The following is a 44832-nucleotide window of genomic DNA, read 5'->3' as shown; positions in this document are numbered from 1 at the left end:
TGGTAGAGCAACTGACTTGTAATCAGTAGGTCCCGGGTTCGATTCCTGGTGCCGGCACCATCTTAATTAAGTTGGCCGTTAACTAAATATTGACATTCGATTCATCTTAAAAGAAAATGGCGTTCTTTTTGGAGGGGTTCCCGAGCGGTCAAAGGGATCAGACTGTAAATCTGACGGCTCTGCCTTCGAAGGTTCGAATCCTTCCCCCTCCACCAGATTAAAAAAGAAGATAGAAAGCGGGTGTAGTTCAATGGTAGAACTTCAGCCTTCCAAGCTGATAGCGTGGGTTCGATTCCCATCACCCGCTCCAGAATACGGTGTGAAGATGTTTGCTTGCTTTTTAGTAGTGTGCAAGCATGTTTAAGCCCACATAGCTCAGGCGGTAGAGCACTTCCTTGGTAAGGAAGAGGTCGTTGGTTCGAGTCCAGTTGTGGGCACCATGATATATTAATTTAGCAAATGGGGAGACTTTCCAATGGCGAAGGAAAAATTTGAACGTACGAAGCCACACGTTAACGTGGGCACTATTGGTCACGTTGACCATGGCAAAACTACATTAACTGCAGCGATTACAACAATTATGGCAAAGAAGTTTGGTGGTACAGCAAAAGCGTATGACCAAATTGATGCTGCGCCAGAAGAAAGAGAGCGAGGTATTACAATCTCTACAGCTCACGTTGAATATGAGTCAGCTACACGGCACTACGCTCATGTTGACTGCCCAGGTCACGCTGACTATGTTAAAAATATGATCACCGGCGCAGCGCAAATGGACGGGGCGATCTTGGTAGTATCTGCTGCTGATGGTCCAATGCCGCAAACAAGAGAACATATACTGTTGTCACGCCAGGTGGGAGTACCCTACATTGTTGTGTTCATGAATAAAGCAGATATGGTTGACGATGCAGAATTATTAGAACTGGTGGAAATGGAAGTACGCGACTTGCTAAGCAGTTACGATTTTCCTGGAGATGATATTCCAATTGTTGTTGGTTCAGCGCTGAAAGCGTTAGAAGGTGATGAGAGTGACATCGGAGTTAAAGCCATTGAGAAATTGGTCGAGACAATGGATTCTTATATACCTGAGCCTGTTCGTAATATTGATAAAGCATTCTTGTTACCAATCGAAGACGTATTCTCAATATCTGGACGTGGTACAGTGGTCACTGGCCGTGTTGAGAGTGGAATTGTTAAAGTTGGTGAAGAAATTGAAATCGTTGGTATCCGTGATACTCAGAAGACAACATGCACCGGGGTTGAAATGTTCCGTAAGTTGTTGGATGAAGGGCGAGCTGGCGATAACGTTGGTGTGTTATTACGAGGAACTAAGCGTGATGAAGTTGAGCGTGGTCAAGTATTAGCTAAGCCAGGCACAATTAAGCCACATACCAAATTTGAAGCAGAAGTGTACGTGCTGTCAAAAGAAGAAGGTGGCCGACACACGCCATTCTTTAATGGCTACAGACCCCAATTCTATTTCAGAACCACGGACGTAACAGGTACATGTGACCTACCAGCTGGTGTTGAAATGGTAATGCCAGGTGATAACGTACAATTAATCGTTAATCTACATTCGCCAATTGCGATGGATGAAGGTTTACGTTTTGCAATTCGTGAAGGTGGCCGTACTGTAGGCGCGGGTGTTGTCGCTAAAATTATCGAGTAAGTAAAATCCTTGGCATGAGCTATGATAAACTCATGCCAATTAAATTTAGGCCAGTAGCTCAATTGGCAGAGTGGCGGTCTCCAAAACCGCAGGTTGGGGGTTCGATTCCCTCCTGGCCTGCCAACTACAAGTGAATATGAAAAGCTCAAACGAAAATCAAAATAAGACAAAAGATATATTATATTGGTTAGCCGTAGTTTTACTAACTGCGGGTGCTTTTTTTTGTACGTACTATTACGCTTTTTCAGGACCAGTTCAGTCTATAATATGGCTAGGATGGTTCTTATTGTCATTATTTTTTGCTTATCTAACGACTACAGGTAAAAAAATTTACCAATTTTCTCAAGAATCAAAGATTGAATTGTTAAAAGTGGTTTGGCCAACTCGGCAAGAAACGTTCCAAACAACTACTATAGTTATAGTTATGGTAACATTAACCGGATTTATTCTTTGGGGAATAGATTCAATGATGATGTGGGCAATTGCTAAAATAACACATTTAGGGTGAATTGAGTGGTAGAACAGAAATCAAAGCAATGGTATGTTGTACATGCCTATTCAGGGTATGAGAATTTTGTTATGCGCGAAATAACATCGCGTGCAATACACCACAATTTACAAGACAAAATTGGTGAAGTTGTAGTGCCTTCCGAAGAAGTAGTTGAGATGCGCTCAGGTCAAAAACGCAAAAGTACACGCAAGTTCTTCCCTGGTTATGTTTTAGTAAACATGATTATGGATGATCAAACTTGGCATATGATTAGAGCAATTCCTCGTGTGCTTGGTTTTATTGGTGGAACTAGTCAAACCCCTACACCAATTACAGATAAAGAAGCACGTGCGATTATGCAACGTGTTGAAGAAGGTGTTACAAAGCCAAGGCCTAAAATTCTCTTTGAGCCAGGTGAAGTTATTAGAGTTAAAGAAGGTCCATTTGTTGATTTTAATGGTGTTGTTGAAGAAGTGAATTATGAGAAGAATAGACTACGAGTAGCAGTCTTAATTTTTGGTCGTTCTACGCCAGTTGAACTCGAATTCAGTCAAGTAGAAAAGACATAAATTTGTTAAGTACCAGGCTAAATGTTTTTACCGTAGAAATTTATACTGCAGTATTACTTTGGCCTGGTTTTTTGTAAAACTGGGGAGCTAGTTCCTAAGCTAAGCAGTTATGTGATGGCTGATGTCTAGTGCTTGACCCATAAGGAGTAAATATGGCAAAAAAAGTAGAAGCTTATATTAAATTGCAAATTCCAGCAGGAAAAGCAAATCCAAGTCCACCGGTAGGTCCAGCATTAGGTCAACGTGGTGTGAATATTATGGAGTTTTGTAAGGCATTTAATGCAGCTACACAATCATTAGAGCAAGGGTTGCCTATTCCTGTAGTTATTACAGTATATAGTGATCGTAGCTTTACCTTTATTACCAAGACACCTCCTGCATCGGTTCTTCTGAAAAAAGCAGCAGGCATTCAAAGCGGTAGTGGTACACCTAATACTAAGAAAGTGGCAAAACTCAAAGTCAGTCAACTTGAAGAGATTGCGAAGCTGAAAGCACCTGATTTAACTGCAGCCGATTTAGCAGCAGCTGTCAGAAGTATTGCGGGTACAGCACGTAGCATGGGTATTGAAGTTGAAGGTTTAGAATAAGGGGTTGCCATGTCAAAAGTTACTAAAAAGCAAAAGAAAATTTTAGAAGTAATTAAACCGAATCATTTATATACTGCTACTGAAGCTATTACTATATTAAAGCAATTTGCTTCTATTAAGTTCCGTGAAAGTATCGACATTAGTGTTAACTTAGGTGTCGATCCACGTAAATCAGACCAAGTTGTACGTTCTTCTACTAATTTACCGAAAGGTACTGGTAAAACTGTACGCGTTGCGGTATTTGCACAAGGTGATAATGCTACTAAAGCTAAAGAAGCTGGTGCTGATATTGTGGGGTTTGAAGATTTAGCTGAGAAAATTAAAGGTGGCGTTATGGATTTTGATGTGGTGATTGCCACTCCAGATGCAATGCGCATTGTAGGTCAGTTAGGTCAAATTTTAGGCCCAAGAGGTTTAATGCCTAACCCTAAAGTGGGTACCGTAACTACTAACGTTGAAGCTGCTGTTAAAGATGCTAAATCAGGTCAAGTACGTTATCGAACTGATAAGAACGGTATTATTCATTGTACAATTGGTAAAATAGATTTTACTCCAGAAGACATTATTGAAAACATTGTTGCTTTAATTGGTGATTTGAAAAAAGCAAAACCATCTTCATCTAAAGGACAATACTTGAAGAAAATCTCTTTATCAACCACAATGGGGCCAGGTTTAACTATTGATATTACCTCATTACCTGTGTAAAATAAGTACCCATTTTTTAGAATTCACGGCATAGATTTGGTTCGATGCCGTCGAAGACCGCAGGTGCTAACGCTTAATATCCTGCGCAGACGGTGAACCGGCTCCAAAGAGACGGCCACCATAACTGGCAAATCCTTGTGATTTGTATAATTAGGAGGTCAGTAACGTGACGTTAAATTTAGCTGCAAAAAAAGCTGTAGTTGAAGAAGTAACTGAAGTTGCTTCTAAAGCTATTTCGGCAGTTGTTGCTGATTATCGTGGTTTAACTGTTAATCAAATGACGCAATTACGCAGTGAAGCGCGTAAAGCTGGTGTTTATCTCCGCGTTGTGAGGAATACTCTTACTCGCAGAGCATTTAAAAACACTGAGTTTGAATGCTTAAATGATCTGCTTGTGGGTCCATTATTTGTAGCCTTATCTCTAGATGCACCTAGTGATGCTGCAAGACTGCTCAAAGAATTCACTAAAACATTTGACAAATTAGAAGTTAAAGCATTATCCGTAGGCGGAAAAGTATACCAAGCAAATCAACTTGATGTTGTTGCAAGTTTACCGACTAAGGATGAAGCGATCGCTAAGTTGATGTACGTGATGAAAGCGCCAATTGAGAAATTTGTCAGAACTCTTGCTGAGCCTCATGCTAAATTGGTGAGAACCATAGCAGCAGTTAAAGATAAAAAAGCAGGTTAATTCACTTTAATCATTAATTAATTTTTTTAAATCGGGAGCTAGTAATGGCTGTGTCAAAAAATGATATTTTAGATACCATAGCAAATATGTCTGTTATGGAAGTTGTTGAACTTATTGAAGCAATGGAAGAGAAATTTAACGTCTCTGCTGCCGCTGCAGCTGTTGCAGTTGCTGCTCCAGCCGCTGGTGGTGCTGCCGCTGCTGCTGAAGAGCAAACTGAATTTACAGTTGTTATGACAAGCTTCGGCGCTAATAAGGTAAACGTAATTAAAGCGGTACGTGAACTTACTGGTTTAGGCTTAAAAGAAGCTAAAGACTTAGTAGAGGGTGCTCCTTCAACAATTAAAGAAGGTGTATCAAAAGATGAAGCGGCTAGCATTAAGAAGCTTCTTGAAGAAGCTGGTGCTTCAGTAGAAGTTAAATAATAAAGTTGTTTCAGTGAGATAGGACCCAGCTATGTTTTCATGGCTGGGTTTACGTGTTTGAAGTCATCAATAATTTACAGAGGAACCACCATGGCCGTTGCAGAAGCTAAACCTCAATATTCACATGCTGAGAAAAAACGATTTCGCAAAAGCTTTGGTAAGCAGGCCGATAAAATGGCAATACCAAATCTGCTTGAAATCCAACTTAAATCCTATAGAGATTTTCTTCAGGCGGATAGCAAACTAAGCGAACAATTTAATACAGGCTTACATGCCGCATTTTCTTCAGTGTTCCCTATCGAAAGCTTTTCTGGCAATGCAAGGCTTGAATATGTGGGCTATAAATTAGGTGAACCAGCATTTGATGTTCGCGAGTGCAAGTTACGTGGTTTAACTTATTCTGCACCATTACGGGTTAAAATAAGACTTGTTGTTTTAGATAAAGATGCAAGCGAAGAGCCTAAACCAATAAAAGATATTAGAGAGCAAGATGTTTTCATGGGTGAAATACCCTTAATGACAGACGTTGGTACCTTTGTTGTTAACGGTACTGAACGTGTTGTAGTTTCTCAGTTACATCGTTCTCCTGGTGTTATATTTGAACATGATAAAGGTAAAACTCACTCATCAGGAAAACTCCTTTATTCTGCACGTATTATTCCTTATCGTGGATCTTGGCTAGATTTTGAATTCGATCCCAAAGATTGCGTTTACGTACGTATTGATAGAAGACGTAAATTACCAGTAAGTATTCTTTTAAGAGCTTTAGGTTACGAGACAGAAGATATTCTTAGCGAATTTTTTGAAATGACTAGTTGCCATCTCAAAAAGGGTGAATACCATATTGATCTTATTCCTCAACGTCTTAGAGGTGAAATCGCCTCCTTTGACATTCATGTACCTGAAACGGGTGAATTGATTGTTGAACAAGGTCGTCGTATCACTGCGCGCCATATTAAGCAAATGGAAAAAGCGCAAATGCAAGATCTTATCGTACCTAGAGATTATTTAATAGGCAAAACATTAGCAAAAAATATTATTGATACCCTAACGGGTGAAGTGATTGCTAATGCTAATGATGAAGTAACTGATGAATTGCTTGATACAATGGCATCTCATGGTATTCATCAGTTTGATATGATCTACACGAATGATTTAGATCATGGCTCTTACATTTCTGACACCATTAAAAGTGATCCTACCTCTAGCCAATTAGAAGCATTAGTAGAAATCTATCGCATGATGCGCCCAGGTGAACCACCAACTAAAGAAGCTGCAGAAGCATTATTCAAGAATTTATTTTTTGTTGATGAGCGTTATGATCTATCTGCTGTGGGTCGAATGAAATTTAATCGACGTGTTGGTAGAAAAAATGATGATGGTCCTGGAACCTTGACTAAAGAAGACATTATGGCGGTGATCAAGACATTGATCGATATTCGTAATGGTATTGGTATGGTTGATGATATTGACCACCTAGGCAATCGCCGTGTTCGTAGCGTTGGTGAAATGACTGAAAATCAATTCCGCGTGGGCTTGGTTCGTGTTGAGCGTGCAGTTAAAGAGCGTTTAAGCTTGGTTGAGTCAGAAAACCTAATGCCACAAGATTTAATTAATGCGAAACCAGTTTCAGCGGCAATTAAAGAGTTCTTTGGCTCAAGTCAGTTATCCCAATTTATGGATCAAGTAAATCCTCTATCTGGAGTTACACATAAGCGCCGTGTTTCTGCATTAGGCCCAGGTGGCTTGACTCGTGAGCGTGCTGGTTTTGAAGTCCGTGACGTACATACAACACATTATGGTCGTGTATGCCCAATTGAAACACCGGAAGGTCCAAATATTGGATTGATTAATTCGCTATCAGTGTATGCACGTACGAATGATTATGGTTTCATTGAAACACCATGTCGTAAAGTAGTAAACGGCCGTGTGACTGATGAAATAGAATATTTGTCAGCAATTGAAGAAGTTGATCAGTATATTGCACAATCAAGCGTAGCTCTTGATGAACAAGGAAATATTCTTGCTGATTTGGTTCCATGTCGACATCAAAATGAGTTCTCATTAACTACACCTGATAAAATCAATTACATGGATATTTCTCCAAAGCAGATCGTTTCTGTTGCGGCTTCATTAATTCCATTCTTAGAGCATGACGACGCGAACCGCGCATTGATGGGCTCAAACATGCAACGCCAAGCAGTACCAACATTGCGTTCTGAAAAGCCATTGGTTGGAACTGGAATGGAACGTATTGTAGCTTCTGACTCAGGTGTTTCTGTCGTTGCGAGACGTGGTGGAGTTATTGATTTAGTTGATGCTTCACGTATCGTTGTGCGTGTCAATGATAACGAAACTACTGCAGGTGAAACAGGGGTAGATATTTATAATTTAACTAAGTACTTTCGTTCCAACCAAGATACTTGTATCAATCAAAGGCCAATTGTTAAAACAGGTGATATCATTCAAAGAGGTGATATCCTTGCTGATGGTCCTTGTACTGATATGGGGGAGTTGGCATTAGGGCAAAACTTATTAGTAGCGTTTATGCCCTGGAATGGATATAACTTCGAAGATTCTATTCTTATTTCTGAGAGGATAGTACAAGAAGATCGTTTTACAACTATTCATATCGAAGAGTTAACGTGTATTGCTCGTGATACTAAATTAGGTACCGAAGAAATTACTGCTGATATTCCTAATGTTGGTGAGTCAGCACTATCTAATTTAGATGAATCTGGTGTTGTATACATTGGCGCAGAAGTTAATACCGGTGATATTTTGGTAGGTAAAGTAACACCCAAAGGGGAAACTCAATTAACTCCAGAAGAGAAATTATTACGCGCAATTTTCGGTGAAAAGGCATCTGATGTTAAAGACTCTTCACTTCGCGTTCCATCTGGTATGAATGGTACTGTAATTGATGTACAAGTATTTACACGCGATGGTTTAGATAAAGATGCTCGGGCGAAAAGCATTGAAGAAGAGCATTTAGCACGTGTTCGTAAAGACTTAGTAGACGAGCGCAGGATCCGTGAAGAAGACATTTATCATCGTGTAGCAAACCTTGTCTTGGATAAAGTAGCTACTGGTGGACCAGGAAGTTTAAAACCTGGCTCTAAAGTAACTCAAGAGTACTTAGATAAAGTTGAAAGACAGAAATGGTTTGATATCCGTTTAGATGATGATGCAATCAGCCAGCAATTAGAGCAACTTTCTAAGCAATTAGAAATGTTATCTAAAGAAATGGAAAAACGTTTTAACGACAGTCGTAAGAAAATCGTTCAAGGTGACGATTTAGCGCCTGGCGTATTGAAAATTGTTAAAGTGTATCTTGCTGTTAAAAGAAGAATTCAACCTGGTGATAAAATGGCAGGTCGACATGGTAACAAAGGGGTTATCTCTATTGTAGTACCTGTTGAAGATATGCCACATATGGAGGATGGTACAGCTGTTGATATCGTACTTAATCCACTTGGAGTACCCTCACGTATGAATATCGGCCAAGTATTGGAGACTCATCTTGGCTTAGCTGCAAAAGGTCTGGGTAATAAAATTGCCCAAATGCTTGAAACGAAGCAGTCTGCTGCAGAGATTAAAGGATTTTTAAATAAGATTTACAACCACGATGGTGTTCAACGTATTAATCTTGATTGCTTGAAGGAAGATGAAATATTTCGTTTAGCAGATAACTTAAAAGCAGGTGTACCAATGGCTACTCCTGTATTTGATGGTGCTTCTGAAGATGAAATTAAAGGCATGCTACAGTTAGCAGATTTATCTTCTGATGGTAAGACCACTTTGATTGATGGTCGTACCGGAAATAAATTTGATAATCCAGTAACTGTAGGTTACATGTATATGTTAAAACTGAACCACTTAGTTGATGATAAGATGCATGCTCGTTCAACAGGTTCTTACAGTTTGGTAACGCAGCAACCACTAGGTGGTAAAGCACAGTTTGGAGGACAGCGTTTCGGAGAGATGGAAGTGTGGGCACTGGAAGCATATGGTGCAGCATATACATTACAAGAAATGTTGACTGTGAAATCAGATGATGTTGGCGGAAGAACGAAAATCTATAAAAATATCGTTGATGGCGATCATCGTATGGATCCAGGAATGCCAGAGTCATTCAATGTATTATTGAAAGAGATTCGTGCATTAGGTATTGATATCGAATTAGATCACGATTAACTATTCAACAAATATACTGATTAACTAATTTTGGAGACATAGACTTGAGTACTCTAAACGACGATCCAATAAATGAACCTATAAGAAAAGCTCCTGTTATGAGTGACTTGCTCGGCATCCTCAAACAACAGGGACAAAGTGAGGAGTTTGATGCAATTAAAATCGCATTAGCTTCTCCAGATCAAATTCGTTCTTGGTCATATGGTGAAGTAAAGAAACCAGAAACGATTAATTATCGTACTTTTAAACCAGAGCGTGATGGTTTGTTCTGTGCGAAGACATTTGGCCCAGTTAAAGATTATGAATGCTTGTGCGGTAAATATAAACGGTTAAAGCATCGTGGTGTCATTTGCGAAAAATGTGGTGTCGAACTGGCTCTTGCTAAAGTTCGCCGTGAGCGGATGGGACATATTGAGCTTGCTAGCCCTGTTGCACACATTTGGTTCTTAAAGTCACTACCATCCAGAATTGGTTTATTACTGGATATGACCTTAAGAGACATTGAACGTGTTCTATATTTTGAAGCATTTGTAGTTGTTGATCCCGGAATGACTGAATTAGAACGTGGTCAATTGCTCAATGACGAAGTTTATCTTGATGCAATGGAGCAGTATGGCGATGAGTTTGATGCGCGTATGGGCGCAGAGGCAATTCGTGACTTGCTACGGCAAGTTAATCTTGAAGAAGAAATTAGAAATTTACGTGAAGAGTTACCCACCACAAATTCTGAAACGAAAATTAAGAAAATTACTAAGCGCTTGAAATTACTGGAAGCATTTTATGAATCGGGTAACAAGCCTGAGTGGATGATTATGGATGTATTACCAGTTCTTCCACCAGATTTACGTCCATTAGTACCTCTAGATGGTGGACGTTTTGCTACATCTGATCTTAATGATTTATATCGACGTGTAATCAATCGTAATAATCGTTTGAAAAGATTGCTTGATTTAAATGCTCCTGACATCATTGTACGTAACGAAAAACGTATGTTGCAAGAATCAGTTGATGCATTATTGGATAACGGTCGTCGCGGCCGCGCAATCACCGGAACGAATAAGCGCCCGCTTAAGTCTTTAGCAGACATGATTAAAGGTAAGCAAGGTCGTTTCCGTCAAAACTTGCTTGGTAAGCGAGTTGATTACTCAGGACGCTCTGTAATCGTGGTAGGTCCTACATTGAAATTACATCAATGTGGTTTACCTAAGAAAATGGCTTTGGAATTATTTAAACCTTTTATTTTCAGTAAATTAGAATTTAGAGGTTTAGCTACGACAATTAAAGCAGCCAAGAAAATGGTTGAGCGTGAAGAATCAGTGGTTTGGGATATTCTCGATGATGTAATTCGTGAGCATCCAATTCTTTTAAACCGCGCACCAACCCTGCACCGTTTAGGTATTCAAGCGTTTGAACCCGTGCTTATTGAAGGTAAAGCAATTCAGTTACATCCATTGGTATGTACTGCATATAACGCTGACTTCGACGGAGACCAAATGGCCGTTCACGTGCCTTTAACTTTAGAGGCTCAGTTAGAAGCACGCTCATTGATGATGTCGACTAATAATATTTTATCACCTGCAAATGGTGAGCCAATTATTGTTCCTAGTCAGGACGTAGTTCTTGGTTTGTATTATCTAACACGCGAAAAAGTAAATGCTTTAGGCGAAGGTAAAATTTTTGTTAGCGCTCAAGAAGCACAAAATTTTTATGAGTCGGCTCATCTTGATATTCATGCGAAAATTAAAATTCGTATGCCTAAAGAGGATGGTGAAGGATATCACTTAGTAGAAACAACAGTAGGTCGTGCGATTCTTGCAGAAGTGTTACCAAAAGGTATGCCATTTGCAACCATCAACCGCACAATGACTAAGAAAGTTATTTCTAAAGTCATCGATGGCTGTTATAGAAATTTCGGCTTAAAGGAAACTGTTATTTTTGCTGATAAATTAATGTATACCGGCTTTAAATATGCAACTCGCTCTGGGGTATCCATTGGTATTGAAGATATGGAAATTCCAGATGACAAAGCAAGCATCATTGAAAATGCCGATAATGAAGTTCGTGAAATCGAATCTCAATTCCGTTCAGGTCTTGTTACCAACGGTGAGCGCTACAATAAAGTTATCGATATTTGGTCTCGTACTAATGAACTCGTTGCTAAATCGATGATGTCTAAGATTGCAACCGAAGAAGTTGTAAATGCAAAAGGTAATACTGTTCGCCAAGAATCATTTAACCCAATTTTCATGATGGCAGATTCGGGTGCGAGAGGTTCTGCAGCACAGATTAGGCAGCTTGCTGGTATGCGTGGATTGATGGCAGCACCAGATGGTTCGATCATTGAGACACCAATTACTGCAAATTTCCGTGAAGGTTTGAATGTATTCCAATACTTTATTTCAACTCACGGAGCACGTAAAGGTCTTGCTGATACGGCGTTAAAAACGGCAAACTCAGGTTATTTGACACGTCGGCTTGTTGACGTAGCTCAAGATGTAGTGATTACGGAAGATGATTGCGGGGTAGATACTGGTATCTTAATGCAACCTCTAATTGAAGGAGGAGACATTGTTGAGCCATTACATGAACGCGTACTCGGTCGTGTTGTTGCTTCTGATGTATATATTCCAAATCAGACTGAGCCTGTGGTTAAAGCAGGTACATTATTGGATGAGGAGTGGGTTGAGAAGCTTGAAAAACAAGGTGTTGACCAAGTAATGGTGCGTTCACCAATTACCTGTCAAACACGCTTTGGCCTATGCGCGATGTGTTATGGACGTGATTTGGCCCGTGGTCATCTTGTTAACACTGGTGAGGCTGTAGGTATTATTGCTGCACAGTCAATTGGTGAGCCAGGTACTCAGTTGACAATGCGTACGTTCCACATCGGAGGAGCAGCATCAAGAGCAACTGCTGCAAATAACATTCAAATTAAGACTAAAGGGGTTATTCGGTTACATAATATTAAAACAGTAACTCATGAGAACAAAAACTTGGTTGCGGTATCACGCTCAGGAGAAGTAACCATTGTTGATGAATTTGGTCGTGAGCGTGAACGTTACAAGTTACCTTATGGTGCTGTAATCTCTGTTCAAGATAATTCTTCAGTTGATGCTGGACAGGTTATTGCAACTTGGGATCCTCATACTCACCCAATTATCTCTGAGGTAGCTGGTTATGTGAAATTTGTTGACTTAATTGATGGCATTACCATGAATCGTCAAACAGATGAGTTAACCGGTTTAAGCAACATTGTTATTATTGATGCGAAACAACGTAGTGCTGCAGGTCGTGATTTACGTCCTATGGTAAAACTAGTAACTGCAGATGGTGAGGACATTTACCTGGCAGGAACTAACGTTCCAGCACAATACTATTTACCTGTTGATGCGATTGTTAATTTTGAAGATGGTGGTCAGGTAGGAATCGGGGATGTTATTGCCCGTATTCCGCAAGAACGCTCTAAAACACGCGATATTACAGGAGGTCTGCCAAGGGTAGCCGACTTATTTGAAGCTCGTAAGCCTAAGGACTCTGCTGTAATGGCTGAAGTTTCAGGATTAGTGAACTTTGGAAAAGAAACTAAGGGTAAGAGACGACTAATTATTAATGTCTCTGAGGATCAATATCATGAAGAATTGATTCCAAAATGGCGTCATATATCTGTGTTTGAAGGAGAACACGTTGAGCGCGGTGAAATCATCGCCGAAGGAGCGCTCAATCCGCACGATATATTACGATTATTGGGTGTAGGGGCATTGGCAAATTACATCGTTAATGAGGTACAAGACGTATACCGTTTACAAGGCGTGAAGATCAATGACAAACACATTGAAACCATTGTAAGACAAATGCTACGTAAGCGAGTGATTACATTTGCTGGTGATTCTAAGTTTTTAGCAGGTGAGCAAGTTGAAGAAAGCATGATGCTTCAAGAAAATGACAAACTGATTGCTGAAGGAAAACAGCCTGCTCGTGGTACTCCAATCTTATTGGGTATTACTAAAGCATCTTTGGCTACTGAATCATTTATTTCTGCCGCTTCATTCCAAGAAACTACAAGGGTTCTAACGGAAGCAGCAGTAAGTGGTAAAATTGATGATTTACGAGGCTTAAAAGAAAACGTGATGGTTGGACGCTTAATTCCTGCGGGAACGGGCTATGCTTATCATCAAAGCCGAAAGGCAAAAAGAGCAAAGGCTGCAGCAGGTGAGCACGTAGTGCACACTGTTACTGCAAGTGATGTTGAACACGCGTTAAGTGAAGCTTTAAACGCAGATAATCAAGAACACTAGTCCTGATTCTTAAATACGACAGATTTAAACTTGACAAATCTGTCGTATCTATATAGAATCCGGCCTCCTTATGCATTCGAAATAATCACAAGAGATAGATCGGAGTTATGTACAAATGGCTACTATTAATCAGTTAGTAAGAAAGCCTCGTGTGGACGTAAAGAAGAAAAGTAACGTACCTGCACTAGAGTCATGTCCACAGCGACGCGGTGTGTGTACACGCGTTTACACTACTACACCTAAAAAACCTAACTCAGCAATGCGTAAGGTTGCTCGTGTACGTTTAACTAATGGATTTGAAGTTTCATCATACATTGGTGGTGAAGGACACAACCTTCAGGAACACTCTGTTGTTCTTATTCGCGGTGGTCGTGTTAAAGACTTACCAGGGGTGCGCTACCACACAGTAAGAGGTAGCTTGGATACCTCAGGTGTTAACGATCGTAAACAAGGTCGTTCTAAGTATGGTACTAAGAAACCAAAAGATAAAAAATAACTGATTGTAGGAAATTGAAATGCCTAGAAGAAGAGAAGTCCCCAAAAGAGAAATTTTACCAGATCCTAAACATCATAGTGAACTGCTAGCAAAATTTATCAATGTACTGATGGTCAGTGGTAAGAAATCAACTGCTGAAAAAATCATTTATGGTGCACTTGATCTGCTAGAAGAGCGCGTGAAAAAAACCAAAAAAGATGATGACGAAGGTGACTCCGGTTCGGCCAGTGGTTCAGGCGCTGTTCTTCGCTATTTCGAAGATGCCTTAAATAATGTTCGCCCAAGTGTCGAAGTACGTTCACGTCGTGTGGGTGGAGCTACTTATCAAGTCCCTGTTGAAGTCAGACACGATCGTAGTATCGCTTTAGGCATGCGTTGGATTGTTCAAGCGGCTCGTACTCGTGGGGAAAAAGGTATGATGCTACGCTTAGCAGGGGAGCTGATGGACGCTTTTGAAAGCAAAGGTTCAGCAGTGAAAAAACGTGAAGATACTCATAAAATGGCAAAAGCGAACCAAGCATTTGCGCATTTTAGATGGAATTAAGAGAGAGGTAATCCGTGTCTACTCCATTAAAACTATATAGAAACATAGGCATTGCAGCGCATGTTGATGCTGGTAAGACAACAACAACTGAGCGTGTATTGTACTATACTGGTATGTCTCATAAAATTGGTGAAGTGCATGACGGTGCTGCAACAATGGACTGGATGGTTCAGGAGCAGGAACGCGGCATTACCATTACATCAGCAGCAACAACTTGTTACTGGCCAGGTATGGACAAGCAGTTTGAGCCTCATCGTATTAACATCATCGATACTCCAGGACACGTTGACTTCATGATTGAAGTAGAACGTTCTTTACGTGTACTTGATGGTGCTGTAGTTGTATTTGACTCAGTATCAGGTGTTGAACCACAGTCTGAAACTGTATGGCGTCAAGCAAACAAATATGGTGTACCTCGTATTGTATTCGTTAATAAAATGGATAGAATGGGTGCAAACTTCTTGCGCGTAGTTAGCCAAATCAAGCAAAGATTAGGTTCTAACCCTGTAGTCGTTCAGTTACCAATTGGTGCTGAAGAAGAATTTAAAGGTGTTATTGACTTAATCAAAATGAAAGCTATTGAATGGGATGAAGAAAATAAAGGTATGACCTTTAAATATGTTGATATCCCAGCTGATTTGAAAGATCAATGCGAAGAATATAGAGCATTAATTGTTGAAGCCGCTGCAGAAGCATCTGAAGAGTTAATGGAAAAATACCTTGAAGGTGAAGAGTTCACTGAAGCTGAAATCAAAAAAGCATTACGTGAATTGACTGTTACCAATAAAATCGTACCTGTATTCTGTGGCTCAGCCTTCAAAAATAAAGGTGTTCAAGCGGTATTAGACGGTGTGGTTGAGTATTTACCTGCTCCAACTGATATCCCTGACGTTCAAGGTCATACAGAAGATGGCGATGAAACAACTCGTAAAACAAGTTACGATGCACCATTTTCGGCATTAGCATTCAAAATTGCTACAGACCCATTCGTAGGTACTTTAACATACTTCAGAGCTTATTCAGGTATTTTAAAGAGCGGTGATACGATTTATAACTCTGTAAAATCCAAGAAGGAGCGTATTGGTCGTTTATTACAAATGCACGCTAACTCTCGTGAAGAAATTAAAGAAGTACGTGCTGGTGATATTGCTGCCGCAGTGGGTTTAAAGACTGTAACAACTGGTGATACTTTATGTGATATCGATGACATTGTAGTCTTGGAAAGAATGGATTTTCCCGATCCAGTAATTGCTGTAGCTGTTGAACCAAAAACTAAAGCTGACCAAGAGAAAATGGGTATTGCCCTTGGTAAGTTAGCACAAGAAGATCCATCGTTCAGAGTACATACTGATGAGGAATCAGGCCAAACCATTATTGAAGGTATGGGTGAATTACATTTGGAAATTATTGTTGACCGCATGAAGCGTGAGTTTAATGTGGAAGCAAATGTTGGTAAACCTCAAGTGGCTTATCGTGAAACGATAAGACAAACTGTAGAGCAAGAAGGTAAGTTCGTAAGACAATCTGGTGGACGCGGACAGTTTGGACACGTGTGGGTGAAACTTGAGCCTCAAGAGCCAGGTAAAGGTTATGAGTTTATCAACGAAATCGTTGGTGGTGTTATTCCAAAAGAATACATTCCAGCTGTTGATAAAGGAATTCAAGAGCAAATGCAAAATGGTGTTATCGCTGGCTATCCGGTAGTGGATGTAAAAGTTACATTGTTTGACGGCTCATTCCACGAAGTAGACTCCAGTGAAATGGCATTTAAGATTGCTGGCTCGATGGCATTCAAACAAGGTGCGCTAAAAGCTAAGCCTGTTTTACTCGAACCCATCATGAGTGTGGAAGTTGTTACTCCAGAAGACTACATGGGCGATGTTATGGGAGACCTAAACAGACGCCGTGGCCTAGTTCAAGGCATGGAAGACTCTCCAGCGGGTAAAATTGTTAGAGCTGAAGTACCTCTTGCAGAAATGTTTGGTTATTCGACCGACTTACGTTCTGCTACCCAAGGAAGAGCGACATATACGATGGAATTTTCTAAGTATGCTGAAGCTCCAAATAACATTGCTGAAGCAATTATTAAGAAACAATAAAAAAGTTACGAGGTTATTGAAATGGCGAAGGAAAAATTTGAACGTACGAAGCCACACGTTAACGTGGGCACTATTGGTCACGTTGACCATGGCAAAACTACATTAACTGCAGCGATTACAACAATTATGGCAAAGAAGTTTGGTGGTACAGCAAAAGCGTATGACCAAATTGATGCTGCGCCAGAAGAAAGAGAGCGAGGTATTACAATCTCTACAGCTCACGTTGAATATGAGTCAGCTACACGGCACTACGCTCATGTTGACTGCCCAGGTCACGCTGACTATGTTAAAAATATGATCACCGGCGCAGCGCAAATGGACGGGGCGATCTTGGTAGTATCTGCTGCTGATGGTCCAATGCCGCAAACAAGAGAACATATACTGTTGTCACGCCAGGTGGGAGTACCCTACATTGTTGTGTTCATGAATAAAGCAGATATGGTTGACGATGCAGAATTATTAGAACTGGTGGAAATGGAAGTACGCGACTTGCTAAGCAGTTACGATTTTCCTGGAGATGATATTCCAATTGTTGTTGGTTCAGCGCTGAAAGCGTTAGAAGGTGATGAGAGTGACATCGGAGTTAAAGCCATTGAGAAATTGGTCGAGACAATGGATTCTTATATACCTGAGCCTGTTCGTAATATTGATAAAGCATTCTTGTTACCAATCGAAGACGTATTCTCAATATCTGGACGTGGTACAGTGGTCACTGGCCGTGTTGAGAGTGGAATTGTTAAAGTTGGTGAAGAAATTGAAATCGTTGGTATCCGTGATACTCAGAAGACAACATGCACCGGGGTTGAAATGTTCCGTAAGTTGTTGGATGAAGGGCGAGCTGGCGATAACGTTGGTGTGTTATTACGAGGAACTAAGCGTGATGAAGTTGAGCGTGGTCAAGTATTAGCTAAGCCAGGCACAATTAAGCCACATACCAAATTTGAAGCAGAAGTGTACGTGCTGTCAAAAGAAGAAGGTGGCCGACACACGCCATTCTTTAATGGCTACAGACCCCAATTCTATTTCAGAACCACGGACGTAACAGGTACATGTGACCTACCAGCTGGTGTTGAAATGGTAATGCCAGGTGATAACGTACAATTAATCGTTAATCTACATTCGCCAATTGCGATGGATGAAGGTTTACGTTTTGCAATTCGTGAAGGTGGCCGTACTGTAGGCGCGGGTGTTGTCGCTAAAATTATCGAGTAATTACAATGAGTAATAATCAAAATATTAAAATAAGATTAAAATCTTTTGATCATCGGTTAATAGATCTATCAACCGAAGAAATCGTGAATACTGCAAAGCGCACTGGTGCTCAAGTTCGAGGTCCAATACCTTTGCCGGTTCGCATAGAAAAATATACTGTATTGACTTCACCACATGTGAATAAAGATGCTCGTGATCAATACGAAGTGCGTACTCATAAACGCCTGGTCGTTATCGTTCATCCCACTGAAAAAACAGTAGATGCTTTGATGAAACTGGATCTGGCTGCTGGGGTTGATGTTCAGATAAGCCTTGATGACTAATTAAGGTGAAGGATATTAAAGAGGTGTTACAATGATGATCGGTTTATTAGGCCGTAAAATCGGTATGACTCGGGTCTTCACAGCAGAAGGACTTTCTGTTCCTGTCTCTGTTGTTGAAGTTCACCCTAATAGAGTTTCTCAAATTAAAACTCTTGAAACAGATGGATATACCGCTGTTCAAATTACTGGTGGAACCAAAAAATCTAGCAAAGTAAATAAAGCATTGACTGGCCACTTTGCTAAAGCTCAAATTGAAGCGGGTGATATGCAAGTAGAATTCTGGGTTGAGTCAGAAGATGCATTTCAATTGGGGCAAGTGATTTCAGTAGCTGATGTATTTGTAGATGGACAATTTGTTGATGTTTCTGGAACATCTAAAGGTAAAGGCTTTGCTGGTACTGTCAAGCGTCATAACTTTAGAACTCAAGATGCCTCACATGGTAACTCAAGATCACATCGTGTTCCTGGTTCGATTGGTCAAAATCAGACCCCAGGCCGTGTATTTAAAGGTAAAAAAATGGCTGGGCATATGGGTAATGTTCGTCGTACAGTTCAAAGTCTCGAACTAGTGCGTGTTGATGCTGAAAGAAATCTTCTACTGATTAAAGGAGCTATTCCTGGTGCTCCTGGTTCGCGAGTAGAGATTAAGCCTGCGGCTAAAAAACAAGCGCGAGGTGAATAATGGAAATTACTACTATAGATAAAAAGTCAAAGATAACTTTGAATCCAGAAGTTTTTGGTTATGCGTACAATGAAGGTTTAATACATCAAGCAATTGTTACCTTCATGAATAATGCTCGTAGTGGTAATAGCGCTCAAAAAACTCGTTCTGAAGTACGTGGCGGTGGTAAAAAACCGTGGAATCAAAAAGGTACAGGTCGTGCACGTGCTGGTACAATTAGAAGCCCACTTTGGAGAAGTGGAGGTGTGACATTTGCATCTAAGAAACGAGATTATTCACAAAAAATTAATAAAAAAATGTACAAACGTGCATTACGTAGTATAATCTCCGAGCTTTATCGTACTGAAAACTTGATGGTCGTTAGCGATTTTCAATGTGAAAGCAAAAAAACCAAGGATTTCGTTGCAAAAATGAATCAATTGGATGTTAATAATGCTTTGATTATTATGAGCGAAGTTGGTGAGAATGAATACTTCGGATCAAGAAATCTAATTGACTTCGATATCTGTGACGTTGCGACTATAGATCCTGTTTCTTTACTCAGATTTGAGAAAGTTGTTGTTACAGAAGCTGCAATTAAAAAAATTGAGGAACAGTTACAATGAATGCTGAAAGATTGTTGATGGTTCTCCGTGAGCCACATACTTCTGAAAAAGCAACTGTCTTAGCAGATAAGCTAAAGCAGTTTACTTTCAAAGTATTGAAGACCGCAACTAAGACTGAAATTAAAATGGCGGTAGAGCATGTGTTTAACGTTAAAGTTAAAAATGTATCTGTTATTAATGTGAAGGGAAAAGCAAAACGTTTTAAGCAGACTGCTGGTAAGCGTAGCGATTGGAAAAAAGCATTCGTAACTCTTCACGCTGATCAAGATATTGACTTTACAGCTACCGAATAAGGCAGATTAAGATGGCACTATTAAAATCTAAACCTACATCGCCCGGTAAGCGTGGCGAATTACGTGTGGTTCATCACCATATTCATAAAGGAAGACCACACGCTTCTTTAGTTGAAAAACTAAAGAAAACAGGCGGACGTAATAACCAGGGTAGAATCACTGTAAGACATATCGGTGGCGGTCAACGTAATCAATACCGTATTATTGACTTCAAACGTATTAAAGATGGTATTGAGGCAAGAGTAGAACGTATTGAATATGATCCTAACAGAACTGCTTTGATTGCGTTGATTGTCTATAAAGATGGCGAAAGAAGATATATAATCGCTCCTGCTAATTTGAACGTTGGTGATAAAGTTGTAAGTGGTGCTGATGCTCCTATTAGTGTGGGAAATTGTTTACCACTTAAAAATATACCTGTTGGTAGCACAATTCACTGTGTTGAAATGAAGCCAGGTAAAGGCGCACAAATCCTACGTAGCGCAGGTGCTAGTGGTCAATTAGTTGCAAGAGAAGGTATTTATGCAACTTTAAGATTACGCTCTGGAGAGATGCGTAAAATTCATGTTTTATGCAGAGCAGTTGTTGGGGAAGTAAGCAATAGTGAACATAGCTTACGTTCATTAGGTAAAGCAGGTGCTAAGCGTTGGAGAGGTATTCGACCAACGGTACGTGGGGTGGCGATGAACCCTGTTGACCATCCGCATGGTGGTGGTGAAGGCCGCACTTCTGGTGGACGTCATCCTGTGTCTCCATGGGGTGTACCTACTAAAGGTTACAAGACCAGAAGCAATAAACGTACCGATGGTTTTATTGTCAGAAGACGTAAAAAGAAATAATTTTTGAGAGGATATCAAGTGGCTCGTTCTATAAGAAAAGGTCCATTTATTGACCAGCATCTGCTTGTTAAAGTTGAAGCCGCAGTTGCAAACAAATCAAAAAAACCAATTAAAACTTGGTCTAGACGCTCAACAGTCATTCCTGAAATGATTGATTTGACTATTGCTGTTCATAACGGCAAAGAGCATATACCTGTATTTATTACAGATAATATGGTTGGCCATAAGTTAGGTGAGTTTGCCATGACTCGTACGTTCAAAGGCCATTCTGGTGACAGAAAGGCTAAAGGTAAGTAAGAGGATATGATGAAAGTTACAGCTAAGTTAAAAGGGGCTCCACTTTCTGCTCAAAAAGGCAGATTGGTAGCAGATATGATACGAAATATGAAAGTATCTGGTGCACTTGATGTCCTCAAGTATACACCAAAGAAAGGTGCTCAATTAATGCTTAAATTATTAGAGTCAGCAATTGCTAATGCTGAAAATAATAATGGGGCAGATATTGATGATTTGAAAGTTGATATGGTCTGTGTTGATGAAGCGACAACTTTAAAACGCATTAGTCCCAGAGCTAAAGGTCGTGCAAACCGTATTTGCAAACGTACCTGCCATATCACGATTAAAGTATCTGATGAGGAATAGCAATGGGACAAAAAGTTAACCCTATAGGCATACGCCTAGGTATTATTAAAGACTGGAACTCAAAGTGGTTTGCAGGTAAGAAGTACGGTGAATTCTTAATTCAAGACATTAAATTACGTGCTGAATTAAAGAAAAAATTAATGGCAGCTGCTGTAAGTCGTATTTTAATTGAACGTCCAGCAAACAATGCAGTAGTTACAATTCAAACAGCTAGACCTGGTGTGATTATTGGTAAAAAAGGTGGCGGTATTGAAACTCTACGCAGCGAAATCTCTAATAAATTAGGTGTGCCAGTTCACTTAAATATTGAAGAAATCAAAAAACCTGAGCTTGATTCAACGCTTGTTGCTGAAAGTATTGCACAGCAATTAGAGCAACGCGTTATGTTCCGACGTGCTATGAAACGTGCGGTAACTTCTGCTCTTAAAGCAGGTGCTAAAGGAATTAAGATTTGCGTAAGTGGTCGACTTGGTGGGGCTGAAATCGCTCGTAGTGAATGGTACAGAGAAGGTCGTGTTCCATTACATACATTTAGAGCTGATATCGATTATGGTACAGCAGAGTCTAAAACTACTTACGGTATTATTGGTGTCAAAGTTTGGATTTTTAAGGGTGAAATTCTCCCACAAAAGAAAAGATCTACTGACAGTGCCCAGTGAGTGAGGATTAAAAATCATGTTACAACCAAAGCGTACTAAGTACCGCAAACAAATGAAAGGCCGTAACAGAGGTTTGGCCTTACGTGGTAGCAATATTAGTTTCGGTGAGTTTGGAATGAAAGCGATAGAACGCGGACGTTTGACTGCTCGCCAAATTGAAGCAGCACGTCGCGCCATGACTCGTCATATTAAGCGTGGCGGTAAAATTTGGATTAGAGTGTTCCCCGATAAACCAATTACTCAAAAGCCTCTTGAAGTTCGTCAAGGAAAAGGTAAAGGTAGCGTTGAATATTGGGTTGCTCAAATACAACCTGGTAAGGTTTTATTTGAAATGGAAGGTGTGTCGAGAGAGCTTGCGATGGAAGCTTTTAATCTGGCTAAAGCGAAACTTCCTTTCAAAGTAATGTTTGAAGAAAGGGAGGTGATGTAATGAAAACCCTACAAGAATTACGTGATTTATCAGTTACAGAGCTGAATAACGAATTGCTTTCCTTGCGTAAAGAACAATTAAACTTACGCATGAAAAAAGCAAATGGTTCACTGGATAAGACACATCTCATTACTAAGGTGCGTAAGTTGGTGGCACAAGTTAAAACAATTTTGACTGAAAAGGCAGGTAAGTGATATGTCTACTAATGAATCAAACGCCAGAACAATGGTTGGAAAAGTAGTTAGCGACAAAATGGATAAAACTATAGTTGTGATGATCGAGCGTTCAGTAAAGCATCCAAAGTATGGCAAAATTATAAAGCGTAGAACCAAGTTACATGCACATGATGAAAATCAAGTGTGTAAAATTGGTAATATGGTGAAAATCCGTGAGTCAAGACCGCTCTCTAAAACAAAAAGCTGGGTATTAGTCGAAGTAATTTCCTAATCAACTTTGTTGATGTACTTTTAAAACCCTAAAAGGCCTGATATAATCAGCAGCCTTTTTCTGGTCTAAATCAGAGCTGGAGTAAAATAATGATCCAAATGCAGACTGTGCTCGATGTAGCTGATAATAGTGGAGCACGTAAGGTAATGTGTATTAAGGTTCTTGGCGGATCACACAGACGTTATGCGCGTGTTGGTGATGTGATCAAGGTAAGTATTAAAGACGCAATACCAAGAAGTAAAGTAAAGAAAGGCGCTGTAATGAAGGCTGTTGTTGTTAGAACAGCTCAAGGTGTGCGCAGAGATGACGGTTCTTTGATCCGTTTCGATGGCAATGCCGCAGTGCTTTTAAATAACCAAAACGAGCCAATTGGTACTCGTATATTTGGCCCCGTTACTCGCGAGCTACGAGAGAAATTTATGAAAATTATTTCTCTGGCAGCAGAAGTATTGTGAGAAGGATTAAATATGAAACGTATTAAGACAGGCGACATAGTAATTATAATCGCCGGTAAAAGTAAAGGTCATGTAGGTAAAGTCCTACGAGTAACAGACAATAATCGTATTGTCGTTGAAGGTGCTAACTTAAATAAGAAACACGTTAAGCCTAATCCTCAGAAAGCTGATGGTAAAGGTGGCATTGTATCTATTGAGGCACCAATACACGTTTCAAACGTTGCTCATTATAATCCTACCACTAAAAAAGCGGATAAAGTGGGTTTTAAGTTTATAGAGAGTAACGGTGTTAGTATTAAAGTAAGATACTTTAAATCTGACAATGAAATAATTGACCGTGTTTAATTAGGTGATTCAAATGGCAAGACTTAATGATTTTTACAAGAAAGAAATCGTCCCTATGATGATGAAGCGGTTCAACTATTCCAGCATTATGGAAGTGCCAAAGCTTGTTAAAATCACCCTAAATATGGGTGTTGGTGAAGCTGTGGGCGATAAAAAAGTTATGAATCATGCACTCGAAGACATGACTCTAATTGCTGGACAAAAACCTGTTGTTACCAAAGCGAGAAAATCTTTAGCTGGTTTCAAAATCAGAGAAGGTTGGCCTATTGGCTGTAAGGTAACACTTAGACGTCAGCGCATGTATGAGTTTTTAGACAGATTAGTATCTATAACTTTACCTCGCGTAAGAGATTTTCGTGGTCTAAATCCTAAATCTTTTGATGGTACTGGTAACTACAGTATGGGTATACATGAGCAGATCGTGTTCCCCGAAATTGACTATGATAAAACTGACGGCATTCGTGGATTAGATATTTGTATCACTACAACTGCTAAAACTAATGAAGAAGCAAAAGCTTTATTAGAAGCGTTTAATCTTCCATTAAAAGACAGAGACAAAAAATAGAAGGGTGACATTGTGGCTAAGAAATCTATGCTTATGCGCGAGTTAAAGCGTGCCAGGCTTGTAGAGAAATACAAACAACGCAGAAATGAACTGAAAAAGTTAATTAAGTCATCTGATGATTTTCAGGTGATTATGGACAGTCAGGAAAAGTTAGCAAAATTACCTGTTAATTCAAATCGTGTGCGTTATAAAATGAGATGCCAATCTTGTGGTCGTCCGCATGGGGTATTTCGTAAGTTCCGTCTTTGCAGAATTTGCTTAAGACAGCAGCTAATGGTTGGCAATATACCAGGCGGCAGAAAGTCCAGCTGGTAACATTTTTGGAGAACGATTGTGAGTATGCATGATCCCATTGCTGATATGCTGACCCGAATTAGAAATGGTCAACAAGCGAAACATCAGCAAGTAACATTAACTTCTTCTCATTTAAAAGAAGAAATCGCTCGTGTTTTGAAAGAAGAAGGTTATATTCAAGATTTCTTCGTTGAAGCATTAGATAATAATCTTAAATTAATGACGATTAAGCTGAAGTATTATCATGGTAGACCCGTTATTGAGTTAATTAAGAGAATTAGTAAGCCTGGATTAAGAGTATATAAATCTTATAAAGATCTAACTTCTATTCCTGGATTTGGCGTGGCTATATTGTCCACATCTAAAGGCATAATGACTCATGTATCTGCAAAGCTGAAAGGCGTTGGTGGCGAAGTCATTTGTGAAGTGGCTTAATACTTGAGAGGAATGATATGTCTAGAGTAGCAAAAGCCCCCGTATCTCATCCCGCTAATGTTGAAGTTACATTGGTTGATGGGGAAATAACAGTTAAAGGGCCGAAGGGAACATTAACCCAAAAAATTAATAAGTTAGTGAAAGTCACTAAAAACAATGAATCAAAGCATCTTGAGTTTGGCCCTGCATCTAATGATCCAAAAGCTTGGGCTCAAGCAGGAACCGCTAGAGCATTAGTGAGCAATATGGTTCATGGTGTTACTGAAGGCTTTGTAGTAACACTGGAATTAGTGGGGGTTGGTTATAGAGCGCAATCTAAAGATAAATCCGTAACATTATCCTTAGGATTCTCACACCCAATCGAATACGTATTACCAAAAGGTGTTACTGTTGAGACCCCTAGTAATACAGTGATTTTACTAAAAGGTATTGATAAACAAATTCTCGGACAAGTTGCTTCTGAAATCAGGGCATTCAGACCACCAGAGCCTTATAAAGGAAAAGGTGTTCGGTATGCTGGTGAGCAAATTGCTCGTAAAGAAGCGAAGAAAAAATAAGGTCTAAGTTATGAATAATAAGCATAGCTCGCGTGAAAGACGTGGATTAAAAGCAAAAGCTCTGATTCGTAAATCAGGCAGGGTACGTTTAGTTGTTTATAGAAGTGGTGTGCATATCTATTCACAAATTATTCAAGCTGATGTGCTTGGTGATAAAATATTAGCTTCTTGCTCAACTAATGATAAAGAATTAAGAGCCAGTTTAACCGGTAAATGCAAAGTAGAGCAGGCAAATCTTGTAGGTAAGATGCTTGGAAAGCGCGCTAGCGAAAAGGGTATTACTCAAGTTGCATTTGATCGTGCTGGTTATAAATATCATGGCCGCGTGAAAGCCCTTGCTGAAGGGGCACGCGAAGCTGGGTTAGATTTTTAAGGAACGATTATGGCATTCGAAGAATCACCTAAAACAGATGGCTACCAAGAGAAGTTGGTAGCAGTTAACCGTACAGCAAAAGTTGTTAAAGGTGGACGTGTATTCGGCTTTGCAGTTCTTGTTGTTGTTGGCGATGGTAAAGGTCGAGTAGGCTTTGGCCGTGGTAAAGCACGTGAAGTGCCAATTGCTATCCAAAAAGCAATGGAACAAGCTAAGAAAAATATGGTTTATATTCCACTTAACGGAACAACTATTCACCATGAAATTACTTGGAACTATGGCGCATCTAAAGTATTTATGAAGCCTGCTAGTGAAGGTACTGGAATTATTGCTGGTGGTGCAATGCGTGCAGTACTTGAAGTACTTGGCGTACAAAATATTTTAGCTAAGAGCATTGGTTCTACTAATCCAAGTAATATTGTTCGTGCAACAATTGGTGCTTTAACAAATATTGGTACTCCTGATTACGTTGCTGCTAAACGTGGTAAAACTGTTGAAGAAGTTATGGCGGGCTAATTATGGAAAAGAAAATTAAAATTACTTTGATTAAAAGTACTATAGGTAGAAAGCCAAAGCATGTTTCAATTGTAAAACAATTGGGCTTAGGTAAAACTAACTCGGTGGTTTATCATAATGATAACCCAGCAATACGTGGTCTGATTAATACGGTTAACTACCTGTTGCTTGTTGAGGAGAGTGCGTGATGAATTTAAATTCACTATCACCAGATCCAGGTTCTCGCCGCCCTAAAAAACGTTTGGGACGTGGCATTGGTTCTGGATTAGGTAAAACTAGTGGGAAAGGGCACAAAGGCCAAAAAGCTAGAGCAGGTGGGTTCCACAAGATCAACTTTGAAGGCGGTCAAATGCCAATTCAAAGACGTCTGCCAAAAATGGGCTTTAAATCTCGTGTTGGTAAAACAATTGATCAAGTATGTTTAAATGAACTTGATAAATTAACTGCTGAAGTAATTGATCTAAAAGTATTACGCGAAGCTGGTTTAATTAACTGTGCGATTAAAGATGTAAAAGTTATTTTATCTGGTGAATTAACTAAGGCCATCAAACTGAAGGGTTTAAGGGTCACTAAAGGAGCTCGTTCAACCATTGAAGGTTTAGGCGGCAGTATAGAAGAGTGACTATGAAAAACCAAAAACATAATGGAAGCCAATCACGTGGTGGGTTGGCTGAGCTTAAAACAAGATTGTTATTTGTTATTCTTGGGATTTTAGTTTATAGATTAGGTGCGCATATTCCAGTTCCAGGATTGGATCCTGCACGCTTGGCTAATTTCTTTAATGAACAGCAAAATACGATTTTTGGCTTATTTAATATGTTTTCTGGTGGCGCCTTATCGAGAGTGACAGTATTTGCTATTGGTATTATGCCGTATATCTCTGCGTCTATCATTATCCAGCTTTTCTCAGTTGTTTCACCAAAGCTTGAACAATTGAAAAAAGAAGGAGAATCTGGCCGCAGAAAGATAAATCAATATACTCGATATTTAACTTTGGTACTGTCTATATTTCAGTCCTTAGGAATGGCGCGATGGTTAGCAGGGCAGCAAATCGCACTTCATCCTGATATTTCATTTTACTTTACTGCAGTAATTACTTTAGTTACTGGTACAATGTTTTTAATGTGGTTGGGTGAGCAAATAACTGAAAAAGGGGTGGGTAATGGTATTTCCCTAATTATTTTTTCAGGTATTGTTTCAAGCATGCCTAGTGCAATTGCTTCAGTGCTTCAGCAAGTAAAAGAAGGACAGATGCAAGCGCTAACATTAATTATTATTGCGGCAATTGTAGTTGTTGTTACAGGTTTTGTGGTGTTTATGGAGCGAGCTCAAAGACGTATTAGAGTCAATTATGCACAACGAACTCAAGGTAGAAAAGTTTATGCGGCACAAACAAGCCACCTGCCTTTAAAGATAAATATGTCTGGTGTGATTCCTCCAATTTTCGCATCCAGTATTATATTGTTACCAGCAACACTAGCCCAATTTTTTTCTCATACTAAAGGTTTAGGCTGGTTATCGGATGTTGGTATGGCTTTATCACCAGGTCAGCCTTTGTATCTAATTGTGTATGCAGTTGCTATATTATTCTTTGCGTTCTTTTATGCCGCGCTTGTATTTAACCCTAAAGATACTGCGGAAAATTTAAAGAAATCTGGTGCATATATTCCAGGAATTAGACCTGGTGAACAAACAGCTAAGTATATTGATGCAGTAATGACTCGTTTGACTCTGGTTGGTGCATTATATTTAGTTTTAGTTTGTTTATTGCCTCAGATTTTGATGTTTACATGGCATGTCCCTTTTTATTTCGGAGGAACATCTTTGCTGATTATCGTTGTGGTAATTATGGATTTCGTTGCACAAGTTCAAGCACACTTAATGACACAGCAATATGACTCTTTAATGAAAAAGGCTAATTTTAAAGGTACCAAGTTACCTGGTCTACTATGATCTTTGTCGGAGTTATGAATGAAAGTTAGAGCATCTGTAAAGCGAATTTGTCGCAATTGCAAGATTATTAAAAGAAGTGGCATTATACGTGTTATTTGTAAAGATGCCCGACATAAGCAAAAGCAGGGTTAAGATCCTGCTTGATTTAATTTTATAAAAATAGTATTCTTCTGTCCCTTTCGACAGAACAAATAACGTTCGGAGAAGTTAATGGCTCGTATTGCAGGAGTAAACATACCAGATCACAAGCATGTCGTAATTGCTTTGACAGCTATTTATGGTATCGGTAAAACTACATCCTTAAAATTATGTTCAACAGTAGGTATCGAACCTTCAGCTAAAGTTTCGCAACTGTCTGATGCTCAATTGGAATCATTGAGAACGGAAATTGCGAAAATTACTGTAGAAGGTGATTTGCGTCGTGTAATTACGATGAACATTAAACGCCTAATGGACCTGGGATGTTATCGCGGATTAAGACACAGAAGAGGTTTGCCCTTACGCGGACAACGTACGAAAACTAATGCTCGTACTCGCAAAGGTCGCAGAAAAGGCACTACTAATTGATTTTTTATGTAGGAAAGTAAGATGGCAATAACAAAGTCAAAACAGCAAAAAGTACGCAAAAAGATAAAACGTGTTGTGTCTGATGGTATCGTTCACGTGCATGCATCTTTCAATAATACAATTGTTACTTTCACAGACAGACAAGGCAACGCTTTGTGCTGGGCAACATCAGGTGGTTCTGGTTTTAGAGGTTCAAGAAAAAGTACACCTTATGCTGCACAGGTAGCAACTGAGCGTGCTGCTGCTGTTGCAAAAGAATATGGTATGAAATCAGTGGCTGTGTTTGTACGTGGTCCTGGTCCTGGAAGAGAATCCACAATCCGTGAATTAATCGCACAGGATTTTAAAATTGTAGAAATTACCGATGTTACGGGTATCCCACACAATGGGTGCAAACCACCTAAAAAACGTCGCGTGTAAGACTCAGGAGTAATTAATGGCTAGATATCTTGGTCCAAAGTGTAAGTTATCACGTCGTGAAGGTTGTGATTTATTACTAAAAAGTGGTGTTCGTGATCATAAGTCAAAATGTAAGTCTGAAAAATTACCAGGGCAACATGGTGACAAGAAACCACGCCTGAATGGCTATGGAATTCAGTTAAGAGAAAAACAAAAAATTAGAAGATTATATGGTGTTCTCGAGAAACAATTCCGTGGTTATTATAAAATGGCTGCTCGTATGAAAGGTGCTACTGGTGAAAACCTAATGACTCTTTTAGAACGCCGTTTAGATAATGTTGTATATCGTATGGGGTTCGCAAGTACACGTGCTGAAGCGAGACAACTAGTTGCGCATAAAGCAATACTTGTTAATGATAAGGTAGTTAATGTTCCATCGTATTTAGTTAAACCTGGTGATGTAATTACTGTTCGTCAAAAAGCAAAAGGTCAGGCTCGTATTCAAGCTGCTTTAGCTTTGTCTGAACAAAGGGCGCCATGTGACTGGATTACTGTAGACACTTCTACGTTTAAAGGAACTTTTTCTACAGCACCAACGTTAACTGACTTATCTTCAGACTACAACGTTAATCTAGTTGTAGAACTTTACTCTAAGTAAGCTCGGAGAAATAGCTGAATGTATACTGAAATCAATGAAATGCTGACACCTACTGTTCTTAAGGTTCAGGCTGAGTCGCCGTATAAAGCTAGAATAGTTTTAGAGCCTTTGGAGCGTGGCTTTGGTCATACCCTCGGCAATGCTTTGAGACGTATATTACTGTCATCTATGCCCGGAAGTGCAATTACTGAAGCTTCAATAGATGGTGTTCTTCATGAGTACAGCACTATTGAAGGCGTGCAGGAAGATGTTGTTGATCTATTGCTGAATCTGAAACTAGTTGCAATTAAATTGACAACTGGTGTAGAAGCTGTAGTAACGCTTAATAAACAAGGTCCTTGCCAAGTTACAGCAGGTGACATTCAACTTACTCATGGTGTTGAAGTAATTAATCCTGAGCTTGTCATTGCTAATTTGAATGAAAAAGGCAAATTAAATATGACATTAAAAGTTGAAAGAGGAATTGGATTCCATAGTACTGATTCCTTCATTAGACATTTTGATGATGAAATCGAAAAGAAATCAGTTGGTAAATTAAAGATCGATAATACGTTTTCACCAGTTAAAAAAGTTGCTTACTTTGTAGATAGTGCACGTGTTGAAAACCGTACTGATTTAGATAAGTTAACTATTGAATTGGAAACTAACGGAACAATTGATGCTGAAGAAGCAATTCGTATTTCTGCAAGTATCCTTCAAAGACAGCTTCATGCATTTGTTGATATGAAGTTTGAAGAGTCTCGTTCTGATAATAAAGAACGTAATGATTTTGATCCAATACTATTACGTTCTGTTGATGATCTAGAGTTAACAGTTCGCTCTGCTAATTGCTTAAAAGCAGAAAATATTCATTATATAGGCGATTTAGTACAACGTACTGAAAATGAATTATTAAAAACTCCTAATCTCGGTAAGAAATCTCTAACGGAAATTAAGGATGTTTTAGCTTCACGTTCATTATCGCTGGGAATGAAACTTGAGAATTGGCCGCCAGCTAATCTTGGCGAGTAATGTTTAGGAGTTTTTGTTATGCGTCATCGTAATTCTGGCCGTAGTTTTGGCCGTACAAGTAGTCATCGTAAGGCGATGTTCTCAAATATGTGCTGTTCTTTAATTGAGCATGAGTTAATCAAAACTACTCTGCCTAAAGCTAAAGACTTACGACGCTATATTGAGCCATTAATCACTGTAAGTAAAATTGATTCAGTTGCTACACGTCGTCATGCATTTGATATTTTGAGATCCAAGTCTGCAGTAGGCAAATTATTTACTAATTTAGGCCCACGTTTCCAAAAGCGTCCTGGTGGTTACATCCGTATCATCAAGTGTGGTTTTAGAGAGGGTGATAATGCACCTATGGCAATTGTAGAGTTGCTAGACAGACCAGTTGCTGAATAAGCAAGATTATTGGTATAAAAAAACCCGCTAACGCGGGTTTTTTATTTTATAAATCATTTAATAATGGCCTCACACTTTAGGAGAGTTTGTTGAGGCAAAACTCTCCTAAAACAAAAACGTCACGGCCTCATTTCTCTCGAATTGAACTCATCGAGATGTTTTCTATCAGAGCATGATGAGCTAGCTAAGAGACTATCCTTTGGTAGTAAGCAGGATATTTGCTGGACAATTCGGTGCCACATCAAATAATGAAAACCCATATTTTTATAACCTAATCACTTGCTTTTTCAATCAAAAAATAAATGAAAATGCCGAAAATCTAGTTAAACGAGAGCTGAGGTTATATAAAAACAAAAAGCCCTTGTATTAAAGAGCCTTAAGCGAAATAATTAACAAAATTTATAATGATGGAAATTAAAATGGGACGTCATCGTCCAATTGATCAAATGCATCATGTGGTATTTGCTGTGATTGTGGCGACACTTGTGCGGGTCTAGAATTTTGCTGTGGTGCGTACTGAGCCTGAGGCATGTCATCATAACCACCCATAGAACTGCCTTTGCTATCGAGCATTTGAATATCGTTAGCAACGATTTCAGTAGTGTAGCGGTCCTGACCTTGCTGATCTTGCCATTTTCTTGTTCTTAAGCTGCCTTCTACATAAAGTTTTGTGCCTTTGCGGACATATTCACCAGCAATTTCACCTAAACGGTTAAAGCAGACTACACGATGCCACTCAGTGCGGTCTTGTTTTTCACCAGTGTTTTTATCTTTCCATGATTCACTGGTAGCAATTGAAAGAGTGGTTACTGCATTGCCATTAGGTAAATAACGTACGTCTGGATCTACTCCGACGTTACCAATCAAAATGACCTTATTTATTCCACGTGCCATTTGTAATCTCCTGTATGCGAAAGTTAGGTAAAGAGTATACCTAATTTAGGTAGCTCTTGCCCAGCAATGTATTAATCAAAAAGTGTTAGGGTTGAGTGAAACATATGCTCATAAAGCCGTAGTATCTGCTTTTGCGTTACTCTGTGTGTTGATAGTGGAGGTAATTTATCAACTGCAAAGAAATCTACTTCAGAAATTTCTAAATTGGGTGTTGCTTCTCCTGACAATAACTCACAATGAAAAAAGCATTTGTACGCATGTGGCCATTGTGGTGGATGATCATGCTTTAGCTTATCCCATAAAGCAAGTAAGTGTATTGCCGCCACATCAAATCCTGTTTCCTCTCTGGTTTCACGAATTACTGCTTCTGATGGTGATTCATTTACATCGGCCCAGCCACCAGGTAAAGTCCACAAATTATCTACTCGTTCTCTTACTAATAATAGCTTATTCTCATGCAGGATAAAGGAGCGCACATCCAGCTTGGGAGTAGCATAGCCCTCTTCTAGTAAGAACAAATTTTTTGCTTTTGTTAAATTGTTTTCAGAATAATAGGCTGCAACTTCCGCTGCTAATTCACGCAAACGAGAATAACGTTCTTTATCAAAATCATTTTGCGAAAAGGTTAATCCGTTTTGGGCAATAGTTTGAATTTCCGTTATCCAAGATAGCCAGTTTAAATTTTTATTGGTCATTTTTTGCTCTAAAGGTGTAAGATACGTTCAACACTTCCATCGATATAATATTCCTTATCTACGCGGACATACAGTACTTGCTCTTCTTGAGCAAAAAACGTATCTACGACTCCGTGGGTCTTGCGAAGTTGAGCCATGATGCCTTTATTTTCCTGAGACCAAGGACACGAGATAATTAAGGTAGACAGGTAGACATTAGGGTTCATGGAGCATGAGATGGCAAACCACAATAAGCCTAACAGTGCATTAACAATGAATACACCATAACTACTATTCCATTGGTATAAAATACCAGCAAGTGCTCCACCAGCAAATAGTCCTAAAAACTGACTGGTAGAATAAATCCCCATGGCTGTTCCTTTGCTGTTTGGATGAGCTTGCTTGGAAACTAAAGAGGGTAACGCTGCTTCAAGTACATTAAAGGTGATGAAAAAAGTAAGCATCAGTAAACACAGAGCAAACCAATTTTGGTAACTATAAGCGAGAAATAATTGTGATAAAGCCATCACCAAGACTGAAGTTAGAAAAACAGGTTTCATTAGTTTTTTCTTTTCTGCAAGAATAATAAAGGGAATCATCAATAAGAATGAAATTACCATAAGGGGTAAATAAAAGTGCCATTGAGCATGTATATGTCCTTGTGCCATTTGCTTCTTTAAAATAAATGGAATAGCAAAAAAGGTCGCAGTTAATATAAAATGCTGACAAAAGATACCCACATTTAAACGTTGCAAATGGCAGTTACTGATTACTTGCTTAAATAAAGCCGGATTAGCCTCACTATCTTTATGAAAGCGTTCTTTAGCCGGTTTAGGAATGACTAAGTGGAGCAAGATTAGACCTAGAAGTGACAATCCGGTTGTTAGATAGAAAATACCAGCCAAACCATACCGATGGGATAACGCAGGGCTAATGATCATTGCTAAACTAAAGGAAGTGCCAATAGTCATACCAATTACAGCCATGGCCTTAGTCCGTTGAGTGTCAGGAGTTAAATCTGCCAATAAAGCAATTAATACACTGCCTATAGCACCGGTGCCTTGTAAGGCACGTGCAAAGATCATGCCATAGATGGAGTCGGTAAATGCTCCTAACATGCTACCACAGGCAAAAAGAATTAAGCCTATGGTAATCATGGGCTTACGGCCAACTTTGTCTGAAAACACACCAAACGGCATTTGCAGTAGGCCTTGGGCTAAACCATAAATTCCTAAAGCTAGGCCTATTAGGGTTGGGGTCGCTCCCTGCAAGTGTTCAGCATAAATACTAAATACTGGAATGAGTAAAAATAAACCCCACATACGAAAGGCAAAAATCGCAGCAATGGGAAATACAGTTTTAGACCAAGGGTACTTCATTCATTAATAGGTGGTTGTTGTATCGTGTGTCGATAGTACAAATTTAGGCTTTGAGAAACAAGTTATTTAAAAATTTTATGCTATAAACATTGCATTGTTAGTCAATAAAAATGAAAATGTGCGTATTTATTTTAAGCGAGAGGATCCTCTAGTGAGTTCAATTTTCACAGGTAAGGTAGGATTAATTACTGGCGGAGCCCGTGGTATTGGTAAGGCGACTGCATTAAAGTTAGCGCAAGCAGGCTCTGATATTGCCATTGTGTATTACAATAGCTCTGATGAAGCACAGGCTTTAGTTGACGAATTGCAAACAATGGGGCGTAAGGCGGTAGCCTTTCAAGCCAATGTGGCTGACCATACTTCTGTTAAAGAAATGTTTGCACAATTTCGTGAGCATTTTAGTCATTTGAATTTTTTAATCAGTAATGCAGCAAGTGGTGTTTTAAAGCCAGCTCTTAAGATGTCAACTAAGCACTGGCGTTGGTGTTTAGAGACTAATGCTTTGGCGTTAAATCATTTATCAGTGGAAGGTCGCTTTTTAATGCCTCGCGGTGGTCGAGTATTGGCTTTATCAAGCTTGGGTGCACATCGTGCAATTCCTAATTATGCGTTTATTGGTGCTTCTAAAGCAGCTCTTGAAGCATTAGTTCGGGCATTAAGTCTCGAATTGGCGGCGGATGGTATTACTGTGAATACTATTTCTGCAGGTGTGGTGGATACGGATGCCTTAAAACATTTCCCAAACCGTGAGCAATTATTGGATGAATATCAGGCGCATTCATTAAGCGATAGACCATTGACCCCTCAGGATGTTGCTGATGCTGTTTATTTAATGTGCTTGCCTGAAGCAGCAATGATTAATGGTCATACTTTATTTGTGGATGCCGGATATAGCCAAATAGGTTAACAATATCTGACGCTTAGGCCTTTTTCCGTTAACTTTGTGCCTTTAAAGAAATTTATGGTATACTTTGCGGCTTTGTAAATTGCCGCTCTCTGAGGAAAAAATAATGAATGTAGCTGATGTTTATCCTAAAGTTAGAGAAATTATTGCTGATGTATTAGTGATTGATGAAGAAGAAATATCACAAAATAGTCGTTTAATTGCTGATTTGGGTGCTGAATCAATTGATTTTCTTGATTTAGTTTTTCAATTGGAAAAAGAATTCAAAATAAAGATCCCTCGGGGTCAATTAGAAAAAAATGCACGTGGTTCTTTAGCTGAAGATGAATTTGAAAAAGGTGGGATAATAACTGCTCAAGGTTTAGAGGTGTTGAAAAGCTATTTAAGCGAAGTTCCTGCAGATCAATTCAAAGCCAACATGAAAGTTAATGAAATCCCAATGCTGTTCACTGTTGAGACCTTTTGCAAGCTTGTTGTTTCTGCAAGACAAGAACAACAAGTTTCAGCGTGATGAACAATGCGATTTTTGTTCGTTGATCGAATTGTGCAATCATCTCCTGGCCAAGTTATCCGGGGGATTAAGCACATTACACGTGATGATGCTTTTCTAACTGTTGATGAAGAAGGCCTCCCTTGTTTTATCTCTTCTTTAATTGGTGAAACATTAGGTCAATTGGCAGCTTGGAATGTAATGCAGCATAATGGTTTCTCACAGCGGCCTGTTGCTGGCATTGTTGCAAGTGCTCGTTTGTACCGTCCTGCCTATGTGGGAGAAACTTTATTGCTCGAATCGTATATAGACAACATAGATGAACGCGCAGTAGAGTATCATAGCATCGCTAAAGTAGGCGAAGACCTTATTTTTAGTGTTGAAGGGGCTTTAGGCCCTTTGCTCCCCATGGCGGATTTTATTCACATTGATGAAGTCACCCAGCAATACAATGAAATTGCTAGGCCCGGTGATTGGGACTTAATTTGTACTACAAGTTCTGTGGTTAGCAAAGAAGAGCTGCGCACCCATTCTGGGTTGGCTATGGTTCCCATGACTTTTGACCGCATCTGCTCGAGTGAGGCAGGGATTAGTCTTGTTGCGGAAAAGCGCGTTACACGAGCAGCTCCCTATCTATCAGACCATTTTCCTAAAAAGCCTGTACTTCCTATGACTGTATTGCTGGAATGTAAATTAAGTTTGGCACGCGAATTTATTGTTCGTGCAGGCTATTCGCAACAATATCGCGTTCGTGAGTTGCGAAAAATTAAAATGAATGAATTTGTTCATCCTGGCGATGTAATTGAATGTTGTGTCACCGTCAAACAACATACGGAAGAAGAATTAGTCTTGGCTTACCGCAGTGACGTTTCGGGTAAACGAGTATGTGTTGCGGAAGTGATACTTGTTCCTTCGAGGTAAATAACATGAAACAAAGACGTGTAGCGATTACAGGTTTAGGGGCTGTGTCTCCCTTAGGTCACAGTGTAGAATCCACTTGGTCAAATTTACTGGCTGGTAAATCAGGAATTGCCTCGATTCAGCATTTTGATGCAAGTGCATTTCCCACTTATATTGCAGCTGAGGTGAAAAATTTTCAACCGAGTCCTGCATTAAAAAATAAACATACTCGTTTTGCAATGCCTTTTACCCAATATGCTTTAGAAGCAGCACAACAAGCCTTTGATGATGCACGAATTTTGCCTACAGAACAAACCGCTTCACAGTGGGGTGTGGTGACTGGAAGTGGAATGATGACTGCTGAATATGATTATTTGCATCGCTTCCAACAAGTCTGCGCATCCGAGGGTGAGATTAATTGGCAGCAGTTACAACAACGCACGTGTGAATTTTATAAATTAGCTGATTTTGGGAAAACCACTACTAACTCTGGTTTGTCTTTACTTATCCAACAATTTGGTATTCGTGGCTATGCTTCTTCGGTTCATACTGCATGTGCTTCAGGAGGACAAGCTTTAGGTTTGGCAATGCACGTTATCCGTCGTGGTGATGCTGATTTCATTCTTGCTGGTGGTTTTGATTCAATGATTAATCCCATTGGTTTATCCAGTTTCTGCTTACTTGGTGCGCTTTCTACGTATAACGATACTCCAGAAACGGCCAGTCGTCCTTTTGATGCAACGCGTAATGGCTTTGTGTTAGGCGAAGGTGCCGCATTCTTAATTCTTGAAGAATGGGAAAAAGCAAAAGCTCGTGGCGCGCATATTTATGCGGAGCTCGCAGGTGAAGGAAATTCTTTAAGCTCCTATCGAATTACCGATTCACATCCTAATGGTGATGGTGCTATTCAAGCCATAGAGCGTGCATTAACGGATGCGGGAGTGCGAGCCTGTGATGTGGATTATATTAATGCCCATGGCACATCCACAAAAATGAATGACTTAAGTGAGTCTAATGCGGTTAAAGCAGTATTTGGTGAGCATATAGCGCGATTACCAGTAAGTTCCACCAAGGGACAAACAGGGCATTTGATTGCAGCTGCTGGTGCTTTGGAGGCGGTTATTTCGGTTAAAAGTATTGAACAAGCACAAATTCCAATGAATGCGAATTTAAAAATACCAGATCCTGAATGTGATTTGGATTACATTGTTGATGGTCCACAAGAAAAATCTTTAGGGGTTGTTCTCTCTAACTCTTTTGGATTTGGTGGTTCAAATAGCTGCTTGTTATTTAAGCATCCTGAATTTGACGGAGCAGGCCGATGAATCAACAAAATAAAGTATTTATCACCGGCCGAAGTGCTGTAACTGCCTCCGGAAATACTGCGGATGCTACTTGGAATGCGATTTTAATGGGCCAAAGTGGCATTGCTGAAATCGCCCAGTGGGATTTATCAGAGTGGCCAGCTCGCCTGGGAGGGGAGCTAAAAGAGTTTCATGCAGCAAAAATGTTACCGGATCGCAAATTAATTAAAGTGATTTCACGCCAAGATGTGATTGGGATTAATGCCGCTGTGCAGGCAATTGAGCATAGTCAAATGCTTTCTTTTCGTGATTCATTAAGTGATACTGTAGAGTTTAATGAACAAACCGCCATTTTTGTCGGTTCTCCTGGAAATAAGTATTTTCAGCAATATGATTTTTTACCCTTATTGGCTAAATCACAAGGGCAGATGCAATCTTTTGCGCAGCAATTATTTGATGAAGTCCACCCGATGTGGTTATTACGTATTTTGCCAAATAATGTCTTAGCTTATGCGGGAATTACTTATGGCTTTAAGGGGCCTAATCATAATGTGACGAATCATGCAGTGGGTGGTACACAAGCATTAATCGAAGCCTATCATGCCATTAGTAGTGGTCAGGTTGAGCGAGCGTTAGTAGTTGCTTATGACATCGCTTTAGAACCACAATCTTTATTCTATTACGAGCAATTAGGTGTATTAAGTCACCAACATTTAAGACCATTCGATGAAGCTCATGATGGCACTATTATGGCTGAAGGTGCCGCTGCTTTGGTTTTAGAAAGTGAGGCTAGCGTACGTATGCGTTCGGCTAAATGTTATGGTGAGGTTGTTGGCGGTTTTGCAAAGAGTGAAGTAGCTGGATTATTTTCAATCGAAGAAGATGGGCAGCAATTAACAGAACTAATGAAGCATACTTTAGATAAAGTAGCACTGACTCCTCACGATATCGATTTTATTGTGGCACACGGGAATGGTAATATTAAGTCTGATGATAGTGAGGCTCAAGCAATCAATGCGGTATTTGCTGAGCAAAAAATACCAGTTACTGGATTTAAATGGTCTATGGGGCATACCATTTGTGCTTCTGGATTAATTGACACTGTTATGTCAACGTATGCACTTGAATCGCAGTGTATCCCTGGTATTGCCAATTTAGAACAAGTGGCGCCAAGTTGTAGCTGCTTGGCAGTAAGCACAGCGCATCAATCTTTGGTTGGACCCGCACATGCATTAATTCTTAATAGAGGGTTTGCCAGTATGAATACTTGCTTGGTGATTAAATCCTGTGAGTGATTTAGAGAAGCAAATAAATGAATTGCCGGTAAGTTTTCTTGGCCGTATGATTTATAAGTATATTCCTTATAAGCGCCAAATTATTATGGAGAATATTGAGCGTGTGTACGGTGATCGTTTAAATGCCACAAAAAAAAAGCATCTGGCAATGGCGTATTATTCTCACTTACTTAAATCATTCAAAGAAGCTTTGCAATTACGCTTCATGAGTGAAGCAAAGCTTCGCGATTTAGTTGAAGTGCGTGGTCATGAGCATATGCTTTCTGTTGTTGCGCAACAGAAGGGTGTTTTAGTTTTAACTGGGCATTTTGGTAATTGGGAAGTAGCTCCCATTGGTGGTGTTTTAAACTTTAAAGAATTTCAGGGGCAGTTTCACTTCATCCGTCGCACTTTATCGATTAAGGCCATTGAACGTAGTTTATTTAAGCAGTATTACCAAGTTGGCTTAAATGTTATTCCTAAAAAAAATTCACTTGATAAGGTTTGTTCTGCTTTAGAGCAAAACCATGCTGTTATTTTTGTTTTGGATCAACATGCATCCTTAGTGAATCGCGATGGAATTGCTGTCGAGTTTTTTGGCGAAAAAGCTGGAACGTATCGTAGTTTAGCAACTTTATCACGCTACACTGGTGTTCCTGTTATTCCTGCTGCAGGTTATCGTTTGCCTAATGGAAAGCATGTTTTAGAATTTTACGATCCTATTCTTTGGAAAGATTATGATTCTGCTGCTGAGGCTTTATATCAAAATACTTTAGCATATAATCAAGCACTGGAGCGTATCATTTTAGCTCATCCAGAGCAATGGAATTGGATGCATAAGCGTTGGAAGCTTAAGAAACATCAGTTGAGCGGAACTCGTTAAAAATTCGGACGACTAACTATTTAACTTTTATTACTCCCTCCTTTGCTAAAAAATGCAAGAGCGTTAGATTATAGAAATGAAGAAGCCACTTGTCCTTCATAAACTAGAATTGCTGGACCACGTAAAATAATATTTTGGGTAAAATCAGGCCAATTAATAAGCAAGTCACCTCCAGGAACGCTTACTCGCACTTCTTTATCTAAGTGATGGTACAAACGACCAACGGCGACGGCAGCTACTGCGCCACTACCACATGCCAATGTTTCTCCGCAACCACGCTCATAAACCCGCAATTTAATATGGTGTGGATTAATAATATGCATAAATCCGACATTGGTTTGTTCAGGAAAGCAAGGATGGAAGCTAATTTGATGGCCTAAGGTGGTTACCGGGGTAGTTGCAACCTCAGGAACTATTAGAACAGCATGGGGATTGCCTACACTTAGCGCATGCAGGGATACTATCGTTCCATCGTCGAGAGATAATTGGTATTCACATGCTTGTTGCTGTGCTTTTAGGGGAATTGCGAGAGGGTTTAACTGGGGCACACCCATATCCACACTAACCGTGTGGTCAGCATTAATATGCAAACTCATTTGTGTGGTTTTTGTTGCTACTTTTAAGTGATTTTTAGTAGTTAATCCATGATGTTTGGCAAATATGGCTAAACAACGTGCACCATTACCGCATTGTCCCACTTCTTGGCCATCGGCATTAAAAATACGGTAATTAAAATCTATATTATCCTGAGTACTTGACTCTATTAATAATAATTGATCAAAGCCTACACCAGTATTTCGTTGTGCCAGTTTAGCGATTTGTTTGCTGGTTAAATCAATATCTTGATTAATGCCATCAATGACCATGAAATCATTACCTAAGCCATGCATTTTGCTAAAGTTTATACTCATTATATTATCCACTGTTTCAGTATCTTATTTTTCGGAGGCTGTCGCACTTTTTGCTGTTTGTGGTAGATAAAGAGGCCCTTTTTGCCCACAACCAGAAAGAACAAATACTGTTAGCATAGCAGTTAAAATTAGAGGTAATTTCATGAAATAGTCGGTAAAAATTATTTGATCCTACGTTTAGCCCAGAAGAAATGCTTCCCCTAGGCTAGTATTGCATACTATATCACACAATTTAATAATATTATTTAAATATTATTGAACTACAGAATTATGTGGGATAATCGCATAACTTCTCATCAAGCTTTCGGCTTTCAAACCAACAGAACCCGATCCTCCTGGAATACCAACAGTGTCTAATGAACCATTACCCGCATCAAATACAGGAGCTGCAGCTGCAACAATACCCCAGGCTGTCGCACTTGCCGTTGCTGTTGCAGCGGGGATTCCGTCGCCACGAATAGTCAAGGTTATATTTGGATAAGCAGCAGTGGGTGGAGTGTAGGTTATAGGTGCTGTAGCAGTAGTTGCAGGAATAGTAGTGGTAGTGACAGAGTCATAAACAATCGTACTAATAGAACCTACAGTTGTTTTTAATGGCGTAACAGCCACAGAAGTAATACCTGTGCATGAAGTAGCGCTGTGAGTAGCGGTAGAACTCCATTTAACAGTTAGCGTACCCATATAAGCAAGGGTTGCCGTAGTAGAACATGGACCAGTGCTGTCTGAAACCACAACAGAAACGCTAGATGCAGAAGAACCTGCGTTACCAGTAGGTGGAACGTTACCAAGGCTATTGATTATCACTAATTGTCCGCTAGTTGCGTTAGCTGCAAATACAGTACTCGAAGCGAATAAAGCAACTGCAATTGTAGATTTTAAAAATGTATGTCCCATAATTTAATACCATACTTCTTTCTTAACTTAATTGGTCTTTAAACATCTGATTTAAAATAATAATCCGTGGAACACACAGCAGCCCACTCGCCTAAAAGTCTAGCATCACATTTTTGATTCTGCAGTAATTTTTCGAAGAATATTTTTCCTGCTTTTTCTTGACATGATTGGGCCGCAGTCAGTTTGATTTAAAAAGGATATGGGTATTTTGTAAATGAACAAGATTATTTTGAATCAGTACTTGCACATATGACCGTAATAAAGGATAAGCCACCTGTATGCGTGGAAATTTTAAAATTGCATTAAGTTACGGGATTTCGTGATAAATCATTAAAAAAGGTCAAAGTCCAAGCGAGTAAATCTTGATAAAGTGATGCAAATTGAAGTTACTCGGTATTTGCTTAACATAATGGCTTGAACTGTGTTGTTGCATTGGCGATAATTTGTCTTTTGTATTAAAGGGGATTGTTTTGAGTGTTTATATAAGAGAGTCTCAAGTGCCAGCGCAAGCTTGTGTTATTTGGATGCATGGTTTAGGCGCTGATGCTTCAGATATGGAAAGCTTGGCAAATCAGTTGGTTACGATTGATGTAGCCTTGCGTCATGTATTTATCAATGCTCCAATGCGCCCAGTAACGCTTAATAATGGCATGGTAATGCCTGCGTGGTATGATATTCTTGGACTGGAGCTGGTTGATAGACAAGATAAACAAGGGATTGAACAATCTGAATTAATTATTCGTAAGGTCATGGAGGAGCAAATCAAAGATGGATTTTCTTTAGAACAGATTTTTCTGACAGGTTTTTCTCAAGGTGGTGCTATGGCATTGCATACGGCATTGCATACGCATGGGCGTTTGGGAGGGGTAATTGCTCTCTCTGCTTATTTGCCTCTCGCCGATCATAATCGTCCGGTTCTTGATAAGCGCACACCATTTTTTATAGGATCAGGAACATTTGATCCTTTGGTTTTACCTAAATGGGTTGAAATGAGTAAAGACTGGCTATTAAATAATGGGTATACACATCTTTCTAATCATCAGTATCCTATGGAACATTCTGTCTGTATGGAAGAAATTAGAGATATAAGCCTTTGGCTAAGTCAAAATGTTCCTGGGAGTATCATATGACTATAGTAAAAAAATCAAGAACCGTTAATTACACCTGTGAGCAAATGTTTCGTTTGGTTAATGAAGTAGAGCATTATGCGGAATTTTTACCTTATTGTACTGAAAGCATAGTGCATCACCGTGATGCAGATGAAGTGCAGGCAACGTTAGTAATTGGTGCTGCAGGAATGAGTAAATCCTTTACTACTCGTAATCGTTTGCAAGCTAATAAGATGATTGAAATTCGTTTGGTGGATGGTCCTTTTAGCCATTTGGAAGGTTTTTGGCGTTTTGATGCCGTTGAAGAGGGGTGTGCTATTTCATTTGACTTGGAATTTGAGTTTGCTGGACGGATGTTTTCCATGCTACTTGGTCCGGTCTTTGAGCAGGTTACTGATAAAATGGTTGATTCTTTTTGTGAACGTGCTCAGGCTTTATATGGTTAAGATTGAGTTGATCTATGTAAATAAGGCACGTAAAACGGTTCACTTTTCTTTAGAGCTAAACGATGGAGCTACGGTTGCAGATGCTTTGGATGCATCTGCAATCTATAGTTCCCATCCAGAAACTAAAGCAATGATGGTGGGCATTTATGCGAAACAGGTTGCGTTAGATACACTACTCAAAGATGGAGACCGGGTAGAAATTTATAGACCTTTGCTTTTAGATCCAAAAGATAACCGTAGGCACAGGGTACACGCGAAGAAGTAAATTTTCTTAAGTGGGCCTATCCTTAATGCTTAGTTAGGCCCAACAGATAAACTAAGGATTACGCTCAATGCGTTTTAAAGTACCATTAGCGAAATAAAGGCTTACGGTAACCATGATAATATTGCCACGGCCTTTACGCCAAGTGTATGCATAATCCCAACGATTGTCATTAAAGGTTGAACTTAATAAGCTGGTTCCCATCAAGATGGCAACATCGTTTTTACTCATGCCAAGTCTTAAGCGGTCTACCTTCTCTTTGGGGATTAAGTTTCCTTGTTGTGCTATTCGACGTGCCAAGTCAAAAGATGAGCATTGGGTGAGTGTATAAGTGCATAAAATACTAAGAAGAAAAATTATTATTCGCATTTTTTTGCCTACCATTAAAAATTTCGCCATAATAGCACGTCATTTGCTGAAAGACATCTGAAAGGTGCGCGGAACTACATTATACTAATCATAGCCATTAAATTTTTAGGGCAAAGCCCCGGGAGCTCTAATGGATGAAAGTAAACAATTAAAAAGTGCGGGATTAAAAATTACTTTACCGCGCCTAAAAGTATTACAAATCTTAGAACAATCCTTGCAGCATCATTTAAGTGCTGAAGGAGTATATAAAGCATTGCTTGAGACTGGAGAAGATGTAGGATTAGCCACGGTTTATCGAGTACTTACTCAATTTGAAAATGCTGGATTGGTTGTACGTCATAATTTTGAAGGCGGACATTCTGTTTTTGAATTGAGTCAAGGTGCTCATCATGATCATTTGGTTTGTGTCAGATGTGGTTGCGTCGAAGAGTTTGTTGATGAAATTATCGAGCAAAGGCAAAAAACAATTGCAGAGCAGGCAAAATTTAAAATGACAGATCACGCTTTAAATATTTATGGAATTTGCCCGCGTTGCCACTAGTTGCAGCTTTGGTTAAATTACAGAAACGGGCAAATGCGAATTAAGATCTTAGTTTTGTATAAAATAAGTTGTAACCGTTCAGACAATGGCGTCAACTTAAGGATTTTTAAATAGAGTTGTAGGTTGGGCCTTGGCCCAACCTACGATTTTCTTTAACTTAATGACAGAGAGAAAGAGGAAATAGCCT

The 44832-nt window shown here is 39.5% G+C and carries 58 protein-coding genes and 4 tRNA genes; 55 read left to right on the top strand and 7 right to left on the bottom strand.

Annotated elements, in window-relative coordinates:
* Window positions 1–130 precede the first annotated feature (130 nt).
* The 45 genes from QM652_RS06720 (at window position 131) to rplQ (ending at window position 31411) form a co-directional block, all read left to right on the top strand.
* Window positions 131–215 (top strand) — tRNA-Tyr (locus tag QM652_RS06720).
* A 21-nt stretch (window positions 216–236) separates the two neighbouring features.
* Window positions 237–310, top strand: a tRNA-Gly gene (locus tag QM652_RS06715).
* A 54-nt stretch (window positions 311–364) separates the two neighbouring features.
* Window positions 365–440: transfer RNA gene (locus QM652_RS06710), tRNA-Thr, on the top strand.
* Window positions 441–475: 35 nt separating this feature from the next.
* A complete protein-coding gene (gene tuf / locus QM652_RS06705; protein ID WP_415074074.1) occupies window positions 476–1666 on the top strand; it encodes an elongation factor Tu in 1191 nt (396 codons plus the stop codon).
* Between the two features lie 47 nt (window positions 1667–1713).
* Window positions 1714–1789 (top strand) — tRNA-Trp (locus QM652_RS06700).
* A gap of 13 nt (window positions 1790–1802) precedes the next feature.
* Window positions 1803–2174, top strand: a complete 372-nt coding sequence (gene secE, locus QM652_RS06695; protein ID WP_415074093.1) for a preprotein translocase subunit SecE — start codon at window positions 1803–1805, stop codon at window positions 2172–2174.
* Between the two features lie 5 nt (window positions 2175–2179).
* Window positions 2180–2725, top strand: coding sequence for a transcription termination/antitermination protein NusG (gene nusG / locus QM652_RS06690; RefSeq protein WP_415074091.1), 546 nt, complete (start codon window positions 2180–2182; stop codon window positions 2723–2725).
* A 152-nt stretch (window positions 2726–2877) separates the two neighbouring features.
* Window positions 2878–3312, top strand: a complete 435-nt coding sequence (gene rplK, locus QM652_RS06685; RefSeq protein WP_415074089.1) for a 50S ribosomal protein L11 — start codon at window positions 2878–2880, stop codon at window positions 3310–3312.
* Between the two features lie 9 nt (window positions 3313–3321).
* Entirely contained in the window at window positions 3322–4017 is a 696-nt protein-coding gene (gene rplA / locus QM652_RS06680) for a 50S ribosomal protein L1 (RefSeq protein ID WP_415074087.1), read from the top strand.
* Between the two features lie 166 nt (window positions 4018–4183).
* Window positions 4184–4708, top strand: coding sequence for a 50S ribosomal protein L10 (gene rplJ / locus QM652_RS06675; RefSeq protein ID WP_415074085.1), 525 nt, complete (start codon window positions 4184–4186; stop codon window positions 4706–4708).
* A gap of 44 nt (window positions 4709–4752) precedes the next feature.
* Window positions 4753–5133 carry a 50S ribosomal protein L7/L12 gene (rplL, locus tag QM652_RS06670; RefSeq protein WP_415074083.1) on the top strand — a complete coding sequence of 127 codons (381 nt, stop codon included), beginning with the start codon at window positions 4753–4755 and terminating at the stop codon, window positions 5131–5133.
* Window positions 5134–5223: 90 nt separating this feature from the next.
* A complete protein-coding gene (rpoB, locus tag QM652_RS06665) occupies window positions 5224–9330 on the top strand; it encodes a DNA-directed RNA polymerase subunit beta (RefSeq protein WP_415074081.1) in 4107 nt (1368 codons plus the stop codon).
* Between the two features lie 98 nt (window positions 9331–9428).
* Window positions 9429–13625, top strand: a complete 4197-nt coding sequence (gene rpoC, locus QM652_RS06660) for a DNA-directed RNA polymerase subunit beta' (protein ID WP_415074099.1) — start codon at window positions 9429–9431, stop codon at window positions 13623–13625.
* A 115-nt stretch (window positions 13626–13740) separates the two neighbouring features.
* A complete protein-coding gene (rpsL, locus tag QM652_RS06655; protein ID WP_010654837.1) occupies window positions 13741–14121 on the top strand; it encodes a 30S ribosomal protein S12 in 381 nt (126 codons plus the stop codon).
* A 19-nt stretch (window positions 14122–14140) separates the two neighbouring features.
* Window positions 14141–14665 (top strand): 30S ribosomal protein S7, encoded by a 525-nt coding sequence (rpsG, locus tag QM652_RS06650; RefSeq protein ID WP_415074078.1) that lies wholly within the window; start codon window positions 14141–14143, stop codon window positions 14663–14665.
* A gap of 14 nt (window positions 14666–14679) precedes the next feature.
* Window positions 14680–16764 carry an elongation factor G gene (gene fusA / locus QM652_RS06645; RefSeq protein WP_415074076.1) on the top strand — a complete coding sequence of 695 codons (2085 nt, stop codon included), beginning with the start codon at window positions 14680–14682 and terminating at the stop codon, window positions 16762–16764.
* 21 nt (window positions 16765–16785) lie between these two features.
* On the top strand, window positions 16786–17976 hold the full coding sequence (gene tuf, locus QM652_RS06640) for an elongation factor Tu (protein WP_415074074.1): 1191 nt from the start codon (window positions 16786–16788) through the stop codon (window positions 17974–17976).
* A gap of 5 nt (window positions 17977–17981) precedes the next feature.
* Window positions 17982–18299 carry a 30S ribosomal protein S10 gene (rpsJ, locus tag QM652_RS06635; RefSeq protein WP_415074072.1) on the top strand — a complete coding sequence of 106 codons (318 nt, stop codon included), beginning with the start codon at window positions 17982–17984 and terminating at the stop codon, window positions 18297–18299.
* A gap of 34 nt (window positions 18300–18333) precedes the next feature.
* The gene (rplC, locus tag QM652_RS06630) at window positions 18334–18981 is read left to right on the top strand and encodes a 50S ribosomal protein L3 (RefSeq protein ID WP_415074097.1); all 648 of its coding nucleotides are present in this window, start codon (window positions 18334–18336) and stop codon (window positions 18979–18981) included.
* Entirely contained in the window at window positions 18981–19586 is a 606-nt protein-coding gene (gene rplD / locus QM652_RS06625) for a 50S ribosomal protein L4 (RefSeq protein ID WP_415074070.1), read from the top strand. The genes rplC and rplD overlap by 1 nt, the downstream gene beginning before the upstream one ends.
* The gene (gene rplW, locus QM652_RS06620; protein ID WP_415074068.1) at window positions 19583–19879 is read left to right on the top strand and encodes a 50S ribosomal protein L23; all 297 of its coding nucleotides are present in this window, start codon (window positions 19583–19585) and stop codon (window positions 19877–19879) included. Before rplD ends, rplW begins: the two co-directional genes overlap by 4 nt.
* Window positions 19880–19890: 11 nt before the next feature.
* Complete coding sequence (rplB, locus tag QM652_RS06615) at window positions 19891–20718, top strand: 50S ribosomal protein L2 (protein ID WP_415074066.1); 828 nt, start codon at window positions 19891–19893, stop codon at window positions 20716–20718.
* 18 nt (window positions 20719–20736) lie between these two features.
* Complete coding sequence (rpsS, locus tag QM652_RS06610; protein WP_415074064.1) at window positions 20737–21015, top strand: 30S ribosomal protein S19; 279 nt, start codon at window positions 20737–20739, stop codon at window positions 21013–21015.
* Window positions 21016–21024: 9 nt separating this feature from the next.
* Window positions 21025–21360 carry a 50S ribosomal protein L22 gene (gene rplV, locus QM652_RS06605; RefSeq protein ID WP_415074095.1) on the top strand — a complete coding sequence of 112 codons (336 nt, stop codon included), beginning with the start codon at window positions 21025–21027 and terminating at the stop codon, window positions 21358–21360.
* 2 nt (window positions 21361–21362) lie between these two features.
* A complete protein-coding gene (gene rpsC / locus QM652_RS06600) occupies window positions 21363–22019 on the top strand; it encodes a 30S ribosomal protein S3 (RefSeq protein ID WP_415074062.1) in 657 nt (218 codons plus the stop codon).
* A gap of 16 nt (window positions 22020–22035) precedes the next feature.
* Entirely contained in the window at window positions 22036–22449 is a 414-nt protein-coding gene (gene rplP, locus QM652_RS06595; RefSeq protein ID WP_415074060.1) for a 50S ribosomal protein L16, read from the top strand.
* A complete protein-coding gene (gene rpmC, locus QM652_RS06590) occupies window positions 22449–22643 on the top strand; it encodes a 50S ribosomal protein L29 (RefSeq protein ID WP_415074058.1) in 195 nt (64 codons plus the stop codon). Before rplP ends, rpmC begins: the two co-directional genes overlap by 1 nt.
* Window position 22644: 1 nt before the next feature.
* On the top strand, window positions 22645–22896 hold the full coding sequence (gene rpsQ, locus QM652_RS06585; RefSeq protein WP_415074056.1) for a 30S ribosomal protein S17: 252 nt from the start codon (window positions 22645–22647) through the stop codon (window positions 22894–22896).
* A gap of 89 nt (window positions 22897–22985) precedes the next feature.
* Window positions 22986–23351: a 50S ribosomal protein L14 gene (gene rplN / locus QM652_RS06580; protein WP_415074054.1), complete on the top strand. Its 366-nt coding sequence runs from the start codon at window positions 22986–22988 to the stop codon at window positions 23349–23351.
* Between the two features lie 12 nt (window positions 23352–23363).
* Window positions 23364–23696, top strand: coding sequence for a 50S ribosomal protein L24 (gene rplX, locus QM652_RS06575; RefSeq protein WP_415074052.1), 333 nt, complete (start codon window positions 23364–23366; stop codon window positions 23694–23696).
* Between the two features lie 13 nt (window positions 23697–23709).
* Window positions 23710–24261 (top strand): 50S ribosomal protein L5, encoded by a 552-nt coding sequence (gene rplE / locus QM652_RS06570; protein ID WP_415074050.1) that lies wholly within the window; start codon window positions 23710–23712, stop codon window positions 24259–24261.
* Window positions 24262–24273: 12 nt separating this feature from the next.
* Entirely contained in the window at window positions 24274–24576 is a 303-nt protein-coding gene (rpsN, locus tag QM652_RS06565) for a 30S ribosomal protein S14 (RefSeq protein ID WP_415074048.1), read from the top strand.
* An 18-nt stretch (window positions 24577–24594) separates the two neighbouring features.
* Window positions 24595–24990, top strand: coding sequence for a 30S ribosomal protein S8 (gene rpsH / locus QM652_RS06560; RefSeq protein ID WP_415074046.1), 396 nt, complete (start codon window positions 24595–24597; stop codon window positions 24988–24990).
* 17 nt (window positions 24991–25007) lie between these two features.
* Window positions 25008–25547, top strand: coding sequence for a 50S ribosomal protein L6 (rplF, locus tag QM652_RS06555; protein ID WP_415074044.1), 540 nt, complete (start codon window positions 25008–25010; stop codon window positions 25545–25547).
* A gap of 10 nt (window positions 25548–25557) precedes the next feature.
* On the top strand, window positions 25558–25920 hold the full coding sequence (gene rplR, locus QM652_RS06550) for a 50S ribosomal protein L18 (protein ID WP_415074042.1): 363 nt from the start codon (window positions 25558–25560) through the stop codon (window positions 25918–25920).
* A 9-nt stretch (window positions 25921–25929) separates the two neighbouring features.
* Window positions 25930–26436 (top strand): 30S ribosomal protein S5, encoded by a 507-nt coding sequence (gene rpsE, locus QM652_RS06545; protein WP_415074040.1) that lies wholly within the window; start codon window positions 25930–25932, stop codon window positions 26434–26436.
* Between the two features lie 2 nt (window positions 26437–26438).
* On the top strand, window positions 26439–26624 hold the full coding sequence (rpmD, locus tag QM652_RS06540; protein ID WP_415074038.1) for a 50S ribosomal protein L30: 186 nt from the start codon (window positions 26439–26441) through the stop codon (window positions 26622–26624).
* Complete coding sequence (gene rplO / locus QM652_RS06535) at window positions 26624–27058, top strand: 50S ribosomal protein L15 (RefSeq protein ID WP_415074036.1); 435 nt, start codon at window positions 26624–26626, stop codon at window positions 27056–27058. The genes rpmD and rplO overlap by 1 nt, the downstream gene beginning before the upstream one ends.
* A 2-nt stretch (window positions 27059–27060) precedes the next feature.
* Entirely contained in the window at window positions 27061–28389 is a 1329-nt protein-coding gene (gene secY / locus QM652_RS06530) for a preprotein translocase subunit SecY (protein ID WP_415074034.1), read from the top strand.
* Between the two features lie 18 nt (window positions 28390–28407).
* On the top strand, window positions 28408–28521 hold the full coding sequence (gene rpmJ / locus QM652_RS06525) for a 50S ribosomal protein L36 (RefSeq protein ID WP_078061441.1): 114 nt from the start codon (window positions 28408–28410) through the stop codon (window positions 28519–28521).
* 78 nt (window positions 28522–28599) lie between these two features.
* Window positions 28600–28956, top strand: a complete 357-nt coding sequence (gene rpsM / locus QM652_RS06520; RefSeq protein WP_415074032.1) for a 30S ribosomal protein S13 — start codon at window positions 28600–28602, stop codon at window positions 28954–28956.
* A 21-nt stretch (window positions 28957–28977) separates the two neighbouring features.
* Window positions 28978–29376 carry a 30S ribosomal protein S11 gene (gene rpsK / locus QM652_RS06515; RefSeq protein ID WP_415074030.1) on the top strand — a complete coding sequence of 133 codons (399 nt, stop codon included), beginning with the start codon at window positions 28978–28980 and terminating at the stop codon, window positions 29374–29376.
* Window positions 29377–29392: 16 nt separating this feature from the next.
* Complete coding sequence (rpsD, locus tag QM652_RS06510; RefSeq protein WP_415074028.1) at window positions 29393–30013, top strand: 30S ribosomal protein S4; 621 nt, start codon at window positions 29393–29395, stop codon at window positions 30011–30013.
* An 18-nt stretch (window positions 30014–30031) separates the two neighbouring features.
* On the top strand, window positions 30032–31024 hold the full coding sequence (locus tag QM652_RS06505) for a DNA-directed RNA polymerase subunit alpha (protein WP_415074026.1): 993 nt from the start codon (window positions 30032–30034) through the stop codon (window positions 31022–31024).
* A gap of 18 nt (window positions 31025–31042) precedes the next feature.
* Window positions 31043–31411 carry a 50S ribosomal protein L17 gene (rplQ, locus tag QM652_RS06500; RefSeq protein ID WP_415074024.1) on the top strand — a complete coding sequence of 123 codons (369 nt, stop codon included), beginning with the start codon at window positions 31043–31045 and terminating at the stop codon, window positions 31409–31411.
* Between the two features lie 414 nt (window positions 31412–31825).
* Here the strand turns inward: rplQ and ssb are convergent, their stop codons facing one another.
* The 3 genes from ssb to QM652_RS06485 form a co-directional block, all read right to left on the bottom strand.
* Window positions 31826–32305, bottom strand: coding sequence for a single-stranded DNA-binding protein (gene ssb / locus QM652_RS06495; protein ID WP_415074022.1), 480 nt, complete (start codon window positions 32303–32305; stop codon window positions 31826–31828).
* A 71-nt stretch (window positions 32306–32376) separates the two neighbouring features.
* The gene (locus QM652_RS06490; RefSeq protein ID WP_415074020.1) at window positions 32377–33000 is read right to left on the bottom strand and encodes an NUDIX hydrolase; all 624 of its coding nucleotides are present in this window, start codon (window positions 32998–33000) and stop codon (window positions 32377–32379) included.
* An 8-nt stretch (window positions 33001–33008) separates the two neighbouring features.
* Window positions 33009–34358 (bottom strand): MFS transporter, encoded by a 1350-nt coding sequence (locus QM652_RS06485; RefSeq protein WP_415074018.1) that lies wholly within the window; start codon window positions 34356–34358, stop codon window positions 33009–33011.
* Window positions 34359–34509: 151 nt separating this feature from the next.
* Here QM652_RS06485 and fabL point away from each other — a divergent pair, with 151 nt between their 5' ends.
* The 6 genes from fabL (at window position 34510) to QM652_RS06455 (ending at window position 40113) form a co-directional block, all read left to right on the top strand.
* Window positions 34510–35265 (top strand): enoyl-[acyl-carrier-protein] reductase FabL, encoded by a 756-nt coding sequence (gene fabL / locus QM652_RS06480; RefSeq protein WP_415074016.1) that lies wholly within the window; start codon window positions 34510–34512, stop codon window positions 35263–35265.
* 103 nt (window positions 35266–35368) lie between these two features.
* Complete coding sequence (locus tag QM652_RS06475) at window positions 35369–35773, top strand: acyl carrier protein (RefSeq protein ID WP_415074014.1); 405 nt, start codon at window positions 35369–35371, stop codon at window positions 35771–35773.
* Window positions 35774–35779: 6 nt separating this feature from the next.
* Complete coding sequence (locus QM652_RS06470; protein ID WP_415074012.1) at window positions 35780–36673, top strand: 3-hydroxyacyl-ACP dehydratase FabZ family protein; 894 nt, start codon at window positions 35780–35782, stop codon at window positions 36671–36673.
* 5 nt (window positions 36674–36678) lie between these two features.
* Entirely contained in the window at window positions 36679–37977 is a 1299-nt protein-coding gene (locus QM652_RS06465; RefSeq protein ID WP_415074010.1) for a beta-ketoacyl-[acyl-carrier-protein] synthase family protein, read from the top strand.
* Entirely contained in the window at window positions 37974–39251 is a 1278-nt protein-coding gene (locus QM652_RS06460; RefSeq protein WP_415074008.1) for a beta-ketoacyl-[acyl-carrier-protein] synthase family protein, read from the top strand. The genes QM652_RS06465 and QM652_RS06460 overlap by 4 nt, the downstream gene beginning before the upstream one ends.
* Complete coding sequence (locus tag QM652_RS06455; RefSeq protein ID WP_415074006.1) at window positions 39244–40113, top strand: lysophospholipid acyltransferase family protein; 870 nt, start codon at window positions 39244–39246, stop codon at window positions 40111–40113. Before QM652_RS06460 ends, QM652_RS06455 begins: the two co-directional genes overlap by 8 nt.
* A gap of 68 nt (window positions 40114–40181) precedes the next feature.
* Here the strand turns inward: QM652_RS06455 and dapF are convergent, their stop codons facing one another.
* The 3 genes from dapF to QM652_RS06440 all read right to left on the bottom strand — a co-directional run bounded on the left by dapF (window position 40182) and on the right by QM652_RS06440 (window position 41918).
* Window positions 40182–41024 (bottom strand): diaminopimelate epimerase, encoded by an 843-nt coding sequence (gene dapF / locus QM652_RS06450; RefSeq protein WP_415074004.1) that lies wholly within the window; start codon window positions 41022–41024, stop codon window positions 40182–40184.
* Between the two features lie 24 nt (window positions 41025–41048).
* Window positions 41049–41168 carry an LPS translocon maturation chaperone LptM gene (lptM, locus tag QM652_RS06445; protein ID WP_415074002.1) on the bottom strand — a complete coding sequence of 40 codons (120 nt, stop codon included), beginning with the start codon at window positions 41166–41168 and terminating at the stop codon, window positions 41049–41051.
* Between the two features lie 108 nt (window positions 41169–41276).
* A complete protein-coding gene (locus QM652_RS06440) occupies window positions 41277–41918 on the bottom strand; it encodes a hypothetical protein (RefSeq protein WP_415074000.1) in 642 nt (213 codons plus the stop codon).
* Between the two features lie 470 nt (window positions 41919–42388).
* Here QM652_RS06440 and QM652_RS06435 point away from each other — a divergent pair, with 470 nt between their 5' ends.
* The 3 genes from QM652_RS06435 to QM652_RS06425 are packed head-to-tail and all read left to right on the top strand — an operon-like array spanning window position 42389 to window position 43738.
* Window positions 42389–43048, top strand: a complete 660-nt coding sequence (locus QM652_RS06435; protein ID WP_415073998.1) for an alpha/beta hydrolase — start codon at window positions 42389–42391, stop codon at window positions 43046–43048.
* Entirely contained in the window at window positions 43045–43473 is a 429-nt protein-coding gene (locus tag QM652_RS06430) for a type II toxin-antitoxin system RatA family toxin (RefSeq protein ID WP_415073996.1), read from the top strand. Before QM652_RS06435 ends, QM652_RS06430 begins: the two co-directional genes overlap by 4 nt.
* On the top strand, window positions 43466–43738 hold the full coding sequence (locus QM652_RS06425; RefSeq protein WP_415073994.1) for an RnfH family protein: 273 nt from the start codon (window positions 43466–43468) through the stop codon (window positions 43736–43738). Before QM652_RS06430 ends, QM652_RS06425 begins: the two co-directional genes overlap by 8 nt.
* Before the next feature lie 51 nt (window positions 43739–43789).
* Here QM652_RS06425 and QM652_RS06420 read toward each other — a convergent pair whose 3' ends face one another.
* Window positions 43790–44134: an outer membrane protein assembly factor BamE gene (locus QM652_RS06420; RefSeq protein WP_415073992.1), complete on the bottom strand. Its 345-nt coding sequence runs from the start codon at window positions 44132–44134 to the stop codon at window positions 43790–43792.
* Between the two features lie 100 nt (window positions 44135–44234).
* On the opposite strand from QM652_RS06420, the gene fur reads away from it, so the two are divergent.
* Entirely contained in the window at window positions 44235–44645 is a 411-nt protein-coding gene (gene fur / locus QM652_RS06415) for a ferric iron uptake transcriptional regulator (RefSeq protein ID WP_415073990.1), read from the top strand.
* Window positions 44646–44832: the final 187 nt, after the last annotated feature.

It is taken from the genome of Legionella sp., from assembly GCF_047605385.1.
GTDB lineage: Bacteria > Pseudomonadota > Gammaproteobacteria > Legionellales > Legionellaceae > Legionella.
The sequence above is the reverse complement of the archived record's forward strand: the minus strand, read 5'-3'. Positions and strand labels throughout refer to the sequence as shown.

Excerpts from the sequence above, each read along its gene's own strand:
- rpsL (WP_010654837.1), top strand. The coding sequence starts at position 13,741 with ATGGCTACTATTAATCAGTTAGTAAGAAAGCCTCGTGTGGACGTAAAG.
- rplA (WP_415074087.1), top strand. The coding sequence starts at position 3,322 with ATGTCAAAAGTTACTAAAAAGCAAAAGAAAATTTTAGAAGTAATTAAA.
- QM652_RS06475 (WP_415074014.1), top strand. The coding sequence starts at position 35,369 with ATGAATGTAGCTGATGTTTATCCTAAAGTTAGAGAAATTATTGCTGAT.
- rplP (WP_415074060.1), top strand. The coding sequence starts at position 22,036 with ATGTTACAACCAAAGCGTACTAAGTACCGCAAACAAATGAAAGGCCGT.
- rpmC (WP_415074058.1), top strand. The coding sequence starts at position 22,449 with ATGAAAACCCTACAAGAATTACGTGATTTATCAGTTACAGAGCTGAAT.
- ssb (WP_415074022.1), bottom strand. The coding sequence starts at position 32,305 with ATGGCACGTGGAATAAATAAGGTCATTTTGATTGGTAACGTCGGAGTA.
- rpoC (WP_415074099.1), top strand. The coding sequence starts at position 9,429 with ATGAGTGACTTGCTCGGCATCCTCAAACAACAGGGACAAAGTGAGGAG.
- rpmJ (WP_078061441.1), top strand. The coding sequence starts at position 28,408 with ATGAAAGTTAGAGCATCTGTAAAGCGAATTTGTCGCAATTGCAAGATT.
- rplD (WP_415074070.1), top strand. The coding sequence starts at position 18,981 with ATGGAAATTACTACTATAGATAAAAAGTCAAAGATAACTTTGAATCCA.
- rplX (WP_415074052.1), top strand. The coding sequence starts at position 23,364 with ATGAAACGTATTAAGACAGGCGACATAGTAATTATAATCGCCGGTAAA.
- rpsD (WP_415074028.1), top strand. The coding sequence starts at position 29,393 with ATGGCTAGATATCTTGGTCCAAAGTGTAAGTTATCACGTCGTGAAGGT.
- QM652_RS06470 (WP_415074012.1), top strand. The coding sequence starts at position 35,780 with ATGCGATTTTTGTTCGTTGATCGAATTGTGCAATCATCTCCTGGCCAA.
- QM652_RS06505 (WP_415074026.1), top strand. The coding sequence starts at position 30,032 with ATGTATACTGAAATCAATGAAATGCTGACACCTACTGTTCTTAAGGTT.
- tuf (WP_415074074.1), top strand. The coding sequence starts at position 16,786 with ATGGCGAAGGAAAAATTTGAACGTACGAAGCCACACGTTAACGTGGGC.
- rpsG (WP_415074078.1), top strand. The coding sequence starts at position 14,141 with ATGCCTAGAAGAAGAGAAGTCCCCAAAAGAGAAATTTTACCAGATCCT.
- rplL (WP_415074083.1), top strand. The coding sequence starts at position 4,753 with ATGGCTGTGTCAAAAAATGATATTTTAGATACCATAGCAAATATGTCT.
- rpsC (WP_415074062.1), top strand. The coding sequence starts at position 21,363 with ATGGGACAAAAAGTTAACCCTATAGGCATACGCCTAGGTATTATTAAA.
- rplN (WP_415074054.1), top strand. The coding sequence starts at position 22,986 with ATGATCCAAATGCAGACTGTGCTCGATGTAGCTGATAATAGTGGAGCA.
- QM652_RS06485 (WP_415074018.1), bottom strand. The coding sequence starts at position 34,358 with ATGAAGTACCCTTGGTCTAAAACTGTATTTCCCATTGCTGCGATTTTT.
- QM652_RS06490 (WP_415074020.1), bottom strand. The coding sequence starts at position 33,000 with ATGACCAATAAAAATTTAAACTGGCTATCTTGGATAACGGAAATTCAA.
- rplW (WP_415074068.1), top strand. The coding sequence starts at position 19,583 with ATGAATGCTGAAAGATTGTTGATGGTTCTCCGTGAGCCACATACTTCT.
- dapF (WP_415074004.1), bottom strand. The coding sequence starts at position 41,024 with ATGAGTATAAACTTTAGCAAAATGCATGGCTTAGGTAATGATTTCATG.
- rpsE (WP_415074040.1), top strand. The coding sequence starts at position 25,930 with ATGGCATTCGAAGAATCACCTAAAACAGATGGCTACCAAGAGAAGTTG.
- rpmD (WP_415074038.1), top strand. The coding sequence starts at position 26,439 with ATGGAAAAGAAAATTAAAATTACTTTGATTAAAAGTACTATAGGTAGA.
- rpsQ (WP_415074056.1), top strand. The coding sequence starts at position 22,645 with ATGTCTACTAATGAATCAAACGCCAGAACAATGGTTGGAAAAGTAGTT.
- rplK (WP_415074089.1), top strand. The coding sequence starts at position 2,878 with ATGGCAAAAAAAGTAGAAGCTTATATTAAATTGCAAATTCCAGCAGGA.
- rplV (WP_415074095.1), top strand. The coding sequence starts at position 21,025 with ATGAAAGTTACAGCTAAGTTAAAAGGGGCTCCACTTTCTGCTCAAAAA.
- fur (WP_415073990.1), top strand. The coding sequence starts at position 44,235 with ATGGATGAAAGTAAACAATTAAAAAGTGCGGGATTAAAAATTACTTTA.
- QM652_RS06465 (WP_415074010.1), top strand. The coding sequence starts at position 36,679 with ATGAAACAAAGACGTGTAGCGATTACAGGTTTAGGGGCTGTGTCTCCC.
- rplE (WP_415074050.1), top strand. The coding sequence starts at position 23,710 with ATGGCAAGACTTAATGATTTTTACAAGAAAGAAATCGTCCCTATGATG.
- rplO (WP_415074036.1), top strand. The coding sequence starts at position 26,624 with ATGAATTTAAATTCACTATCACCAGATCCAGGTTCTCGCCGCCCTAAA.
- rplF (WP_415074044.1), top strand. The coding sequence starts at position 25,008 with ATGTCTAGAGTAGCAAAAGCCCCCGTATCTCATCCCGCTAATGTTGAA.
- rpoB (WP_415074081.1), top strand. The coding sequence starts at position 5,224 with ATGGCCGTTGCAGAAGCTAAACCTCAATATTCACATGCTGAGAAAAAA.
- QM652_RS06420 (WP_415073992.1), bottom strand. The coding sequence starts at position 44,134 with ATGGCGAAATTTTTAATGGTAGGCAAAAAAATGCGAATAATAATTTTT.
- rplB (WP_415074066.1), top strand. The coding sequence starts at position 19,891 with ATGGCACTATTAAAATCTAAACCTACATCGCCCGGTAAGCGTGGCGAA.
- rplC (WP_415074097.1), top strand. The coding sequence starts at position 18,334 with ATGATCGGTTTATTAGGCCGTAAAATCGGTATGACTCGGGTCTTCACA.
- rplR (WP_415074042.1), top strand. The coding sequence starts at position 25,558 with ATGAATAATAAGCATAGCTCGCGTGAAAGACGTGGATTAAAAGCAAAA.
- rpsJ (WP_415074072.1), top strand. The coding sequence starts at position 17,982 with ATGAGTAATAATCAAAATATTAAAATAAGATTAAAATCTTTTGATCAT.
- lptM (WP_415074002.1), bottom strand. The coding sequence starts at position 41,168 with ATGAAATTACCTCTAATTTTAACTGCTATGCTAACAGTATTTGTTCTT.
- secE (WP_415074093.1), top strand. The coding sequence starts at position 1,803 with ATGAAAAGCTCAAACGAAAATCAAAATAAGACAAAAGATATATTATAT.
- rpsM (WP_415074032.1), top strand. The coding sequence starts at position 28,600 with ATGGCTCGTATTGCAGGAGTAAACATACCAGATCACAAGCATGTCGTA.
- secY (WP_415074034.1), top strand. The coding sequence starts at position 27,061 with ATGAAAAACCAAAAACATAATGGAAGCCAATCACGTGGTGGGTTGGCT.
- QM652_RS06430 (WP_415073996.1), top strand. The coding sequence starts at position 43,045 with ATGACTATAGTAAAAAAATCAAGAACCGTTAATTACACCTGTGAGCAA.
- tuf (WP_415074074.1), top strand. The coding sequence starts at position 476 with ATGGCGAAGGAAAAATTTGAACGTACGAAGCCACACGTTAACGTGGGC.
- rpsK (WP_415074030.1), top strand. The coding sequence starts at position 28,978 with ATGGCAATAACAAAGTCAAAACAGCAAAAAGTACGCAAAAAGATAAAA.
- QM652_RS06440 (WP_415074000.1), bottom strand. The coding sequence starts at position 41,918 with ATGGGACATACATTTTTAAAATCTACAATTGCAGTTGCTTTATTCGCT.
- QM652_RS06460 (WP_415074008.1), top strand. The coding sequence starts at position 37,974 with ATGAATCAACAAAATAAAGTATTTATCACCGGCCGAAGTGCTGTAACT.
- QM652_RS06425 (WP_415073994.1), top strand. The coding sequence starts at position 43,466 with ATGGTTAAGATTGAGTTGATCTATGTAAATAAGGCACGTAAAACGGTT.
- rplQ (WP_415074024.1), top strand. The coding sequence starts at position 31,043 with ATGCGTCATCGTAATTCTGGCCGTAGTTTTGGCCGTACAAGTAGTCAT.